This window comes from Bosea sp. F3-2 (genome assembly GCF_008253865.1).
Taxonomy (GTDB): Bacteria; Pseudomonadota; Alphaproteobacteria; order Rhizobiales; family Beijerinckiaceae; genus Allobosea.
On sequence record NZ_CP042331.1, the window covers coordinates 3160815 to 3217641 of the forward strand.

At 63.5% G+C, this 56827-nt stretch carries 52 protein-coding genes and 2 pseudogenes (2 of these 54 only partly in view); 23 read left to right on the forward strand and 31 right to left on the reverse strand.

Annotated elements, in window-relative coordinates:
• Positions 1-605 carry the 3' end of a hypothetical protein gene (locus FQV39_RS14650; protein WP_149130966.1) on the forward strand. The gene continues 652 nt to the left of window position 1, outside the view, so only the last 605 of its 1257 coding nucleotides appear in the window; its start codon lies beyond the left edge, outside the window; its stop codon occupies positions 603-605.
• A 345-nt stretch (positions 606-950) separates the two neighbouring features.
• Here FQV39_RS14650 and FQV39_RS14655 read toward each other — a convergent pair whose 3' ends face one another.
• The 6 genes from FQV39_RS14655 to FQV39_RS14680 form a co-directional block, all read right to left on the reverse strand.
• A complete protein-coding gene (locus FQV39_RS14655; RefSeq protein WP_149130967.1) occupies positions 951-2243 on the reverse strand; it encodes an alpha/beta hydrolase in 1293 nt (430 codons plus the stop codon).
• A 310-nt stretch (positions 2244-2553) separates the two neighbouring features.
• The gene (locus tag FQV39_RS14660; protein ID WP_149130968.1) at positions 2554-3285 is read right to left on the reverse strand and encodes an amino acid ABC transporter ATP-binding protein; all 732 of its coding nucleotides are present in this window, start codon (positions 3283-3285) and stop codon (positions 2554-2556) included.
• Positions 3266-3919, reverse strand: a complete 654-nt coding sequence (locus FQV39_RS14665) for an amino acid ABC transporter permease (protein ID WP_149130969.1) — start codon at positions 3917-3919, stop codon at positions 3266-3268. Before FQV39_RS14665 ends, FQV39_RS14660 begins: the two co-directional genes overlap by 20 nt.
• Complete coding sequence (locus FQV39_RS14670) at positions 3919-4614, reverse strand: amino acid ABC transporter permease (RefSeq protein WP_149130970.1); 696 nt, start codon at positions 4612-4614, stop codon at positions 3919-3921. The genes FQV39_RS14665 and FQV39_RS14670 overlap by 1 nt, the downstream gene beginning before the upstream one ends.
• A gap of 99 nt (positions 4615-4713) precedes the next feature.
• On the reverse strand, positions 4714-5517 hold the full coding sequence (locus FQV39_RS14675) for a transporter substrate-binding domain-containing protein (protein WP_149130971.1): 804 nt from the start codon (positions 5515-5517) through the stop codon (positions 4714-4716).
• Positions 5518-5592: 75 nt separating this feature from the next.
• Entirely contained in the window at positions 5593-6570 is a 978-nt protein-coding gene (locus tag FQV39_RS14680; protein WP_149130972.1) for a 2-hydroxyacid dehydrogenase, read from the reverse strand.
• 118 nt (positions 6571-6688) lie between these two features.
• Between FQV39_RS14680 and FQV39_RS14685 the strand changes: the two genes are divergently transcribed.
• The 4 genes from FQV39_RS14685 (at position 6689) to FQV39_RS14700 (ending at position 10368) form a co-directional block, all read left to right on the forward strand.
• Positions 6689-7438, forward strand: a complete 750-nt coding sequence (locus FQV39_RS14685; RefSeq protein WP_149130973.1) for a FadR/GntR family transcriptional regulator — start codon at positions 6689-6691, stop codon at positions 7436-7438.
• Positions 7439-7446: 8 nt separating this feature from the next.
• A complete protein-coding gene (locus FQV39_RS14690; protein WP_149130974.1) occupies positions 7447-8214 on the forward strand; it encodes an SDR family oxidoreductase in 768 nt (255 codons plus the stop codon).
• Between the two features lie 88 nt (positions 8215-8302).
• Positions 8303-9502: a mandelate racemase/muconate lactonizing enzyme family protein gene (locus tag FQV39_RS14695; RefSeq protein WP_149130975.1), complete on the forward strand. Its 1200-nt coding sequence runs from the start codon at positions 8303-8305 to the stop codon at positions 9500-9502.
• Positions 9503-9705: 203 nt separating this feature from the next.
• Positions 9706-10368 (forward strand): hypothetical protein, encoded by a 663-nt coding sequence (locus FQV39_RS14700; protein ID WP_149130976.1) that lies wholly within the window; start codon positions 9706-9708, stop codon positions 10366-10368.
• Between the two features lie 1151 nt (positions 10369-11519).
• Here the strand turns inward: FQV39_RS14700 and FQV39_RS14710 are convergent.
• Entirely contained in the window at positions 11520-12515 is a 996-nt protein-coding gene (locus FQV39_RS14710) for a winged helix-turn-helix domain-containing protein (protein WP_149130978.1), read from the reverse strand.
• Between the two features lie 441 nt (positions 12516-12956).
• Here FQV39_RS14710 and FQV39_RS14715 point away from each other — a divergent pair, with 441 nt between their 5' ends.
• On the forward strand, positions 12957-14003 hold the full coding sequence (locus FQV39_RS14715; RefSeq protein ID WP_149130979.1) for an NADP-dependent oxidoreductase: 1047 nt from the start codon (positions 12957-12959) through the stop codon (positions 14001-14003).
• Between the two features lie 196 nt (positions 14004-14199).
• Here FQV39_RS14715 and FQV39_RS14720 read toward each other — a convergent pair whose 3' ends face one another.
• The 5 genes from FQV39_RS14720 to FQV39_RS14745 all read right to left on the reverse strand — a co-directional run bounded on the left by FQV39_RS14720 (position 14200) and on the right by FQV39_RS14745 (position 22412).
• Entirely contained in the window at positions 14200-14493 is a 294-nt protein-coding gene (locus FQV39_RS14720) for a hypothetical protein (protein WP_149130980.1), read from the reverse strand.
• Between the two features lie 445 nt (positions 14494-14938).
• Positions 14939-16552, reverse strand: a complete 1614-nt coding sequence (locus tag FQV39_RS14725; protein ID WP_248313374.1) for an OpgD/OpgG family glucan biosynthesis protein — start codon at positions 16550-16552, stop codon at positions 14939-14941.
• A gap of 470 nt (positions 16553-17022) precedes the next feature.
• Positions 17023-18162, reverse strand: coding sequence for an adenylate/guanylate cyclase domain-containing protein (locus FQV39_RS14735; protein WP_149130981.1), 1140 nt, complete (start codon positions 18160-18162; stop codon positions 17023-17025).
• A gap of 21 nt (positions 18163-18183) precedes the next feature.
• Positions 18184-18534, reverse strand: coding sequence for a response regulator (locus FQV39_RS14740; RefSeq protein ID WP_248313375.1), 351 nt, complete (start codon positions 18532-18534; stop codon positions 18184-18186).
• 11 nt (positions 18535-18545) lie between these two features.
• Positions 18546-22412, reverse strand: coding sequence for a GAF domain-containing protein (locus tag FQV39_RS14745; protein ID WP_149130983.1), 3867 nt, complete (start codon positions 22410-22412; stop codon positions 18546-18548).
• 310 nt (positions 22413-22722) lie between these two features.
• Here FQV39_RS14745 and FQV39_RS34390 point away from each other — a divergent pair, with 310 nt between their 5' ends.
• The 4 genes from FQV39_RS34390 (at position 22723) to FQV39_RS14765 (ending at position 26002) form a co-directional block, all read left to right on the forward strand.
• Entirely contained in the window at positions 22723-23193 is a 471-nt protein-coding gene (locus FQV39_RS34390; protein WP_149130984.1) for a sigma factor, read from the forward strand.
• Between the two features lie 191 nt (positions 23194-23384).
• Entirely contained in the window at positions 23385-23642 is a 258-nt protein-coding gene (locus FQV39_RS14755) for a hypothetical protein (protein ID WP_149130985.1), read from the forward strand.
• Between the two features lie 456 nt (positions 23643-24098).
• Complete coding sequence (locus tag FQV39_RS14760) at positions 24099-25202, forward strand: mandelate racemase/muconate lactonizing enzyme family protein (RefSeq protein WP_149130986.1); 1104 nt, start codon at positions 24099-24101, stop codon at positions 25200-25202.
• Positions 25203-25282: 80 nt separating this feature from the next.
• On the forward strand, positions 25283-26002 hold the full coding sequence (locus tag FQV39_RS14765) for an SDR family NAD(P)-dependent oxidoreductase (protein WP_149130987.1): 720 nt from the start codon (positions 25283-25285) through the stop codon (positions 26000-26002).
• Here the strand turns inward: FQV39_RS14765 and FQV39_RS14770 are convergent.
• From FQV39_RS14770 to FQV39_RS14785, 4 genes are read right to left on the reverse strand one after another with little or no spacing between them, the layout of a single operon-like run.
• Positions 25999-27462, reverse strand: a complete 1464-nt coding sequence (locus FQV39_RS14770) for a M20/M25/M40 family metallo-hydrolase (RefSeq protein ID WP_149130988.1) — start codon at positions 27460-27462, stop codon at positions 25999-26001. The genes FQV39_RS14765 and FQV39_RS14770 overlap by 4 nt on opposite strands.
• 54 nt (positions 27463-27516) lie before the next feature.
• Positions 27517-28485, reverse strand: coding sequence for a Bug family tripartite tricarboxylate transporter substrate binding protein (locus FQV39_RS14775; RefSeq protein ID WP_149130989.1), 969 nt, complete (start codon positions 28483-28485; stop codon positions 27517-27519).
• Positions 28486-28545: 60 nt separating this feature from the next.
• Positions 28546-28854, reverse strand: coding sequence for an AtuA-related protein (locus FQV39_RS14780; RefSeq protein ID WP_149130990.1), 309 nt, complete (start codon positions 28852-28854; stop codon positions 28546-28548).
• A gap of 1 nt (position 28855) precedes the next feature.
• Positions 28856-30202: an acyclic terpene utilization AtuA family protein gene (locus tag FQV39_RS14785; RefSeq protein WP_149130991.1), complete on the reverse strand. Its 1347-nt coding sequence runs from the start codon at positions 30200-30202 to the stop codon at positions 28856-28858.
• Between the two features lie 82 nt (positions 30203-30284).
• Here FQV39_RS14785 and FQV39_RS14790 point away from each other — a divergent pair, with 82 nt between their 5' ends.
• On the forward strand, positions 30285-31193 hold the full coding sequence (locus tag FQV39_RS14790; protein ID WP_149130992.1) for a LysR family transcriptional regulator: 909 nt from the start codon (positions 30285-30287) through the stop codon (positions 31191-31193).
• A gap of 164 nt (positions 31194-31357) precedes the next feature.
• Here the strand turns inward: FQV39_RS14790 and FQV39_RS14795 are convergent, their stop codons facing one another.
• Complete coding sequence (locus tag FQV39_RS14795; RefSeq protein ID WP_149130993.1) at positions 31358-32251, reverse strand: LysR family transcriptional regulator; 894 nt, start codon at positions 32249-32251, stop codon at positions 31358-31360.
• Positions 32252-32397: 146 nt separating this feature from the next.
• On the opposite strand from FQV39_RS14795, the gene FQV39_RS14800 reads away from it, so the two are divergent.
• The gene (locus FQV39_RS14800) at positions 32398-33051 is read left to right on the forward strand and encodes a hydrolase (RefSeq protein WP_149130994.1); all 654 of its coding nucleotides are present in this window, start codon (positions 32398-32400) and stop codon (positions 33049-33051) included.
• A 65-nt stretch (positions 33052-33116) separates the two neighbouring features.
• Entirely contained in the window at positions 33117-34433 is a 1317-nt protein-coding gene (locus tag FQV39_RS33515) for a nuclear transport factor 2 family protein (protein WP_210251099.1), read from the forward strand.
• Here the strand turns inward: FQV39_RS33515 and FQV39_RS14810 are convergent.
• The 7 genes from FQV39_RS14810 to FQV39_RS14840 form a co-directional block, all read right to left on the reverse strand.
• Positions 34421-35440 (reverse strand): Gfo/Idh/MocA family protein, encoded by a 1020-nt coding sequence (locus FQV39_RS14810; RefSeq protein ID WP_149130995.1) that lies wholly within the window; start codon positions 35438-35440, stop codon positions 34421-34423. The two genes, FQV39_RS33515 and FQV39_RS14810, sit on opposite strands and share 13 nt — an antisense overlap.
• Positions 35440-36342 (reverse strand): sugar phosphate isomerase/epimerase family protein, encoded by a 903-nt coding sequence (locus FQV39_RS14815; protein ID WP_149130996.1) that lies wholly within the window; start codon positions 36340-36342, stop codon positions 35440-35442. The genes FQV39_RS14810 and FQV39_RS14815 overlap by 1 nt, the downstream gene beginning before the upstream one ends.
• A complete protein-coding gene (locus tag FQV39_RS14820) occupies positions 36339-37175 on the reverse strand; it encodes a carbohydrate ABC transporter permease (RefSeq protein WP_149130997.1) in 837 nt (278 codons plus the stop codon). The genes FQV39_RS14815 and FQV39_RS14820 overlap by 4 nt, the downstream gene beginning before the upstream one ends.
• Complete coding sequence (locus FQV39_RS14825; RefSeq protein ID WP_149130998.1) at positions 37172-38071, reverse strand: carbohydrate ABC transporter permease; 900 nt, start codon at positions 38069-38071, stop codon at positions 37172-37174. The genes FQV39_RS14820 and FQV39_RS14825 overlap by 4 nt, the downstream gene beginning before the upstream one ends.
• Before the next feature lie 66 nt (positions 38072-38137).
• Complete coding sequence (locus FQV39_RS14830) at positions 38138-39358, reverse strand: ABC transporter substrate-binding protein (protein WP_149130999.1); 1221 nt, start codon at positions 39356-39358, stop codon at positions 38138-38140.
• Between the two features lie 23 nt (positions 39359-39381).
• A complete protein-coding gene (locus FQV39_RS14835) occupies positions 39382-40311 on the reverse strand; it encodes an alpha/beta hydrolase (protein ID WP_149131000.1) in 930 nt (309 codons plus the stop codon).
• Positions 40308-40973 (reverse strand): GntR family transcriptional regulator, encoded by a 666-nt coding sequence (locus FQV39_RS14840; protein ID WP_149131001.1) that lies wholly within the window; start codon positions 40971-40973, stop codon positions 40308-40310. The genes FQV39_RS14835 and FQV39_RS14840 overlap by 4 nt, the downstream gene beginning before the upstream one ends.
• Positions 40974-41042: 69 nt before the next feature.
• Between FQV39_RS14840 and FQV39_RS14845 the strand changes: the two genes are divergently transcribed.
• Positions 41043-42167: a mandelate racemase/muconate lactonizing enzyme family protein gene (locus FQV39_RS14845; protein ID WP_149131002.1), complete on the forward strand. Its 1125-nt coding sequence runs from the start codon at positions 41043-41045 to the stop codon at positions 42165-42167.
• Positions 42168-42407: 240 nt separating this feature from the next.
• Here the strand turns inward: FQV39_RS14845 and FQV39_RS34395 are convergent.
• From FQV39_RS34395 to FQV39_RS14860, 3 genes and pseudogenes are all read right to left on the reverse strand, one after another.
• Positions 42408-42662, reverse strand: a pseudogene (locus FQV39_RS34395) (transposase); the annotation flags it as partial.
• 71 nt (positions 42663-42733) lie between these two features.
• Entirely contained in the window at positions 42734-43483 is a 750-nt protein-coding gene (locus tag FQV39_RS14855) for an SDR family NAD(P)-dependent oxidoreductase (protein ID WP_149131003.1), read from the reverse strand.
• A 103-nt stretch (positions 43484-43586) separates the two neighbouring features.
• Complete coding sequence (locus tag FQV39_RS14860; RefSeq protein ID WP_149131004.1) at positions 43587-44204, reverse strand: hypothetical protein; 618 nt, start codon at positions 44202-44204, stop codon at positions 43587-43589.
• Positions 44205-44515: 311 nt separating this feature from the next.
• Between FQV39_RS14860 and FQV39_RS14865 the strand changes: the two genes are divergently transcribed.
• The 5 genes from FQV39_RS14865 (at position 44516) to FQV39_RS33175 (ending at position 49690) form a co-directional block, all read left to right on the forward strand.
• On the forward strand, positions 44516-45916 hold the full coding sequence (locus FQV39_RS14865; RefSeq protein WP_149131005.1) for a selenium-binding protein SBP56-related protein: 1401 nt from the start codon (positions 44516-44518) through the stop codon (positions 45914-45916).
• A 47-nt stretch (positions 45917-45963) separates the two neighbouring features.
• Complete coding sequence (locus FQV39_RS14870; protein WP_187639931.1) at positions 45964-46572, forward strand: hypothetical protein; 609 nt, start codon at positions 45964-45966, stop codon at positions 46570-46572.
• Positions 46573-46832: 260 nt separating this feature from the next.
• The gene (locus FQV39_RS14875) at positions 46833-47858 is read left to right on the forward strand and encodes an IS110 family RNA-guided transposase (protein WP_149131007.1); all 1026 of its coding nucleotides are present in this window, start codon (positions 46833-46835) and stop codon (positions 47856-47858) included.
• A gap of 833 nt (positions 47859-48691) precedes the next feature.
• Entirely contained in the window at positions 48692-49330 is a 639-nt protein-coding gene (locus FQV39_RS33170) for a hypothetical protein (protein ID WP_187639932.1), read from the forward strand.
• Positions 49331-49348: 18 nt separating this feature from the next.
• On the forward strand, positions 49349-49690 hold the full coding sequence (locus FQV39_RS33175) for a metallophosphoesterase family protein (protein ID WP_187639933.1): 342 nt from the start codon (positions 49349-49351) through the stop codon (positions 49688-49690).
• A gap of 1482 nt (positions 49691-51172) precedes the next feature.
• On the opposite strand, the gene FQV39_RS14885 is transcribed toward FQV39_RS33175, so the two are convergent.
• Both FQV39_RS14885 and FQV39_RS14890 read right to left on the reverse strand, forming a co-directional pair.
• Entirely contained in the window at positions 51173-52150 is a 978-nt protein-coding gene (locus tag FQV39_RS14885; RefSeq protein WP_210251102.1) for a methyltransferase, read from the reverse strand.
• A gap of 236 nt (positions 52151-52386) precedes the next feature.
• A complete protein-coding gene (locus tag FQV39_RS14890; protein WP_149131009.1) occupies positions 52387-53091 on the reverse strand; it encodes an IS6 family transposase in 705 nt (234 codons plus the stop codon).
• A 47-nt stretch (positions 53092-53138) separates the two neighbouring features.
• Here FQV39_RS14890 and FQV39_RS14895 point away from each other — a divergent pair, with 47 nt between their 5' ends.
• The 4 genes from FQV39_RS14895 (at position 53139) to FQV39_RS14910 (ending at position 54997) form a co-directional block, all read left to right on the forward strand.
• The gene (locus tag FQV39_RS14895) at positions 53139-53435 is read left to right on the forward strand and encodes a helix-turn-helix domain-containing protein (protein WP_149133854.1); all 297 of its coding nucleotides are present in this window, start codon (positions 53139-53141) and stop codon (positions 53433-53435) included.
• 94 nt (positions 53436-53529) lie between these two features.
• A complete protein-coding gene (locus FQV39_RS14900; protein WP_187639934.1) occupies positions 53530-54237 on the forward strand; it encodes an AraC family transcriptional regulator in 708 nt (235 codons plus the stop codon).
• Positions 54238-54296: 59 nt separating this feature from the next.
• Complete coding sequence (locus FQV39_RS14905) at positions 54297-54527, forward strand: DUF4287 domain-containing protein (protein ID WP_149131011.1); 231 nt, start codon at positions 54297-54299, stop codon at positions 54525-54527.
• A gap of 101 nt (positions 54528-54628) precedes the next feature.
• Positions 54629-54997 (forward strand): DoxX family protein, encoded by a 369-nt coding sequence (locus FQV39_RS14910; protein WP_149133855.1) that lies wholly within the window; start codon positions 54629-54631, stop codon positions 54995-54997.
• A 4-nt stretch (positions 54998-55001) separates the two neighbouring features.
• On the opposite strand, the pseudogene FQV39_RS33720 reads toward FQV39_RS14910, so the two are convergent.
• Both FQV39_RS33720 and FQV39_RS14925 read right to left on the reverse strand, forming a co-directional pair.
• Positions 55002-55172: pseudogene (locus FQV39_RS33720) on the reverse strand (metallophosphoesterase family protein); the annotation flags it as partial.
• Positions 55173-55322: 150 nt separating this feature from the next.
• A protein-coding gene (locus FQV39_RS14925; RefSeq protein WP_149131013.1) for a S8/S53 family peptidase crosses the window boundary here: on the reverse strand, positions 55323-56827 show its 3' portion. 673 nt of this gene lie beyond the right edge of the window; 1505 of the gene's 2178 nt are visible here — the last part of the coding sequence; its start codon lies off the right edge, out of view; it ends in the stop codon at positions 55323-55325.

Here is a 56827-nt window from a genome sequence, read left to right on the forward strand (position 1 = left end):
CGCTGGTGAGCGTGACCATCACGAACCTCCAGGGCCAGGGCATGGCACTGCTGGTCGCCACGATCGCGGGGCCAGCAGCCTATGCGCCGATCGCGGCGGCGCTGGTCAATTTCGTGCCGCTGCGCATCGTCTCCACCGCCTTCGCCAACATGATGCATCCGGAAATGACGGCGCTCAGGGCACATCGCGACTTCCCGAAGATCGGGCGGTTGCTGCGCTACTGGCCGATACCGCTGGCAGGCCTCGGCATCGTCTACGGGATCGTCATTCTGCTCGCGCTCCCGCTCATCCTGCCGGATAGCCTCGAAGACACCCGCTTCTTCAAGATATCGGTGATGGCCTGGGTCATGAGCGGCATGCCGATGCTCTATGTCATGCCCCGCATCTGGCTCGAGATCGCCCAGGATTTCCGCTCGATCGCGATCCTCTCGGCGATAGCTGCCGCCATCGGCATGCTGCTGGTGCTGATCTTGCTGCTGACGGCCGCTCCTTCCTGGGCGCTTCTCGGCGGAGCATTGTCGGAGGTCATCGTCCTCGTCGGCAGCTGGGCCGTTGTCTGGCCCAGGCAGCGCGCGGCCGAGAAGGGGGCGTTGACCGCGCGCTGATCCGACCGACGCGGCCGTGGTCGGCGCCCTTACGACCAGATGATTTCCGCCGTCATGCAGAGCGTGCCGTTCTGCTTGGCGGTCCAGAGCTTGAGCCCCGCCCCTCCTCTATCGCGTGCAACGCGAAGGCAGCATCATCGAAAAGCGGCGACAGCCGACGGAAGCTGAAGCGTCGCGGCGGCGCGTCGCTCGGTGGCGTCGTTGCAGAGCAGGGCGCCTGAACAGGACCATGAACGATGAGACCGTGGCAGCCCTCCACAGACCGATGAGGAAGGACTTCCGCGAAGAGCGAGACCTGCGTCACCGCCTGAAGACAGCGGGCGTCAACGCGAGCGGGCTTCATTCTCAACGGCCGACGGCCTTCCCCCCCTCGAACGGGGCGGCGACAGCATCGCCCGTCGCTTGGCCGGCATCGGATACCGATCGACCGACATGCTCCATCGTGTCGTTGAAATTCCGGCGCGTATGAGGATCGACCACGGCGATCGGCGCCGAGATTGCGAGGCCCGCAGCCGTACCGACAGCCGCTGCGGTGCCAGCGGTCACCTCCATCAGGCGCTCGCCGAGGCCGACCCGCGAATCCGTGATCGGCTGGCCTTCGACCAGGCGTGTGCCGATCAACTGCACGACCTCCGGGCTTTCGGCGAACTTGCCGTGATTGAGGCTGTCGCCGGAGCGCAGCTTGGTCAGGTTCAGCACGGTGATGCCGGTCTTCGCGAGCTCCGACCGATAGGGCTCGACATCGGGATCGATCGCGCCCAGCCTCGCCGTGCTGCCCCAGACGCGCCGCGAGACGGCAAGTGCGCGGTCGTCCTGCGAGACGAACACGGTAAAGCGCGGCAACTTGCCGTGGATGTCGGTGATCTGGCTGCGGAAGACATCAACGTCGACATCCGGTGCTGCAAGCATGACATTGGCGATCTTCGGCGGGATGCTTCCGTTCCGGATCGCCATCTGGCGCAGCGCCTCCATCGTCACCCAGTTCCCCATCGAATGGGCGAGGATCGAGACCTCCCCGACCGCCGGGTCGCGGGCTAGGTCCTGCAGCAGATTTTCCAATGCGGTGCGGGAATAATTGCCGCTCTCGCGATCATAGCCATAGGCGAAGATCGAGCCGCGCGACGGCCAGGTGAAGAGGATCGGCACGACGTTCGCGTCCGAGTCCTTCACGATCTGGGCGAAGCGGTAGACCGCGTCCTCGAAGCGGTTGTTGAAGCCATGGATGAAGACCATCACCCTGCGCTTGGGCACCTTCATCACAGCCTTGTGGAAACGCGACACCGCCTGCGCCCGGTCGAGCTTGTCCACCTTGAGCGTGACGAAATCCGTCTCGGGATTGCCCGGCAGCTGGCTCGGCCACTGCACCTCGCCGACCTTGCGACGGGTTCCCGGCGGCAGCGAGACGGTGATCTCGGCGAAGGCGGGCTTGCCGCGCTCTCCGGAGAACAGGATGCCGGCATCCTGGTCGGGCGCACGCGTTGTCGCCACCAGCATGGTGACCTTGCTCGTATCCGGAGCGGACGCGCTCACGGGCAGAAGCACCCCCTTCACATCCCCGGCGCAGCCCGCGAGCAACAAGGCCGCGGCTCCCGCCGAGAAAGACCGGAGCCCGGCCTTGTGAAGTAACGCAACACGCATCCTCGCCCCCGAACACGACGCCAACCTATCCCGACATCGCGTTATCGTGCGGGAATGATGCTGAGCTGTGACAGCCAGTTTCGAACTAGGCAGCGTTCCTGCCGAACGGTCAAGACGTCCGCCATCCACTGGCGTGGACGGCTGATCAGCGTGTTGATTTTTTAGGGTCGCGCGCTTCGGGTCGGTTCTCTCGCCGATGAGGCCGACTGGATCGCGGGCCTTGTCCGGCGCCGAGGGATGGGTGGCGAGGCTGGTGCCACGGCAGCTCCGGGAGACCGTGCAGTGGCGACCTGCTTTGGTGCTTTTGGCTTTATTGAGCTCCGGCCTTAACAAAGTTGCGGAGTTCCGGCGTCTGCGGCGTGGCGAAGAGCTCCTTCGACGGCCCCTGCTCCCAGATCTTGCCCTGATGCATGAACACGGTGGTATTCGCGACCGTGCGGGCGAAGTTCATCTCATGGGTGACGAGCAGCATGGTCATGCCGCCCTTGGCGAGCTTCTCCATCACCAGGAGCACCTCGCCGGTCAGTTCCGGATCGAGCGCCGAGGTGACCTCGTCGAACAGCATCACCTTGGGCTTCATCGCCAGCGAACGCGCGATGGCGACGCGCTGCTGCTGACCGCCGGAGAGATTGTCGGGATAGCTGTCGAACTTCTCGGAGAGGCCGACCTGCGCCAGCACTTCCTTCGCGAGCGCCAGCGCCTCGGCCTGCGGCACGTTCTTGGTGATGCGCGGCGAGAGCATGATGTTCTGGCCGACCGTCAGATGCGGGAACAGGTTGTAGCTCTGGAAGACGATGCCGACATCCTTGCGCAGCTCGCGCAGCTTTTTCGGGTCGCGGTCCATCGCATGGCCGGCGACCTCGATGCGGCCGGACTGGAAGGATTCGAGCCCGTTGATGCAGCGCAGCAGCGTCGACTTGCCCGAGCCCGAGCGGCCGATGATGGCGACCACCTGCCCGGTCTCGACGCTGAGCGAGACGCCCTTCAGCACCTCCAGCGCGCCATAGCTCTTGTGGATGTCTTCAATGAGAACGGCTGGCATTCATCACCTTTTCCAGATGGCGGCTGAGCCGGGAGAGTGGGAAGCAGATGCAGAAATAGAGCGCCGCCACCAGCGTGAAGACCTGGAAGGGCTGGAAGGTCGCGTTGTTGACGAGCTGGCCGGCGCGAGCGAGTTCGACGAAGCCGACGACCGAAACGATCGAGGTGTTCTTCACGAGCTGCACGAGGAAGCCGACCGTCGGCGGCAGCGAGATGCGGATCGCCTGCGGCAGGATGACATGGCGATAGGTCTGCGCCGGCGAATGGGCGAGCGAGGCCGAGGCCTCCCATTGCTGGAAGGGCACGGATTCGATCGAACCGCGCCAGATCTCGGCGAGATAGGCGCTGACATAGATCGCCAGCGACGCGGAGGCTGCGAAGAAGGGCGGCAGTTCGATGCCGACGAGCGACAGCCCGTAATAGCTCATGAACAGCACCATGAGCACCGGGATCGACTGGATCACCAGAATATAGCTGGCGGCGAAGCGCCGGACAGCCTTGATCCGTGACAGGCGCAGGATCGCGAAGACGCCACCGAGGAGGCCGCCGATCAGGAAGGAGATCGCCGTCAGCAGCAGCGTCCAGCCGGCGGCGCGGACGATGAAGAGGGCCTCGGGCCAACCGAAGATCGTCATCAGGCGGCCTCCGCCTTGGCGTCGAGCCGGTCGACGCTCGAGAGCCGCGGGAAGATTTTCCGCCCGAGCCAGAGCAGCGCGACCTTCAGCGTCAGTGCCAGCACCAGATATATGATGGTGACGACGATATAGGTCTCGAAGCTGCGGAAGGTGTTCTGCTCGATGATCGCGGCGGTGCCGGACAGCTCCGGAACCGCGATGAAGGAGCAGATCGAGGAGGCCAGCAGCATCAGCACGAACTGGCTCGACAGTGCCGGCCAGACCCGCGCGAGTGCCGGCATGAGCACGACATGCTGGAAGACCTGGCGCTCGGTCATGGCGAGCGAGACGCCGGCTTCGAGCTGCGAGCGATGGATCGAGTCGACGCCGGCGCGGATGATCTCGGTCGCATAGGCGCCGAGGTTCAGCGTCATGGCGAGCAGCGCCGCTTCCGTCCCCGACATGCGGATGCCGAGCAGCGGCAGGCCGAAGAACAACATGAAGAGCTGCACCAGGAAAGGCGTGTTGCGCATCAGCTCGACATAGGCGTCGACCAGCAGGCCGACCCAGCGGCCGAACAGGCTCTTCGCCGCAACGAGCAGGATCGCGAGGGCGAGGCCGAGCACGATCGCGCCGAAGGACAGCCCGATGGTCAGCAGCACGCCGTTGAGGATCCGGTCCGCCTCGGCGAGGACCGGCTCGAACTGGAATTGCATCCGCTTGGTCCCCTGCCTGGCGGGTCGGAAGCGGCCGGCGGAGAGATGCTCCACCGGCGCTCCTGGGTGAACCGGAAGGTCGGCCGGACGGAGCCGGCCTCAGAAGGTGGGGAGCTGCGGCAGCGGCCCGCCGACCCACTTCTCGGAGATCGCGTTCAGCTCGCCGTTCTGCTTGATGTAGTAGATCATGTTGTTGAGCCACTGCTTCAGCTCATAGGCGTCCTTGCGGACGGTCATCGAGTTCGGCTGCATGCCGAAGACGAACTTCAGCTCGGTCTCGCTCTCGCCGCGCGCCTTGATCGCGGCATTGGCCTGCGCGTCGGGGCCGGCGATGGCCTCGACCTGGCCGGAGAACAGCGCCTGCATGGTGGTGGCGTCGTCCTCGAAGCGCAGGATGGTGAGGTTGAGTTCCTTCTCGCGGTTGGTGAACTCGCGTTCGACGCTGGAGCCCCGGTTGACGCCGACCTTGCGGCCACGCAGGTCCTCCCAGTTTTTGATGGCCACGCCCTTCTTGGCGTAGATGCCGGTCTGGAAGGCGCTGTAGGGGATGGTGAACATCACCGCCTTGGCGCGTTCGGGCGTGGGCGCCAGCGTCGCCACCAGGAAGTCGACCTTGCCCGCTTCCAGCGCCGGGATGCGCGAGGGCGGGGTGAGCTGCACGATCTCGACCGGCACGCCGAGATATTTGCCGACGAGCGCGGTCACGTCCGCATCGTAGCCGACGGCATTGCCCTGGGCATCGACCGAGCCATAGGGCGGAGCGCCGATCAGCACGCCGACCTTGACCTTGCCGCGCTTGACGATCTCCGTGACGGTCTGCGCCGAGGCTTGGCTCTCCGCCAGCATGCCGGCGCCGAGCGCCAGCAGCGTGCCGGCGATCCTGAGAGGGTTGAGAATGTTCATTGACGTCTCCTCTGTGCGGCTCCGCCGCCTGTCTGGGTCCGGCTTCTTCTGGCCGGCTGTTGAAGAAACTGAGCGTCAGGCGCTCGCGCGCACGACATTGACGAGCGGCTCGCCCGCAAGGCGGCGCCTGATGTTCTCGGCGATGACCGCCTGGCGGCGGCTGATGGTGCCGCTCGTCCAGCCGGACATGTGCGGCGTCATCAAGACGTTCGAAAGCGTGTGGAAAGGCAGATTCGCGGGTAGAGGCGCACCGTCCCCCGCCGCGGGATAGCGATACCAGGTGTCGATGATCGCCCCGCCGATACGACCGGCCTGCAGCGCGTCGAACAGCGCCTGCTCGTCGATGGTGGGCCCGCGCCCGACATTGATCACCACCGCGCTCGGCCGCATCGCCGCGAGGGCGGCCTTGCCGATGATGCCCTCGGTGCTTTCGGTCAGCGGCACCGAGACGACAATGAAGTCAGCCGAGGCACAGAAATCGCCGAGTGCATCGAGCGTGAAGGCGCGGTCCACCAGCGGCGAAACCGGCACGGCGCTGCGGTTGGCGACATGGACCTTCATTTCAAAAGCCTTGGCGCGGGCGGCGATCGCCTTGCCGATATGGCCAAAGCCGAGCAGGCCGATCGTCTTGCCGGCGATCTCGCCATGGACGCGCTCCGGCGCGCCGGCCCAATAGGCCCAGTCGCCCCGGCGCAGGCGTGCATCGGCATCAGCAAGCGGGATGTGCCGGGCAAGCAAGGCGCTCATCACATATTCGGCGATGGCCTGCTCGTGACCGAAGCAGTTGCAGACCGCGGCCGAGGCCGGCAGCAGGCCGAGATTGACGGCGTCGTAGCCCGCGCCGGGAACATGGAAGAGCTTCAGCCGGGATGGATGCGGCAGGCCGGCATCGAACTTCACGCCGATGATCGTGTCCGCCTCCGCATAGGCGCGCTGCTCGTCCTCGCTTTCGAGCCTGTCCGGCAGGATGCAGATCTCCGCCGGGGCACCGAGGAGATCGGCAAAACCGTGGCTGAAGGAGGCCGCATTCTGCCCGTGGAAGACGATCCGCATGTCGGTATCCTTCAAAGCGCTCGAAGAGGGTTGCGCCATCGCGGCACCCATAACGCGGAAGAAGTCAGGTTGTCAAACAACTGATAACCTGACAATATGAACACATCGGGAGTATTCCATGCAGTTGTCCTCGATCGGATCCAGACCCAACCTCGCCGCCGACGCCGCCGCCGCCCTGGCGACGTCGATCCGCTCGGGCGCCCTGCAGCCCGGCGCACGCCTGCCCTCGGAGACGGAGCTGGCGCGCCAGCTTGGCGTCAGCCGGCCCGTGGTGCGCGAAGCGATCGCCTATCTGAAGGCCGACGGGATCGTGGAAAGCCGCCGAGGACTTGGCCTGTTCGTCAACCAGCAGGATTCATTGCGGCTGCGGCGCGCCGAGATCGACGCCTCCGAGCAGTCGATCCTGCAGTTCCTGGAATTTCGCCTCGGGCTGGAGGTCGAGGCCGCGCAGTTGGCGTCCTTGCGTCACACTCCCGAGGATCTGGCGCGGATGGAGGCCGCCGAGGCCGCTTTGAACGCAGCCGACGATGCCGGGGAAGACAGCGCGACGCATGATCTCGCGCTGCATCTCGCCATCGCCACGGCCGCGCACAACCCGCTGTTCCTGACGGTGCTGCAATTCGTCTCCAGCCCCTTGCTCAATTCGATCCGCAGCATGCGCGCCAAGGATCGCGGCGAGCAGGCCAACATTACGATCCGCCGCGCCGACCATGCCGCGATCCTCGATCGCATCCGCGCCAAGGACCCCACCGGAGCAGGCGAGGCGATGCGCAAGCACATCGGCGAATCCTATCGCCGCTATGCCGTGCAGATCGCGCCTGACGGCAAGACGCCGGCCCACCCCGCGCTTCAGACCTCGCCGACATAGGAACACCGATCTTGACGTCACTGTTCGATCTTTCGGGTCGCACCGCGCTGGTGACCGGGTCTTCACGCGGCCTCGGCCGCGCTATGGCCGAAGGGCTCGCCTCGGCCGGAGCCGCCATCATCCTCAACGGCGCCGATGCCGGCCGGCTCGACGCGGCGGTCGCCGCGATGAAGGCGGCAGGCCACGACGCGCGCGGCCTGCGCTTCGACGTGACTGACGAGCAGGCGGTGGTCGCAGCCTTCGCGGCGCTCGATGCCGAGGGCGTCGCCGTCGACATCCTGGTCAACAATGCCGGCATCCAGTTCCGCAAGCCGATGCTGGAGCTGGAGACCGCCGATTGGCGGCGCGTGCTCGACACCAACCTGACCAGCGCCTTCGTCGCCGGCCGCGAGGCCGCGCGCCGGATGGCGCAGCGCGGGCGTGGCAAGGTCATCAATATCGGCTCGCTGACCAGCGAGCTCGCCCGCGCCACGGTCGCGCCCTACACGGTGGCGAAAGGCGGCATCAAGATGCTGACCAAGGCGATGGCGGCCGAATGGGGCGAGCTCGGCATCCAGGCCAATGCGATCGGCCCGGGCTACATGCTGACCGAGATGAACCAGGCGCTGATCGACAACCCGAGCTTCGACGCCTGGGTGAAGGGCCGCACGCCAGCGCGCCGCTGGGGCCGCCCGGACGAGCTGATCGGCACCTGCGTCTATCTCGCCTCCTCCGCCTCCGACTATGTCAGCGGCCAGATCATCTATGTCGACGGCGGCATGATCTCGGTCCTGTGAGCCGAACGACCTTCCCGAGAAACACCAGAGAACAGGCAGCGCTCGTCGCAGGACGCGCTCTCGGCCAACCGAGACAGGGACGACCATCATGAAGATCACCGCGATCGAGACGCTGCGGACTGACGAGTTCTCCAATGTGCTCTGGGTGAGGGTTCACACCAACGCCGGCGTCATCGGCCTGGGCGAAACTTTCTATGGCGCCGCCGCCGTCGAGGCGCATCTGCACGACACGCTCGCCATGCGCCTGCTCGGCAAGAACCCGCTGCATATCGAGGCATTGCACAAGGAGATGACCAACCTGCCGATGGCCCAGTCCTCGACCGGCGTGGAGTCGCGTGCGACCTCGGCCGTCGACATCGCGCTGTGGGACCTGTTCGGCAAGGTCTGCGGCCAGCCGGTGCACCAGATGCTCGGAGGCCTCTGCCGCGACAAACAGCGCATCTACAACACCTGCGCCGGCTATGGATATGTGCGCTCGCACAACATCAAACCCGTCTCGACCTGGAACCTCGGCCTGTCCGAGGGTCCCTATGAGGATCTGAACGCCTTCATGAACAATGCCGACGCGCTGGCCGAGAGCCTGCTCGAAAGCGGCATCACTGCCATGAAGATCTGGCCCTTCGATCCCCCGGCGATCGAGAACCAGGGCCTTTTCATCACCCCCGAGCAGATGAAGAAGGCGACCCTGCCCTTCGAGAAGATCCGCAAGGCCGTCGGCGACAAGATGGAGATCATGGTCGAGTTCCACTCGCTCTGGAACCTGCCGACCGCGATCAAGATCGCCCGCGCCCTCGAACCCTACAACCCGAGCTGGTACGAGGATCCGATCCGGATGAACTCGCCGCAGGCGCTGGCCGAGTTCGCACGCTCGACCACCGTCTCGGTGACGGCCAGCGAGACGCTAGGCTCGCGCTTCCCCTACAAGGACATGCTCGACCGCGATGCGATGCACGTGGTCATGGCCGATCTGTGCTGGACCGGCGGCCTCACCGAGGGCCGGAAGATCGCGGCGATGGCGGAAACCTATCACCGCCCCTTCGCGCCGCATGACTGCATCGGCCCGGTCGGCTTCGTCGCCGCGATCCATGCCTCCTTCAGCCAGCCGAACACGCTGATCCAGGAATCCGTGCGCGCCTTCTACACCGGCTGGTACAAGGAACTCGTCACCGAGATGCCGGTGATCAAGGACGGCTATGTCTATCCGATGGAAGGCCCCGGCCTTGGGCTCGACCTGCTGCCCGCCGTGTTCGAAAGGCCGGACTTGCACCATCGCCGCTCCGCTCTGTGAGCGCTCGGGATTCCTCTCCCGGCAACGCCTTGCCGCGCGCCGTAGCGGCCCATGTGAGATCGGTTGGCGAACCTCAGTTCGGCGGCGGTTCCGCTCTCGGTATGCAGCTGTGTTAAAGTGATCTTGCGCCGACAGCGGGATATCGGGGAGCAACCGGACGATTTCGTACCCAAGAACACAGAGGGCTACGGGAGGATCAAGCGATGGGCACAAAACGTATCGAGCTTGTCGCAGCCGTCGGGCTGCTGGCGCTGGCCGGCGGCGTGGCTAAGGCCCAGACAGCGGAGATGAGCTTTTTCGTCACAAGTGTCGGATCCGGCAAGGGGGCAGATCTCGGCGGGCTCGAAGGTGCAGATGCGATCTGCCAGCGCCTCGCCCAGGCGGCTGGCGCCGGCGGCAAGACCTGGCACGCCTATTTGTCGACGCAAGCGACTGGTGGCGTGCCGGCGGTCAATGCGCGCGATCGTATCGGCGCCGGGCCCTGGCGCAACGCCAAGGGAGCGGTGATCGCCGATAGCCTCGCTGATCTGCATGGCGCTGCGGCAAACCTCACCAAGCAGACCGCGCTGACTGAGAAAGGCGAGACCGTCAACGGCAGCGGCGACAAGCCCAATGAGCACGACATGCTGACGGGCTCGCAGGCCGACGGCACCGCATTCGGCCCCGGCGAGGACCGCACCTGCGGCAACTATACCAGGAGCGGCGCGGAAGGCGCGGTGATGCTGGGCCACCATGACCGCGCGGGGCTCGATGAAACGCCGCCTTCGAAATCCTGGAACATGTCGCATATCTCGCGTGGTTGCAGCCAGGATGGTCTGAAAAGCACGGGCGGCGCCGGTCGCTTCTACTGCTTCGCCACCAATTGATGCGATCCCGAAGCGACGGCCAAAAGCCCCCTGCTGAAGCCGATGGACATCTGGGCGACTCGGACCCGCTTGCTGCATGAGACGCGAGTCCGCGACCTCTGGTTGCCACCCGGCGCAAGATCGCCGCGATCCGCACGATAGAGGCCTCGCAGCAGATCACTAGGGTAATCGGGTGATGGGAAACCGGGATGATCTCGCGGGTCTTCACCAACTACGGCATGCGACCCTCGAAAGTTTCTTTCTCATATGAGATAATATGAACATTGAAATTTTTGCTTGCCATTTCATTGGCTATTTCTTCCATACAACCTCCTTTATCAGGAGCTGACCGGTCTCCGTCGCCGTATCTTGCGAACCCCTGAAGTCGGCCCCCTGTCGTACTCCTGCCCTCTTTTCGCATCAGGACGGGACAATCGAATCAGGAAGGCGAGAGATATTTGATGCTCAGTAACAAGTCGGTTCTTCGAAGTGCGATGGCGGGGTGTGTCGCGGCGACGGCCCTCCTTTGCGTTTCGGTTCCCGTTCAGGCTGGCGATGGTCGACGGGCTGCGGCGGTCGTCGGCGGCTTGGCCGCGGGCGCTATTCTTGGCGGCGCGATTGCTGGCAGCAGGGCTTACGGCGCGCCGGCCTATGCTGAGGAAGCTTACGGCGAACCCGTTCCCGTACGGCGCTGCTGGAGGGAGCGGCAAGCCATATACGATGAAGACGGCGAGTTTGACGGATATCGCCTGGTTCGTATCTGCCGTTAGGCAGCCGGCCCCCAATGAGAGGCGGGCTCCGTTTCGCTGAGACAGTCCAGCGAGTTCCCTCGCAAAAGCTGAGCAGTGGCGGCGCCCCCTCGGGGGGCCTGCTCCAGTCGGGCACGCGTTGCAGTGCCCGGCCGATTGTCTTCATCCCGGCAACGCTGGCGACAAGGTTCCCGCTGGCTGGTGGCCGGCTGCCCATCGGACTGGGCCACCTTCAAAGCGATCATACGAAGCTCCGCGGTGCCGCCGCAGAGCTTAAACGGCGAGCTTCAGCCCCTATTCCGCCCGAAACGATTCCCGGCAGGCATAGTTGGCAACTCGTCCGTTGCGAAGTTGCGTCCGCGTGTGCATGTCGGATTTCAGGAATGCGACCGCATCTCGGTCACCAAAAGCAGGAGCGGTGGTTCATCGTCTTGATGCTTCCAGCGCCGCTTTGCGCTCTGCATCAACCATCGTCCAAATTGGATCGAGAACGACGCGTGCCATCGCTCCGGAGGCGAAGGCCTCGCTGAACTCCAGCCGCTGCGCGGAATTCATGACGACCTCGCGCTCACTCTCAGGCCCGCTGTAGCGGAATGAATCGCCGAGGACGCGCGCCTTGAAGTGAGATAGGCCGGCCGGCCTCTGGATGAGGCTGAGAGCTTGCGGCGGTCCGCGGACGGTGAAGCCTGTCAGAATGCCGGATCTTTCCGCATTCGTAATGACCAGCATGAATTGACGATTGGAATTGATGAATCCGGTACTGCTAACCCAAATCCCGACAAAACGGCGATGTTCGGGGAGTACATCATGCTTGATCCGGCTGACCTGAAATCGCGGCAGCGGCAGCTCCTTTTCGTGAGCGATGGCCGCAATACGTTGAACATCATGCTCCGTGAAAAGGTCGCTAGCTGATGATAGCGACAGCCAGTGGGCCGCGAGAGGCGCCCCCACAAGGGCGCAACAGGCCACGGCGACCGGTATCGCCCAAGCGAGGGGGCGGCTGCGCCGTGGCTGCTGTGGAGCACGGTCGGCTTCATTCGATCCGAGCTTCGCGATTTCGTGCCGTTCGGCCCGCGCTGCGTACGCGGGCTCGCCGGTCGGATCTGTCGCGGAAGCATTCAGCAGATATCCGCGGCGGGGCACAGTTCTGATCAGCTGGTGCTTCGTGTCACCAAGCTTGTCCCGCAGCTCACGTATGCACTGCACCAGCGAGTCATCCGTGACAGCAACGTTGGGCCAGACAGCCTCAAACAACTCCTTTTTCGAGACGAGCCGGCCAGCGTTGTCGGCAAGATGGCGAAGGACGTCGAACGCTTTGGGTCGTAGCGCAATTTCCTGATCGCCGACGCGCAGGCTTCCGCGCGTCAAATCGAGCACGAACCGATCAAATCGCAAAAGCTTAGGGCTGATCTGGCCCATCGGCTCCCCCTGCCTTCAGCCCAGCTCACGATCTGCAGGTCTTTACTATAGGCGAAACATCGGCGTTCCGTCACCTTTTCCTCATGACGCTGGGGAAGCCTCGCTGTTACGCAGTCATCTGGAGCCACGCCCAGAAAGCTGTCAGCCTGGAGCCGATGTCGCCCCCGAACTCCGAAGCGATGTCCGTCCGGCCGACAGGACCGCCATCAACGTACGGTTTCAGGGCTCTCGGCGCCTTTCAGGATCTGCATCCGGGGCCGTCCGATGGGCGTTTGCCGACAGACTGACGATCACACCAAAGTTCAGAACCGGATTGTGTCCCCACCCTTGTTTTCTGTACGAAGCAAGCCTTGCCGGCGTTGACGCAATGAGCTCCTGATTATCGCCAGATCGGTCACTGGCCTGCGCTGTCAATCGGACGATTACTCTCGGGAGGCTCTCATGTCCGACATAGGCAAGAACGCCTCGAAAAACCGGCGCTGGGTGCTCGCCTCCTATCCGGAGGGGCTGCCGATGCTTGATAACTGGCGGCTGGAAACGAGCCCGGTGCCGGAGCCGGGTCCCGGCGAAATCCTCGTTCGAACGAGCTTCCTTTCGGTCGACCCCTATATGCGCGGCCGGATTGCGCCGGGGAAGAACTACACGCAAGGCGTCGGCCTGGGCGAGCTCATGGTCGGTGGCGGTGTCGGCGAGGTGGTAGCGTCACGGCATCCGGCCTGGAAGGAGGGCGACATTGCCGAAGCCATGAACTTCGGCTGGCAGGAATGGGTTGTGTTACGGCCGGGCCAATCTGGTGTCTTGGCCGTCAACCGGATCGATCCTGCGCTCGCCCCGATCCAGAGCTCGCTGTCCTGGCTCGGCATGCCCGGCATGGCCGCCTATTTCGGCCTGATCGAGGTCGGCCGCCCCAAACCCGGCGATACCGTTGTCGTCTCCGCGGCTTCGGGCGCCGTAGGGCAGATTGTCGGGCAGCTCGCCAGGCTGGCTGGCGCACGCACCGTTGCTGTCGCAGGTGGCCCGGACAAGCTCTCCTGGTGTCGTGAGCTCGGCTATGACGCCACGGTTGACTACAAGGCGGAAACGGACCTGGAAGCCGCAATGCGCCGGGCCTGCTCGGACGGCGTCGATGTCTTCTTCGACAACACGGCAGGGCCGATCCACGATGCAGTCATGCCGAACCTGGCGGTCGGTGCCCGTATCGTCATCTGCGGGCGCATCGCTTTGGCCGATCAGTTTGGCAAACCGGATATCGGACCGCGCTTCCTTAGTCAGTTCATCGTCAGCCGCCCCAGCATGCATGGCTTTGTCGTCTTCGACTGGTGGCATCGGCGTGACGAGGCCCTGAAGCGGCTCGCCGCCCTTCACAGGGCTGGCAAGCTTCGTTTCAAGGAGGATGTGATCGACGGTATCGAGCGCGTCCCCGAAGCCTTCATCCGCCTCTTCAGGGGCGAGAACTTCGGCAAGCAGCTCGTGCGCGTAAGGGTTTGAACGGCAAGGAAGCCGTTACCTCGGAGCCGCTGGCCCCGGCTTAACACATGCCAGCAGCGTTTGCCGTCTGGCGGTGTTCATTAGCTGGCTCGAAGAGAATCTATGCTCGCAGCGGCGAGCTTCAGGGCTCGATCAGCGGTTCGTCTGGTCGGCCGGGCTGGCGCCACCTGCCTTCGACAGGTCGGTGACACGAGCCTCAGTCGTCGTCCCAGTCACGATACTGTCGACGATAGCCGTACGCTGGCGCCCAGGGTGGCGGGCCGCCATACCGAGGGCCGTAGCCGTACCTGTAGCCATAGTGGCGGCGGTGCCAGCGCTCCTGCCGCTCCATGTTCCATTCGATCTCCGCCATCCGATGCTCCCGGGTGTGCCGGATATATTCCACCGGTCGTTGGTCGAGCGCCTTGGATTGCGGGAAAGATTGCGGCCCGGCGCTGGCAGTCGTTGCAGCGCCGGTCACGATGACCGCAGCGATCAGAAAGCGGCGCATCAGAACCCTCCGTCTTTGCTCTCAGCGCTCCAACTGCAACGCTGAATGAGCGCAGTGGTTCAGTTGAGCGATGATGCCGCAGGGGTCAGGCGACCGGATTGGGCGCCGGACCATCGCGGCTTGGGGGCATTGACAGATGGTCCGGCGCCCTGCGCCGCATCTCCGGGGCACGGCGGGACGGTAAGGCGGCAAGATGAACCACGGCCGAACGACCCCTTGAAGGAACAGCGATGCCAGCGCCGAAGACAAGAGGTGACGCGACCAAGGGCGGACCATCATCCCAGCGCCAGACACACTTGGCGCTACCGGCAATTCGCTCGCCGTCATGTCGGTCTAGCTTGAACCAACCGGCCAAGCTGCAGGCGAAAACCTGCGGATGAGAGCTTCATGTCGAAGCGACCAAGTCCGCTCCCGGACGAGCATCCACATCTGCAGTTGGGAGCTTTCAATCCTTCTTGACCTCTCTCGATATCGGCGTTGGAGCTGCCAGCGCAGGAACTGCCCACGAACTCGTCCAAGTCTCCGTCAGGATACGGGCGCGTGACTTCAGAAGCACGCGTAGCTCGGCGCTCTCACCAGCCGGCAAGGTTGCGTCCACAATAGCGCGGAAGCCCTTCGTCGTGGGATTGGGATCCAGGATAGCGGCAGCAATCGCACCCGCCGTCGTCGACGCGGCGATCTCGACGCGCTTGGATTCGGAAAGATAAAAGGCAAGATCTCCATCAGCGAAATCGATGATGAAGCGCTTCTTCCCAATCCCATCGGCCGGGCTCTCGACAATATCGGGGCCGTTGAAGCTGTTTTTGACCTGACCATACTGGTGGAGCGTCTCGGTCGTAGACACGGCGGAAAGGCGATAGCTGAACTCGGCCGCTTTGCCGGGTGGCAACGGCGTATTCGGCGTCCAGTAGGCGACGATGTTGTCAAAGCCCTCGTTGTTCGTTGGCAGCTCGACCAGCTCGATGCGTCCTTCGCCCCAGTCTCCGTCCGGCTCGACCCAATAGCCGGGTCGGGCATGATATTGTGCCTCCAGATCCTGATAGTGCCCGAACTCTCGGTCGCGCTGCATCAAACCGAAGCCGCGGGGGTTGCGATCGCCAAAGCTCGTGATCCGCAGCCTTTTTGGATTTTGGATCGGGCGCCAAATCCATTCGTTGGCTCCGCTCTTCATCATAAGACCATCTGAATCATGGATCTCGGGCCGAAAATCTGTTCGCTGACCCAGATCGCCTTCGCCTGCGAGGAACATTGACGTCAGAGGAGCGATCCCCAGGCGGGAAACGGCAGTGCGCGGCACGATCGTCGCGGTTATCCGTACACTTGTCTGCTTGCCGGGGGAGACGATGTACCGGTAGGCCCCAGCCGCCGACGGCGAATCCAGCAAGCCGTAGATCACGAGTTCCGTACTGTCCCGCGATGGCTCTTCGAGCCACAGAGCCCGGAAGAACGGAAACTCTTCTGGCTGTCGGCCACCGACGTCCAACGCCAGTGAACGCGCAGAGAGTCCGTAGCGATGGCCTCGACCGATCAGGCGAAAGTAACTTGCGCCGAGGAAGGAGATGACCTCGTCCTGAACGTTCAGATCGTTGAGGGTGGTCGTCACAGCAAAGCCAGCAAATCCCAGCGACGGCGACAACTGCTTTGGTACCGCAACCTTTCCGTATTCGAACAAGCCTGTCGTAAAGGGGATCGGGATCGCGCTGCCGTCCTTGATGATGTGGACCTGCACCGGCTTGTCGTGCAGAAAGCCGAGGTGAAATAACAGCAGGCGATAATCGGAGCCACCCTCGCGCCAGAACGCCTTGTCCCGCCGAAAGCGAATTTCGCGATAGCTGTCATAGGAAAGCTTCGACAGCTCGCGCGGGATTACCAGCCCTTCGGAATCGAAAGGCTGTTCGCCCAGCTCTTTGGCCCGGCGTACCACGTCATCGTAGCCGAAGCTCTTTTGGCGGCTCTGCTCGGGAGGGGCAGCCGAGCCCTTCGAAAGGCCGACGGCGGGCGATGAGAGAAGCAATGCCAAAGCCGCACGTCGCGAACAGGACCGCGTAATCGGGCTCATGCTGATGTCCCCCTTTTGCACTCGGCATGAGACAGAAAGCTCTCATGACATCCTGCGGCGTCCATCAAACCTAGCGAGGGAAGCGGCGGCAGATGCTGCCGAATTCAACGGCACCATCACCAACATGTTCCGGAGGAAAAAGTCGTCGTTTCGCAAGACTGGAGTGGAGTGGACGGAAGCGCTGGGCCGGCCAGGCGAAGAAGCGCTCAACGACCATCGGCGCGATACTGCTCCCCTCGCCGAGCGCTGCGGCCACACGGGCATTGACCCAGGGCGAAATCGCCGAGAAGTTTGTCAATCTCGCCGAGGCGGTGCGGGCGCATCATAAGAAGAATCGACTGAACGCCACGCGGCGTCCGCGCTCGCTCCTTTCCGGCCTGGTCTTCTGCGGCTGTTGCGGCGGCCCCTACTCTCTTCGGAGCACGGACCGCTTCGCCTTCAAACCTGCGTAGGCCCAGCTTCAAGCGGGACTATCCCATCCTGAGAGAGCCCAGGCGGCAAACCTCGATCGGGCGCGCCAATCCCTTCAACTCCACCGACCCAATGGAACGGACCTCGGCAATGTCGGAAACGGCCGTCGCGAGCTTTCTCGTGAGCAGGATCTCGCCACTCTTCGCATCGGCGCACAGGCGGGCCGCGATGTTGGCCACCGTCCCGATCGCGGTGTAGTCCGTGTGCTCCTCGAAGCCGATCTGTCCCAGTGTCGCAAAACCCTGGGATATGCCGATCCCGACGCCGAGCGTATAGCCGCGCTCGCTCCATGACTCCGTCAGCGCACCGATCTCGCAGCGGATCGCGTCGGCCAGCCGGACCGCCTGCGCGGGAGCCTCGGGGGATGGGACGGGGTCGTTGAAGAACACCATGATGCCGTCGCCGGCGAAATGGTCGAGCGTTCCCCCGTGCAATCGCACCAGCGGCCCGAGCACACCGTGATATTCGCGAAGCACGGCCATGACCTCTTCCGGTTCCGCCGTCTCCGCAAAGGCGGTGAAGCCGCGCAGGTCGCAGAACAGCACGACCACCTCGCGCCGATGGCTGTGGAGCAGACTGCCGTCGCCGTCCGACAGGACGACCTCGGCGATCTGCGGCGCCAGGAAGCGCTTGAGCCGGCCGATGCGTTCCAATTCGCCGAGTTGCGCAGCGACCCGTTCCTCCAACATGCCGGTCCATGCCGCTAGTTCGGCAGCCTGCTTCGCCAGGCGGTCCGCCTGATCCCGGAGCTGATGGTGAAGCTGCTTGATCCTCAGCATCGCCCGCACGCGCGCCACGAGTGCGGCATTGTCGATGGGTTTCGTCAGATAATCGTCGGCGCCGCTGTCCAGGCCGGCGACGATGTCCTTCGGGTCGCTCTTTGCCGTCAGCAGCAGGACGGGAATGAAGGGCAGCGTCGCATCCGCCTTGAGCCGCTTCACGACCTCGATGCCATCGAGCTTCGGCATCATCACATCGAGAAGCACGAGGTCGGGCAAATCCGCGCGCGTCCTTTCCAACGCCTCTTCGCCGTTTCCGGCAACGATCACGTCGTATCCAAGGTGCTCGAGGCGAGCCCGGACGATATCGACATTATCCGCCATGTCGTCGACAACGAGGATCTTCGGCTGTTGACGCACGTCGCCTCCCTCGATTCCGAGCTAGGGAAGAAATTCGCGCACTTTGGCTAGCAATTGCCGGGGGCTGAATGGCTTGGCGACATAGCCGTCACAGCCTGCCGCGCGGGCCTTCGCCTCGTCTCCGCTCAGCGCGTATGAGGTTACCGCGATGATCGGAATATGGGCGAGCGCGGCATCGGCCTTGATCCGCCTCGTCGCCTCGTAGCCGTCTATTACAGGTAGCTGGATATCCATCAGGATGAGGTCCGGGTGCTCTGTCGTCGCAAGTTGCACGCCGGCCGCCCCATCGACCGCTTCGACAAGATCGTAGCCGGCGGCGGAAAGAAGGTCGCGCATGATCTGCCGATTGTCGGCGGTGTCCTCGACGATCATGATCCGCTTGCTCATGGCGGGCTCTCCTGCGCAACCGCGCATATCGGAATGTCGATGCTGAAAGTCGAACCCGCGCCTGGCGCCGAAGTGACCGAAATCTGACCGCCATGCATCGCGACGATACGCTGGGCGATGGCGAGACCGAGGCCGCTGCCTCCCTTCTCGCGCGTGCTTGAATTGTCCAGCTGCCGGAACTCCTCGAAGATCTTCTCCTGATCGGCGGCGCTGATGCCCGGCCCGGTGTCGCGGACCGTGATCTGAAACCTGCCATCGGGAGCAGATGCTGCAATCGCGACTTCCCCGGCATCCGTGAACTTGACCGCGTTGCCGACCAGATTGAGCAGAACCTGCGACAGGCGCCGGGCGTCGCCGCGGCCGACCGGCAGGTCATCCGCAACGCTGGCGCTCAGCGCCAGGCCCTTGGTTCTGGCGAGGGAATCGGTTGCCGCCAGGACCGATTGCACCAATGACGGGAGCGTGTAGTCGTCTATTGTCAGCTTCAACTCGCCGGCCTCGATCTTCGACAGATCGAGGACGTCATTGATCAGGCTGAGAAGGTGCTGTCCGTTCTGCTGCACGCGTTCGAGCACCGAACGCGGCTTTTCCGGCAGGTCGCCATAGATGCCATCCATCAGCAGTTCGGCGTAACCGAGAATGGCGTTCAGCGGCGTGCGCAGCTCGTGGCTCATATTGGCGAGGAATTGCGACTTGTGCTGGCTCGCGAGCCTGAGCTGCTCGCCGCGATCGGCGAGTTCCTGGAACAGCCGGGCATTCTGGAGCGCCAGCACCGACTGGTTGGCGAAGGTCTGCATCAGCCTGACCACGGAATCCGGAAATTCGCCCGTCACCCGCCGCTGCAGCACGAGCGCGCCAAGCGTTCGCTCCGGGACAGCCAGTGGCACGATGAGCGCCGATTGGAAACCGGCCGCAAGCGAGATGTCGCGCACCGGATAGCTCGCGCGACGCCCCAGATCGGGGACCATGACCGGCTGCAGCGATTGGGCAGCCTCGCCCATGGCGGTCCCCTCCGCATCGATCCGGGTGGAGCGCAGCGCGTTCACCAGCTCGTCGCTCATGTTGCAGGCTTCGGCGAGACGGAAGGTCCGGCTCGACTTGCGGTATTTATAGATCGCGCCGGCGTCGGCTCCGGACAGATCGACGGCGCGCGCGACGATGGTCGACAGCACCTGCTTGACGTCCAGCGTCGAGGTGACGGCGCGGCCGACATCGCTCAGGGCCTGCAACTCCTCCACCGATCGCGCCAGTTCGCGCGTGCGTGCCTCGACTTCGCCGAAGAGGCGCGCGTTCTCGATGGCGATGACGGCCTGGTCGGCGAAGGTCTTGACCAGCTCGATCTGCCTGTCCGTGAACGGCTTCACCACCATCCGCGCCAGCGACAGGGTTCCGATCGGCTTGCCGTCCCTGAGAAGCGGCACGCCGAGCATCGTGCGCATTTTTCCGATATCGAGCGCTTCATGCCAGGTATAGTCCGGGTCAGCTCTTGCATCGGCGATGTGAACGATCTCTCCTCCGAGTGCCACCCTTCCCACGAGTGTTCCGCGGCCGGGGGAGATCGGCTGGGTCTTCATCCATTCAACGAATTCGACCGCAAATCCGTGATTGGCAGCGACCCGATAGACGTCGCCGCTGCGCTGGAACAGGAAGGCATGTTCGGCGCCGCAGAGCCGGCAGGCCGACTCGATCAGCACGTCGAGCACGGACTGGAGGTCGAAGGCGGAGCGGCTGATGACCTGGAGAACATCGGACGTCGCGGTCTGATATTTCAGCGCCTCGGTCAGTTCCCGGGTCCGGGTCTGAACCTGGTCGAACAGGCGGACATTCTGGATTGCGATGACCGCCTGATCCGCAAAGGTCTCGATCAGCTCGATTTGCTTGTCCGTGAACGACTGAACGACGTTTCGGCTCACCACGATGACACCCGCGACCACGCCATCCAGGAGAAGCGGAACGCCGAGCATCGAGCGCCGGGCATCATTCGCAACGCCCAGGAACATCGTGAAATCGGCGTCCGCCCGGACATCCTCCACCTGAATGGTGCGACGCTCATTCACGACGCGGCCGGTGATCGACCCGTGATCGAGTGGGATCGGGCGCTCCCGCGCCAGGCGCTGGAGCTCCTCGTTCCTGGCCCCGTCAGTTGCCACGAGCCGGTACTCGCCGCCCTGCAGGGCCACGATCGAGCCAGTATCGGCCTGGCACAGCCGTCTCGCCGTCTGGGCGATGCTGTCGAAGATGGGGTGCAGATCGTTTGGCGATCCGCTGATCACCTTCAGAACCTCGGCGGTCGCGGTCTGCTGTTGCAGCGACTCCGTCAGCTCGCGCGTTCGCGCCTGCACCTCGTCGAACAGCCGGACATTCTCGATGGCGATGACGGCCTGGTCGGCGAAGGTCTGCAGCAGCGCAATCTGCTTTGGCGTGAATGGGAGAACCTCGGTGCGGCGCACCACCAACGCCCCGATGCCGTCGCCTTCCCGCAGCAAGGGCACTGAAAGCGTCGTCCGGTGGCCCATTCGGAGAGCCATCCGATAGCCGTCGGGGAACTCGACCGCCTCCTTGGTGAGATCCTGCACATGCACAGGCACCCGATCGAGGACCGAGCGGCCGGCGGCCCAGTGCCGGTTGAGGGGCCATCTTTCGAGATTGATCGGTATCGGCCCGTGATGCGCGTCGAACACGAGATCATTGCCGTCCCGCAGCAGGACGACAGCATCATAGGCCTCGCAGAGCTGGCAGGCGCTTTGTGCAACCGCCTTCAGAACCGGAGCGATATCCGTAGGCGAGGAGGCGATGGCGCGCAGGATGTCGCTGGTGGCGACCTGTTGCTGCAAGGCTTCCGCCAGTTCCTTGGACCGTGCCTGCACCTCGTCGAAGAGACGGACATTCTCAATGGCGATGACGGCCTGATTCGCGAAGGTCTCGACCAGTTCGACCTGCCTGGCGGTGAACTGCCGGACATCGCGGCGCAGCAGCGCCAGGGCGCCGATCGGCGTGCCGTCCCGCAGTAGCGGTACACCGAGCGCCGAGCGCCAGCCTCCGATCTTCTGGCCCGCGAGCATCGTGTATTCCGGGTCGGCAAGCACATCGAGGATCTGCACCGGGCGGCCTTCGACGATCGCCCGCCCTGTCACCGTCCCTCGACCCTCGGTGTAAGGGTTCTGCTCCAGATAGGCGCGAAACTCGTCGCTCAGGCCGAAGGTCGCGTCCATGTAATGCGTGCCGTCGCGCAGCCGGGTCAGGACCGCCTGATCGGCCGCACATAGACGGGCAGCGGATTCGGCCAGCGTGTCGAGAACGGCCTGGAGATCGAAGGCGGACCGACTGATCGCCTTCAATACGTCGGCCGTCACGCTCTGCTGCTCCAACGATTCCGTCAGGTCGCGCGCCTGCTGCCCGATTTCCCGATCGAGATCGGAACGCACCTCGCGCAGCCGCCCTGCCATGCCGTTGAACGCGCTGACCAGCGCTTCGAGTTCGCCAACCGACGCGCTGTCGATACGCTGATCGAGGTCGCCGGCGCCGACGCGCGCAACGCTCACCGACAAGGCCTGAAGCGGTATTGTCACCTTGCGCGCCAGGCGCATGCCAGCGAAAGCAGCGAGAGCGAGCGCCGCCAGCATCAGCAATCCCCAACGCCACATCGAACGATAAAGCGCCGCGTCGACCGCCTCTGTCGCCAATCCGACGACGGCCAGCCGTTCCTGATGGGCGAACCAGATCTCCAAAGCACCACCGACGAGAAGCACAGCGCCGACGACGGCGACGAACATGCCGACATAGTGTCTGTGCAGGCCCGCAAAGGGCCGCGCGCCTGTCTCTGGCTCACAGGCGTGGATGCCGGGAACCTCGCTCGCGCTCATGCCATGCCCTCGCCGTAGAGACGAAGCTCAGCGATGGGGCCGGTTCGGACGCACCGATGACCGGTCCGTGACAAAACCACGCTTCGTCGACCGAACAAGCGACGATCTTGCTGGGCGGACGGTGCCATGGCAGCCCCTCCCTGCGGGGCATTCTGTGTCAAAAGCGCATTTCTGCCAATCAGGGCATCCGCGTGACGCTCGGCGCGTCGGCCGGCCCCACCGATGTTGGAGTTTGCGCCAGCAAACGGAGCCAAGGTCTGAAAGGGATCTAGGCCGTGTCAAAACGCCTTGGGACCCGGCGGCGTTTCGCATGATCATGCAAACGCATAACCAGCGGCTCTACCGGATCGCGCGGGCGGTCATCCGTAACGACGCCGAAGCTGAGGATATGGTGCAGGAATCCGATGTCAGGGCCTTCACCCATCTCGAAAGCTTTCGCGGCGAGTCCAGCCTGGCCACTTGGTTGTCGCGAGAGCAGCCGCGCTTCATGCTCTGCTTTCTCGATAGGCCAGAACGATCTGAAAAAGGAAACATCACCCAACCCGCGCAAGTTCAGGGCATCTATCGGTCAAATTTAGGCGTTCTGCTATCCAAACGTCAGGACGTTGATCAGCCGCTCTGCCAGCCTGGCGCTCATGCGGAAACCCTTCCGCTGCGTAGAGAGCGTAAACATGCTGATCCCGCCTTGCCCGTCTGCACGCGTGCAGTGTTCTCCAAGGCAGCTCTGGTGGTTGGAGCGCTCTTGTCGGCGGCTATGAGGTGTCGAAGGGCCGGTGGCTGAGCGCTAACGCGATGCCCCCGGTTTCTCGATTGATGACCGTCAGCCGACAGGCGGTCGTCAATTCAGGAAGCACCAAACGCTCGCATTGGCCTTTATTCAAGCTGAGGCGGAGAAACTCGATGGGACGAATTCTAGCATTTGTGATTTGCGCCTGCGTCATAGGGGGCAGCCTCGCAGAGGGGGCACAACCGATGACGCGTCAGGCACGAGCCTGCCTCGCTTGGGATAGAGAGCTCGAGCGCATGCTTGAGCGAAGCGAACAGTTCGCTCTCCACACTCCGGATTTGCGACAGGGCATTCGCCTGGAAGCTCTCAAGCTGCGAGAGCGGTGTGCTCGCGATATCAGCATGGCCTCCCTCAATCGGTATGTCATGCTCACAAAACTGCTTTACGACGACGAGGCCGACGAGGTGGAAAGTTTCAGCAACGATCAAATTGCGGGCGATTGACGCGATTCAATAGATTAGGATAATACTATGATGATATAATATTACTCAAAGATTATTTATTTATATAACTATAAAATTCCCTGCAGATTTCTCTATTGACCATCAGGAAACCAGTCGATGGCGCCATTTTTTAGAGAAGAGCAGGCAATGACTATCTCATCCGGTGTATTCGCCCGGAGCTTGACGCATCGGACTCAGATGGACACCTCCCGATAAGTGAGTAGCCTTGATCGGCCTCGAAACGCATTACGTCAGCTGTTTTAATGGCGATCGCACCACTTGCTGTGTACGATTGTTGCAATGCCCCCACTTTGGGAGGACCGCGGATGATGGACGAAGTCGACCGGGCAGCCATGGAGGGCGGCGGCTTCTACAATCGCAATTCCGCGTTGCAGCCTGCCGACCCGTTTCCTGGTCACGAAACCTGACGAAGTATTTGTCAGCGGAGGGGGAACGATGAAGATTACTGCGGTCGAGGCGATTGTTTTACGCATCCCGTTCACGGTCGGAGGCAGATCCGCTGCCGGTGTCTGGGGCAAGGACGGCTTGCAGGCGGCCGATTCCCTGCTGCTGAAGGTGACGACCGATACCGGCCTGGTCGGATGGGGAGAGTCGTTCGGATTTGCCGCTATTCCTGCCGTCAAGGCCACGGTCAAGACCATGATCGCGCCGGCCTGCATCGGCATGGAGGCGAGCCGCATCGAAGCCATCGGACAGGAACTTCAACGCCGCTTTCACATCTTCGGACGCAGCGGCGCCATCATGTTCGGCCTTTCCGCGCTCGACATTGCGCTTTGGGACATTGCGGGCAAAGCAGCAGGCGTGCCCGTCCATGCGATGCTGGGCGGCGCCAGGCGCAATCGCCTGCCAGCCTATGCCAGCCTGGTCCGCTATGCGGACGCCGATGCGATCGCGGCCAATGTCCGCCGTGCGCTGGGCGAGGGCTATCGCTCGCTTAAGCTGCACGAGGTCGATCTGGCCGTGATCGCGGCGGCTCGTGAGGCCGCCGGCCCCGAGATCGAGATCACCCTCGATGTGAACTGTCCCTGGTCGCTGCGGAAAGCCATCGACATGGCCGAGAAACTAGAGCCGATGCGCTTGCGCTGGCTCGAGGAGCCCGTCTGGCCGCCGGAAAACTTCGAGGGGCTGGCGGCCTTGCGCGGCATGTCCGCGATTCCTCTCGCCGCCGGAGAGAATGCGTCCACGCTTATCGAGTTCCAGCAGATGCTCGCTTGCGGGGCGATCGACTTCGTGCAGCCCAGCCCGGCCAAGATGGGAGGCATCAGCGCGCTGCGGAAGGTCATGGCGCTGGCCGACGCCCACAACGTCGCCGTGATGGTCCATACCTTCTATGACGGTCCCGGCCTGCTCGCGAGCCTTCATGCCACCGCCGCGCTCGGCGACGATGGGTCAATGATCGAATGGCGGTATTTCGATATGGAAGCCGATCTCTACGGCGGCGCCTTGCGGCCGCTTGACGGCTACATTGATGTGCCAACGGGTCCGGGTCTCGGCCTGGAGCCCGATCCGGCGGTTATCGCGCGATACCGTATCAACTGACGAAATCATCCGGAGCCGCCGGACGTTTCTCGAGCTTCCGGTTCTCCTCTTAACCGCTCCTGAGAAACCGGAGTGCCGCTATGCAAGTCGCATATGAGTTCTCACGGCAAACCGCTATCGTGACGGGCGGCGCCCGTGGGATTGGCAGAGCCATCGCAGCCGCGTTCGCGGCAAGTGGAGCCGATGTCTGGATCTGGGATATCGAGCCTGTCGAACTCGCCGGAGCGCACTCTGTTTCCGTCGATGTGACCAAGCGTGACGAGATCGCCAAAGGGCTTGCGCTTCTGGAAGGCAAGGGCGTCGACATCCTCGTGAACGATGCGGGATATCTCGGACCTTATCAGCCATTCGAGAACTCGGAACCGAGCGGGTGGCAGCAAATCTTGCAAGTGAATCTGATGGGGATGCTGGAAGTCACCCACCAGGTTCTTCCGTTGATGCGGCGTGCCGGCACGGGACGGATCGTCAATATGGGCTCGCTTGCAGGCAAGGAGGGATTGCCGAACCTGGTCGTTTACTCCGCGGCGAGTGCGGGCGTCATCGCCTTTACGAAAGCGCTCTCCCGCGAAGTCAACGACACGGACATCCGCGTCAATTGTGTGGCGCCAGGCCCTATCGATACGCGCATGATCAGGGATTTGGGCAACGAGACGGTCGACGCGATGATTACCGCCAGTCCGCTCAGTCGTCTGGGAGACCCGAGCGAAGTGGCAGCGCTCGTGCTGTGGCTCTGCTCCGATGCGAGCGCGTTCAATACCGGCGCTGTCTTCGATATGTCCGGAGGCCGGGCCAGATATTAGAGCGGTTTGTGGTTGCGTGGAATCGGGATGGCTTCTGGGTTCGCGCGCGCCCAAGAAATCCCGAGCCTAACGCGAAACTCCGCCGGTGCGAAGGTCGCGAGTTCCTGCAGCAGGAGCGGCCAGCTGCGCAGCCCGAGCACGATCGAGTCGATGTGGAAGAATTCGTTGGGCGCGTGGACGTCCTCGTCTGGCAGGTTGAGGCCGAACATCAGCGTGTCGATGTCGAGCAGCTCCTTGAAGATCGCAGTGATGGGAACCGTCGCGCCCAGGCGGACATGGATGGGATCGCGCTGCCAGACCCGTCGCAGCACCCGCGTCGCCGCCTGGACCAACGGATGGTTGCCCGCCAGTGTCGAAGCCGGGGCTCCGGCGCCAACGCCTGCAAATGTGATGCGCACACCGGGGCGAGCGAACGAGCGGATATGGTCTTGCAGTGCCTGGAGGGCCTGTTTGGGGTCCTGTCCGGGCGCCAGCCTGATCGTGATCTTGGCTCGCGCCTCGTCGGGGATGACGGTCTTGCTGCCTGCGCCGGTATAGCCTCCCCACATGCCGTTGACGTCGATCGCCGGGCGCAGCGTCAGGCGCTCGCGCAGGCTGTAGCCAGGCTCACCCGCCGCGATGCCGCCGACATCGGCGACAAAAGCGGCCTCGTCGAAGGGCAACGCCGCAGCATCGCGCCGATCGTGCGGGCTCGGGAGTGGCAGCGCCGCCATCAGGGCCGGGATAGCGATTGCCCCGTTCTCGTCATGCAGTGAGGGGATTATTGCCGCGAGTTCATGCAGCGCATTGCGGACGCCGCCGCCATAGCGACCGGAATGCAGCTCCTTCTCCGCGCTACGCACGATGAGCTCAAGCTTGGTTAGGCCACGAGCGCCGACATTGATCGTCGGCACGATCGCGCTCTGACGCCCGCCATCGGCGGAGATCATCGCGTCGGCCTCCAGCAGCGGGCCGTGGCGGCGCACGATCTCGTGCAGGCTGGGGCTGCCGGTCTCCTCCTCCCCCTCCAAGAAAAGCTTGATGTTGACCGGGCAGCCTCCATGCACCGCCAGGAAGCCGGCGACGGACTCGATCGCAATCGTGGTCGAGCCCTTGACGTCAGAGGCACCGCGCGCGTGCAGATTTCCGCCCTGGATCGTCGGCTCGAAGGGCGGCGTCCGCCAGAGGGCGAGAGGATCGGGCGGCTGCACGTCGTAGTGGCCATAGACGATGATGGTCGGCGCGCCGGGGGCCCCCAGCCACGCACCGTAAACGGCCGGATGGCCGCCGCCATCGAGCAGTTGCACGTCCGACAGCCCGATCCCGGTCAGCCAGTCGAGCAGAAAGCTCCGGGCGGCGGCCATGCCTTCGGCATAGGCGGGATCGGTGCTGACGCTGGGCAGCCTGAGGAAGGCGTTGAGCTTGCCGAGCACTGCATCGTGGCGCTGCAGAAGATAGTCTACGACAGGCTCGGCATTCATTCGATACTCCTCAAGGCTTGGGGCCGTCGATAAAGGTGCCGCCGGCGAAAGGCCTTACTCCGGCTGGATGCCGGCGGCCTTCACGATCTCGGCCCATTTTGCGATCTCGGTGCCGACGAAGGCTTTAAGCTCGTCGGGCGTACTGGTCTCCGGCTCGATCCCGGCTGCCAGCAGACGCTCCTTAGTCGCGGGGTCGTTCACTGCCGCCATCAGCGCCTGATTGAGCTTTTCGACTGAGGAGCGCGGGGTCTTGGCCGGCACGAAGGCGGCGAACCAGGCCGCTAAGTCATAGCCCTTCACACCGCCCTCTTCCATGGTCGGCAGCTCGGGGGCGAGGACGCTGCGCTTGGCAGTCGAAACGGCAAGGCCGTTGACCTTGCCCGCCTTGATCTGCGGGAGCGTGGTCGAAATGTCGGCGAAGACGATGTTGATCTGCCCGCCAAGCAGGTCGGTGATCGCCTGCGGATTGCTGCGATAGGGCACATAGGTAATGTCGAGGCCGGCGAGTGACTTCAGCATTTCGCCCGCAATGCGCGAGGAACTGGAGCCGGCGCCGAAGGTCAGCTTGCCCGGATTGGCCTTGGCATAGGCGACGAATTCCTGGACGGTCCTGGCAGGCACGGCAGGGTGGGTGGTCAGGGCCAGCGTGATCGTGCCGAGCTTGCCCACGGCTTCGAAGCTGTTGACCGCATCGTAAGGCACGTTTTTCAGCAGGCTCTGGTTGGCGCCATGGGTGGTGTTGGTGGTGATCAGCACGGTGTGACCGTCGGGCTCGGCGCGGGCAACGTTCTGCGCAGCGATGACACCGCTCGCGCCAGCCAGGTTCTCGACGACGACCGGCCGCCCGAGGTTCTTCGAGACGTGCTCGCCGAGGATGCGGGCCAACGCATCCGTCGCGCTGCCGGCCGCGAAAGGCACGACGAACTTGAAGGATTTCGATGGGAAGTCCTGAGCGTTTGCTCCGGCCGCGAGGCCGAAGACCGCGGCGCCAGCGACGACCATCCGCAATGCGAGTTTCTTCATGGGGTCCTCCACTCCAATTGGTGCGATGGGCCGGCGTCTTGTTGTGCCGTTCGGTTGCGATCAGAAATCCGGAATCTCGATGTCGAGAAGGGCCGAGCTCAGGCTTTTGCCGTGGGTGTCGAGCGCGAGCGACCGCGTAACGCCGCCGCCCAGCGCCCGATGGAGCACGAAGTTCAGCGCACCCAGCGACGGGATCTCGTAGCGGTCGACGCCGCCGCGCAGGATGCCGGCGAAATGGGCCGCCACCCGCTCCGCCGTGACATGCCGCGCGAGACGCGGATAATCCGCCTCGTCATAGGCGATCAGCGAGATGCTGGAGGTGTCGCCCTTGTCGCCGGTGCGGGCATGGGCGATGGTGCGCAGCTTCATCTCAGCTCTCCAGCATCTGAACGCGAGGCTGAACCTGCTCGCGCGGCAGCAGCGTCGAGAGCACGCCGAGAACCTCGCGCACCTGCTTGGTGACGCCGCCACCGCCCGCCGGTCCGTTGGTGTAGAGCGTCTCGACCTCGTTGCCGATGCGGAGCGCCTCCTCCGCAGTGGCCGTGCGCCCGGCCACCCGCAGGCGCACCTCGTATGGCTCGGCACGCGCGCCGCCGGCTGGCAGGCCGGGACCGTGGATCGCATCGACGCCGATCAGGTCGAAGCGCAGCTCCCGCGCCGCGACGCCTGTCAGTTCCAGCCGCTCGCGCACGATCCCTGCCGCAAGCTCGGCCCGGTCCCGTGCGCCGCTGCCGGCATAGGAAATCTGCCCCTCGCCGACGAAGCCTTCGGCGATGCCGAGCGAGACCTTGAGCGCTTCGGGCCGCGCGTGGCCGCTGCCGCCGGTGATCCGCACCCGATCCGGCTCCACCTGCTCGACCCGCGCCTGCGAGAAGTCCGCGACGACATCGGGGGTGAAGTAGCGGGCTGGATCGTGGATCTCGTAGAGGATCTGCTCCTTGCAGGTGGCGGTCGTAATGCAGCCGCCCGAGCCCTCGACCTTGGTGATGATAGCCGAGCCGTCCTCGCCGACCTCGGCCAGGGGGAAGCCGAGCCGCGCCAACCCCGGCACCGTCTTGAAGCCGGGATCCGCGAAATAGCCGCCGGTCACCTGCCCGGCGCACTCCAGCACATGGCCGATCAGCGTGGCCTGGCCGAGCCGCGGCCAATCCGCGAGGGACCAGCCGAACTCATACGCCAGCGCCCCGAGGAAGAGCGAGGGGTCCGCCGCACGCCCGGTGATCACGATATCCGCGCCAGCGGCGAGGGCCTGCACGATCGGCTCCGCCCCGAGATAGGCATTGGCCGAGATCAGGTTCGCCCCCAGCGCTGCGACCGGCCGCCCGTCCTCCAGGATGCGGCACGCGCCAGCGCTCACGGCCGCAGCGACATCGTCGCCGGTCACGGCCGCGACCCTGAGCCCGCCTAGGCCGAGATCATGCGCGGTCGCGCAGACCAGTTCGGCCGCTGCGACCGGGTTCGCCGCGCCCATATTGGTGATGATGACAGTGCCGGCGCGCCGGCAGGCCGGCAACACAGCGCGCATACGCGGCGCCAGTAGCGGGTCGTAGCCGAGATGCGGGTCGCGCCGCCGGGCCTGCTGCGCCAGCGCGATGGTGCGCTCCGCCAGGCATTCGAAGACGAGATAGTCGAGCCTGCCGCGCTCCGCGAGCTCGACCGCGGGCTCGATCCTGTCGCCCGAATAACCCGCGCCGGCGCCGATCCTGATCTGTCGCATGCATCCTCCCGGGTGCGAGAGAATGCCTCGACAAATTCATAGAACAATTGAAATTATTGGATTTCAGTAATAGGCAATCGATATGAATTTCGATGTGCGACAGCTGCGGGCGATCATCGCGGTGGCGGAGCACGGCAGCTTCACCCGCGCCGCCATGGCGCTCAATCTCTCACAGCCGGCCCTGACCGTTCAGGTGCGCGCGCTGGAAGAGGCGCTCGGCCTGAGGCTCTTCGACCGGAACACGCGCAATGTCGCGCTGACACGCGTGGGGCGCGAGCTGCTGCCGGAACTGCGGCGCATCCTGCGCGAGCTGGACACGCTGCTAGACGAGACCCGGCAGCTCGCGCTCATGGCTGGCGGCATGGTCCGCATCGCCGTCCTGCCCTCCTTTGCCTCGAGCTTGCTGCCGGACGTGATCGCTGGCTTCCGGGCGCTCCATCCCGAGATCGGCTTCACCCTCCGCGACGTGATCGCTAGCGGCGTGGCGGAGCTGACGCTCGCCGAGGAGGTCGATCTCGGAATCACGGGCGGACCGATCGATGATGCCGAGCTTGAGCTGCTGTTGAGCAGCGTCGACAGGATGCACGCCGTGTTCCCGGCCGGGCACGCGCTGGACGACGGCACCTCGCCCACGCTGGCAGCGGTGACACGCCACCCGCTCGTCCTAATGTCGCGCGCGACCAGCGTGCGCGCCGTGGTCGATGCCGCGATCGTGGCCGCGGGGCTGGCGGCGGAGGTCGCTGCCGAAGCGACCTACATGTCCACGGCCGTCGGCATGGTGCGTGCTGGGATGGGGATCGCGATCCTGCCTGAGACTGCCATGGAGATCGGAGCGCTGCCGATGCTCCGCTCGGCGCTAATCGACGATCCGCGGCTGGCGCGCAGTATCTCGGTGATTAAGCGCAGAGGCAGAACGTTGCCCCCTGCTAGCGCAGCCTTCCTGGACCATCTTGGAGTTGCGTTCGATGCGCTAGAGCGAAGCGCGAGATGAGGCGCGCCGGACCTTTGTCTGGACGCGCTCGGCCCGCTGCCCGCTATCGCAGGTCTGCTTCTGGGCAATGAAGCGATGTCTGCAACTGGCGCAACGCGTGTCTAAATTCCCAGAAGTACCCGCAGGTAGCGTGACGAAGTCGATCGCAGCGCTCACTGCTGCGGTCAGCGAATGACACCCACCGAATTCCGAACTGGTTCGCAGTGCTCGATCAGTATCTCTGTTAGAATCCGTATCTTTCGAGCGGGATGCTGCCCCGGCGGTCGGACGACATAAGCGCCGGCGGGTGGTGGTGGATAGTCCGTCATGACCGGCACGAGCGTGCCGGATGTCAGATGGTCATGCGTAAGGCCGTCCGGGAGCCAGGCGATACCGAGCCCAGCCACCGCAGCGGCGATCAAGGCGGTGCCGTTGTCGGCCTTGAAGCGGCCCTGCGGACGAACCGTGACGATCTTGTCGCCATCCATGAACTGCCAGGCTTCGGTGCCCTGCATGAGCGCTTCGTGGGCAACGATGTCGTCCGGCGTGGCGGGCGACCCATGCGCTGCAATGTAGCCGGGACTGGCGACAAGCTTTCCGTAGATCAGTCCAATCCGTCTCGCGATCAGATTGGAGTCTTGAATATAGCCGACCCTTATCGCGCAATCGTAGCCTTCCGAGATGAGATCGACGAACCTGTCCGTGTAACAGGTGTGGATGTGGAGTTGCGGGTGACGGCGCGCCATTTCCGCGAGCACCGGGGCAAAATGTGTCGGGCCAAACGACAGCGGTGCGGCGACCCGCAAGCGGCCCCGAAGATCGCCAGCCGGTACGATCAATTCCCGCGCAGTTTCGATCTCGGCACAGACTCTCGCGGCATGGTCTCGGAACGTCGCCCCAGCTTCCGTGAGCGCGGCACCGCGGGTGGTTCGTACCAGAAGCTGGACGCCGAGTTCCGCTTCGAGCCGGAAGAGTCTGCGGCTGACGATCGACTTGGAAACTCCGAGCCGGCGCGCCGCAGGCGAAACGCCCCCTGCGTTGGCCACTTCGACGAACGTCTCCAGGTCGTCGATCTCCAATTCGGCGTTCCTCGATCTGCGACACGGCTGAGCAAGCCATGAGGCTACCGCATTGCATCGAGGAACGGCAATACGAAGCAGCCCTGCCGTCGGCGCATGTCGCCTGGCAGGCGACCCGCCATTCATAACGTCAGAAGAGGACAGCAATGACCTTTCGTAACGGCCTCAAGTCGCTCCTTCGTCCCGAGGACTCGGTCCTCGTCCTGATCGACCACCAGCCCTATCAGCTCGCCAACCTGAACAGCCACGAGCCACAGATGGTGGTCAACAACGCAACAGCTTTGGCCAAGACAGCCAAGGCCTTCGGCGTTCCCACCATCCTGACGAGCGTGATCGCGGAGCGCGGCGGGCTCATTTTTCCCCAGATCACCGATGTTTTCCCTGGCCAGGAGGTGATCGACCGGACCTTCATCAACACCTGGGAAGACAAAAACGTCGTTGACGCCGTCAAGGCGACCGGCCGCAAGCAGCTCGTCATCGCGGGCCTGTGGACTGAGATCTGCGTCGCGATGCCCGCGATCCAAGCCCTCGGCGAAGGCTGGGACGTGACGGTGATCACCGACGCATCCGGCGCCGTCTCGGTCGAGGCCCACCAGGTCGCCATCCAGCGCATGATCGCAGCCGGGGCGAACATGATGACCTGGCTGGCGCTGGCCGGCGAATGGCAGCGTGACTGGGCCCGGGCCGAAACCGCGGGCAAATTCGCCGAAGTGCTCACGCAGCATGCGGCCGGCAGCGGCATCGCGTATCTGTGGGAGCAGCAACTGCTCAACACTCCAGTCCCCAGCAACGCCGGCTGATCGAGCTGGTGACGAGGGTCTTCCATGACCCTCGTCACCCTTCATCGGCACGTCGTCGAGAAGCGGTGACGCGTCGCGATGCTACTGCCGCGACGGAGAGGGCGCGGCCCGGCCACCACCAACAGGGCGGTTCTGGGCTCGAACTTGATGTCACCTATCCGAACTTCCGGGTCAGGCTGACACTGCTGTCAGCCGCGCAGCTCAAGTTCGAGATCAAGGACGGGCACTTCGCTCGACCTGAGACCGTCGATATTCATGTCGTCCCGCTCGGCTACGGCATCTTCGTTGTGAGTTGGCAGGAGAAGGACGGGGCGACAGTTGTGAACGTTCAGGACTACGACCGTGGCCTGGATCCACGCATTTGCGACGCTGCTCAGTGGTCGGCTCCTGCGCATGATCGGCACGGTCGCGGTCTCCAGACCCGCCGATTGCCTCATCGCAACAAGGCGCTCGTGCTCGATGCCATGACCTCGTTGTTCCAGAGCCATGATTCTTCAGCAGTGAAACGGCTGTATGCTCCTGATTACATCCAGCACAATCCTGACATTCCCCGAGGGCGCGAGGCCCTGGAGACGGTCGTCGAAGGCCTTTCTGAGGCCGTCTGGTACGAACCGGGCCTGATCGTCGCCGAAGGCGAGTTCGTCGCCATCCACGGCCGTATCCTCGGCTGGACGGATACACCGCAGGTGGTGGTCGATCTGTTTCGGATCGAGGGCGGCCGGCTGGCTGAGCATTGGGACGTGCTGCAGACGAGGTGCCCGCAACGGCGGCTGCCGGCGGCATTTCCATGTTCGATCGCTAGGAAGCAGCGCATCGCGCCTAATCGACAAAAGCTGCTCCAGCAAGCGGATTACCAGCACCCTCCGGGTCGAGAGCCGCCGGCTCCGGTCTCCGGATTTGATCCGTATGCGACTGAGGCAAGCGCGCAGATGTTGCCGGCCGCTGCGCCTCCAGCCGGATGTTCGGTTTCAGCCGAGAAGCCAATGTCGGCAAATGGCGCAGCGTGGACGCGGGTGTTCGCAGTGGGAGCAAGCCCTTTAGGCACCTGTCGGTGGTTTCAGGCCCCCGCAATCACTGAGAGCGAAAGCCCTGTCTCTTCCCGAGACAGGGCTTTCGTTTGTTCGGAGCAGAGGCTCAGGATCCACGCCAGGTCGCCGTGGAGCTCACGCGAAACACCACCGCCATCACACGGCAGCTCGCCGGCGACATCCCTGTTGCGGCAGTCGGACTGGAATCCGGTCCGTCTTTACTGGATGACCTACGGGGCGATGAACAGTGACTTTGCGTGGACCCATTTGTTCGTTTGGGCCCTCCAGCTATGGAGATCCGTCAACCTCGGATATCGCGCCTTCATTTCCGGGTTTATGGATCACCGATGCTGATCAGCTTCAGCGGAAGCGATGGCCTGTTCGAGGAGTGCGAGAGCTCGCGCCCCCGCCGCGGCATCGGGGAAGTCCAGCTTTTCGCCGCGGGCAGCGCGTACGAAATCGCCCAGGATTGCGTGATAACCCTTGTGATCCTCGTTGGCGGCGACCGTGAAATTGGGCTCCCAGACCAGCGTATCCTCAGCCTCGGCCAGGGTGGCATCCGCGCGCGAGACCTTGAAGGGCGGGGCGCGGAAGTAGCGGACCTCGTGCAGGTTCCGGACCTCGATCCGGCGATGATCGCCCATCACCTGCCACCATTCCATTGGGGTGCCGCGGGATTGATGCGTGCCCATGACGAGCGTGCCGATGCCGCCGTTGCGGAAGCGGAAATCGACATGGAGGAGAAGCTTGCCGGGCTCCAGTTCGTGCCGGCGCGCGCTAACCGCCGTGACCTCGCCCATCAGATGGGGGATCAGGTCGAAATAATGAACGCAGTGATGCAGATAGAAGCCGGTATAGTCGACATCCTTGGCGAAATAGGTGGGAGCGGTCATGTACTGGCCGAGGAAACTCGCCGTCTCGCCGAATTCCGGCGCGTGGATGACATTGGCCGCGATGCGGTTGGCGGTGGAGTAGCGCTTCATGAAGCCGAGGACGACGGGAACGCCCCGGACCTTCGCTGCATCGGCCAGTTCCTGCGCCTGCAGGGAGGTCGGTGCCGGCGGCTTCTCGATGAAGAGAGGCGATCCGCGGGCGATGGCGGCGAGGCCGATGTCATAGTGCTGCTGCGGTCCCATAGCGAGACCGACGGCGTCGATATCGGTGCGGGCAAGCAGGTCGCGCCAGTCGGTCATCCGGTCCTGGGGCGCGACGCCGTAGCGCCGGCCGGTGACGGCGAGGCTCTCCTGCGAGATGTCGCAGATCGCCTGCAGGACGACGTCGTGCCGTGTGACCTGCGGCAGCAGCATCTCGTTGGCATGCGTGCCGCAGCCGATCCAGCCGAGGCGCAGAGGGTAGCCCATCACGCAATTCCCTTCGTCGTCGCGAGCCGGTCGGCGAAGGCGAGCGTCGCCTTGAGATAGTCGATGCTGGCCTTCAGCTCTGCATCCTCGTTCCGGGACGGCGCGCGCCATTGCGCCAGCGTCACGCCTGCCGCTTCATCGTCGCGCCGGAAAGGCTCCAGCACGATGGGGCCGCCATAGCCGGAGACCGCGAGCGCACGGGCGATCGCTGGCCAGTCGATATGGCCGGAGCCGACGAAGCCGCGATTGTTCTCGTTCGCCTGGAAATGCACGAGCCGCGACCCCGCCAGCCGGATGGACGCGGCGAGATCGTATTCCTCCATGTTCATGTGGAAGGTATCGAGCATCACTCCGACGGCGGGGGAGGCGACGGCCTCGACATAGTCCAGCGCATGGCGGCAGGTGTTGCACATGTCGGTCTCGAACCGGTTCAGGGGCTCGATGCCGAGAACGACGCCCTTGTCGGCGGCGCGGCGCGCGGCCTGCGTCAGGCCGCGAACCACCGCCTCGACCCGCCGGCGGCGCTCGGGTGGCTCGACCGGATGCGGCGCCCGGCCGGCGAAGACGAGCGGCGCGCCGTAGAGCGGACCGCCGACGATCCCGGCACCCAATGCAGCGGCGATATCGACGCATTGCTCGAGATAGGCGATGCCGGCTGCATGCGCGGCCGGGTCGGGGCTGGCGAGATCGCGGGTCAGGTTTACCCGCGCGGCCAGGACGATCGACAGGCCGGCATCGGCCGCCGCGGCTTTTGTCTCGGCGAGATCAAGCTCGCCCGGCTCCGGCACGAGCAATTCGACCACATCGGCCCCGGCCTGCTTCATGCGCTGGAAGGTCGGGAAATGCTCGCGCCCGAAGGGACGCGCGTAGAACATCGAGATGACCCCGATCGCATTGGTCATGATTTGACTGCTCCTGCCGTCAGGCCGCCGACGAGGCGCTTCTGCACAAAAAGGAAAAGGATGGTGACGGGCAGTGCGATAATCGTTCCGCCCGCTGTCAGGATGCCCCATTGCACCGTGAATTCGCCGATGAACAATTGCAGGGCGACGGTCACCGGCCGCACCGTCTCGCCCGAGAGCATCATCGCGAACAGGTATTCGTTCCACGAGGTGATGAAGACATAGATCGCGGTGGTGACGATGCCGGGCATGACCAGCGGCAGCACCACCAGCCGGATCGTCTGCAGCCGCGAGGCTCCGTCGATCGTCGCGGCCTCGTCGAGGTCGCGCGGGATCGCGTTGAAATAGCTGACCAGCATCCAGATCGAGAACGGGATCGAGAAGGTCGAATGGCCGATGATGACGCCGAGAAAGGTGTCGATCAGCCCGAGCGTCCGCATCAGCACGAAGAGCGGGATGATCAGCAGCACGATCGGGAACATGTTGATGACGAGGAAGCCGGTCATCAGCATGCGCCGACCGCGAAAGCGGAAGCGCGAGAAGGAATAGGCTGCGGGCACGCTGGTCGCGAGCCCGAGCAGGACGGCTCCGCAGGCGATCACCAGGCTGTTCAGCAGATTGACCGGGAAGCTCGTGCGCTGGATCAGCGTCCGGTAATGCTCGAAGGTGCTGCTGCTCGGCAGGTAGCGCACCGGGAAGTGCGAGAGGTCGCCATTGGGCTTGATCGAGGTCAGCAGCATCCAGGCGAAGGGCGCAAGCGCGAAAGCGAGCACCAGCAGAACGGGGATTTCGACCTGGATCAGCCTGCGGGCAAAGGAACGGCGCCGGATCATTTCTCCAGCTCCCCGGTCTGCCGGCGGACATAGAGCCAGACGATGCCAAGCAGGATGGCTGTCAGCATCAGCGACAGCGACGCGGCATAGCCGAACTCCATGCCGGTATAGGCGCGCAGGAAGGCGTAGAGCGGCAGCGTATGCGTGGCATATCCCGGCCCGCCGCCCGTCATGACAAGGATGACGTCGAGCGAATTGGCGACCCAGATGATGCGCAGCAGCACGGCCGTGGCGACGATGCCGGCTATCGAGGGCAGGGTGACGTGGATGAACTGGCGCCAGGCGCTGGCGCCGTCGATCTCGGCGGCCTCGTAGAGCTCCGGCGGTACGGTCTGCAACCCTGCCAGGATGGTGACGGTGAAGAACGGGAAGCCCTGCCAGACCAGCGCCAGCATGATGCAGGCAAGCGCCGTGGAGGGCTGGGCGAGCCAGGGATGTGGCGCGGAAATCAAGCCGATGCGCAGCAGGATGTCGTTGAAGACGCCGAGATTGAAATCGTAGATCCAGGTCCACATCAGGCCGATGATCACGCTCGGTAGCGCCCAGGGAATGATGACCAGGGCCCGCGCCAGGCCGCGCCACCAGAAGCTCTGGTTGAGCAGCAGTGCTGCCACGAGACCCAGCAGAAGCTGGAGCGACACGATGCCCGTGACCCAGATCGCCGAGTTCAGCAGCGCGATCCAGAAGACCTCGTCGGAGAGCGCGACTGCGAAGTTGCGCAAGCCGACGAAGCGCGAATTGTCCGGGTCGTAGAGAATGTAGTCGTGCAGGCTGAACCAGGCCGTCTGCAGAACCGGAAACAGGATGACCAGCGCCGTCACCAGCAGTGCCGGCAGCAGGAATCCATATGGGGTCGACGCGCGAAGCGTCGCGCTGCTCGCCGTCACCTTGTTCATGGCGTCGTCCCTGTCAATCGACGGCAGCGCCGGGTCTGGCCCGGCGCCGCGCGATACGATCCGGCCTCAGCCGTGGAAGGTCTGCTCGACCGCCTTCATGAGATCGTCGGGGTTCATCCCGCCCGTCAGCGCCCGTTGCAGGTTGGTGGGCAGGACCCGGCCGACGAAATCGGGCGTCTTCACGTGGTCGGGCAATGGCTTGGCGATGGGCAGGGAGGCGTCGCTCGCCTCGACGAAGCGCTTGGGATGCACGGTCCAGTTCTTCGCATCCGAGATGGTGATCGGCAGCTGGCCGCTGAGCTTGGCCTGCTCGGCATTGTTCTCGGCGCTCGATAGGAAGCTGATCCAGCGGAAGGTCGCATCCTTGTTCTTGCTGCCCGCGAAGATGGCATTGGACTCGTCGCCGAAATAGGTCCAGCCGCTGCCGTCCGGCCCGCGCGGCACTGGCACGGCCGAGACCTTGTCGCCGAGTGCGCCGACGACCTCCGCTGCCGAGCCGATGTGATGGATCGCCATGCCGGTCCGGCCGGCCTTGAAGGCGTCGACGATCTGGCGGAAGGCGTCGGTCGGCGCCGAGGGCGGCACGACCTTATGCTTCAGGGCAAGGTCGACGAACCAGCGATTGGCGGCGAGCGCCTTGTCCGTGACCATCCCGCCCTTCTCGAAGCTGGCGCCGCCGCCGAGAACGAAGGGCCCCCAGTTGTCGTGGCAGCCGGCGCCGCCGCGCATCCCGTAACCGTAGATGCCGTCCCTGGTCAGCGCCTTGGCGGCGGTGAGAAAGTCGTCGAACGTCTTGGGAGGCTGGAGCCCGGCCTGCTGAAGCAGGTCCTGTCGGTAGTAGAGATAGATCACCACGTAGTGCAGCGGCATGTAATATTGTTTGCCGTCGGGCGAGCGGTTGATCTTCCAGACGTTATCGGAAATGTCGCTGCGGCTCTTCCAATTGGCGAGGAAGCCGTCCAGCGGCTCCAGCGCTTTCATCTGCCCGAAGCGCGAGAGGTAGGACAGGCGAACCATGGCGCAATCGGGCTGATTGCCAGCGACCAGGGCCGAGAAGATGCGGTTGATGTAGTCGGTGCCGCCGCCCCACGGGATCGGTTCAGCCTGAATCTTGATGTCCGGGTTTTCCGCCTCGAACTTCGCGACGAGGCTGGCCGGCGTGTTCTGTGGATTGTCGTAGTGGTACCACCAACGCACCGTCGTCTTGCCTTGGGCGATCGCTGGCCTGGCGGCTTCGAAGGAGAGCGCGGCCGCTCCCGCGAGTTTCATGAAAGTCCTGCGTTCCATGACATTCACTCCCCTGACGTTTTTTATAGTCTTTCGGTGATGTAGGCCGCCGCAGCGCCGATCATGGCGTGCGCCGGGGCAAGCTCGCGGCTCATCCGCAGGCAGCCGTGAACGACGCCAGGCACATGGTCGTGGCGGAAGGCGGTGCCCGCTGCCGCGAGACGGTCGGCGAGGCGGATGGTATCGTCGGCGAGGGGATCGAGCCCGCCTGCTGTGAGATAAAGCGGCGGCAACCCGGCAAGGTCGGCATGCAGCGGTGCGGCGAGCGGCGGAGGCGCGTCGAAGGCTGCGCCGAGATAATTGCGCCAGTACCAGCGCATATTCGCCGTGGTCAGGAGGTAACCTTCGCCGAACCTCGCATGACTGCCGGTTTCGAAATCGGGGGCGTAGCAGCCGTAGAACAAAGCCGCCGTGGCAGGGAGGGCAAGCCCGGCGTCGCGGCGCTGGATCATGGCCGCGAGCGCGAGCGTCGCGCCCGCGGAGTCTCCGGCAAGCGCCCAGCGCCGCGTGTCGACATCGGGGCCAAGCTCGCCTCGCAGGGCAAACGCGATGGCTCCGAGCGTGTCTTCCAGGGGAACCGGATAGGGATACTCGGGCGCGAGGCGATAATCGAACCCGAAGACGCAGCAGCCGGCCGCCGCCGCGAGGCTGCGCATCGTGCCGTCATGGGTGTCGACCGAGCCGAAGGTCCAGCCGCCGCCGTGAACATAGATGATGACCGGCAGAGCGGTCCCGGGCTTTGGGTGATAGAGCCGTCCCCGCAGTGGAACTCCGTCAGCCGTCACCGCGATATCGCGCGCCGACATATCGGGCGCGCCCTCGTTCCAGGCGATGGAGGCGGCGTCGGCGGAGGAGCGGGCCACGGCGATCGGCAGGGTCTTGAAATCGACGCCCGGCGTTGCCGCGAGACCGGCGAGGATCCGAGCCATCTGCGGGTGGACGAAGGCGCTCACGCAGCAACCTCGTCGCCGCCTTGAAGGACGATCGTATCGATATGGGAGCCGAGCGCTGCGGCGAGCCCGCTTCCATCGCCCGCTGCAAGACGCTCGTAGAGAATGTCGTGGCGTCGCGCCGTCTCGATCAGAGGACGACGATGTTCCGGCGCCCAGAGTTTGTAGCGGTTCGAGTGCATGATGCAGCGCGCCAGGATCTGCCCGAGGGCATCGAGGCCGGAGAGACGGAACAGGGCGAGGTGAAAATCCTTGTCGGCTTCGATAACGCGGTACTCGTCGCCAAGCGCCGCGGCTTCCTTCATCGTCGCCAGGATGTCGCGCAGGTCATCGAGAGCCCGACCATCGGCATGCAGCGCTGCCTTCAGCGCGCCGCGCGTCTCGATCCGGCGGCGCAGGGCCAGCATTTCGTCGGCTTCCTCGGCCGTCAGCCGCGTCACGATCGTCCGCCGTCCCGAGCGGACGACGAGCCCGTCTTCCTGCAAGCGCAGCAAGGCCTCGCGGATCGGCCCCTGGCTACAGCCGATCTCATGGGCGAGGCCGAGTTCGGTGAGGACCGTCTCTGGCGTCAGCTCGTTCAGGATGATCCGCCGCTTGACGATGCCATAGACCAGATCGGAGGGGCGGCTGAGCTTCGGGATCAAGGCGAGCGCCTCGCTGGACAAGGTCTGTCGATATGAATATCGATATCATTATTGATAATGATGTCAATGCAGGTTGCCGCAAGGAAGCTGATGCGTCACAGGATCCGGAAGATCGACGTTCACCTCGTCTCCGCCCCCGTCCTCGGCGGCTTCGCGGACGCGACGCGCAAGGTCGAGACGATCGGCTTCGTGATCGTCCGCATCACGACGGATCAGGGGCTCGAAGGCGTCGGCATCACCTATCACGAGGTCGGCGGCGAGGCGACCTGCGAGCTGATCAACCGCAATATGGCGCCCAAGCTGATCGGCCGCGATCCGCTCGAAACTGAGGCGATCTGGCAGGAATTCTTTCATTATTTGCGCGGCGTCGGCCGCAAGGGCCTGATGTATTGCGCCCTCAGCGCTGTCGACATCGCGCTGTGGGATCTCAAGGGTAAGATCGTCGGCCTTCCCGTCTACAAGCTGCTCGGAGGGGACCGGACCAAGGTGCCCGTCTATGCCAGCGGCGGCTGGACCTCCTATTCCGACGACGAGCTCGTCGACGAGATCAAGGGGATGGTCGCTCGCGGCTTCTCGACCGTGAAGTTCAAGGTCGGCTTCGACGGCGGCCGCAATCCGCGCCGCGACGTGGAGCGCGTTCGCAAGGTGCGTGAGGCGGTCGGCCCGGACATCAACCTCATGGTCGACGCGAACAACTCCTTCGACGCGGCAACGGCGGTGCAGCTCGCCAATCGCATTCGCGAATACGACATCTTCCTGTTCGAGGAGCCTGTCTTTGCCGACGACATTCCCGGGCTTGCCCGCTTCAAGCGCGGCACCGACATCCCACTCGCGACGGGCGAGCACGAATACACCAAGTTCGGGGTCAGGGACCTTCTCATGCACGACGCTGCTGACATCGTGCAGGTCGATGGGGCGCGGGCCGGCGGCTATACCGAGATGCTGAAATGCGCCGCTCTGACCCAGGCCTGGAACGTCAAATTCGCGCCGCATGCGATGGAGAACCTCCATCTGCATCTGGTTGCGGCCGTGCCGAACGCGCTCTTCCTCGAGCGACTGTTGATGTTCGAGGACATCACCGCGCAGGTCTTCGACGATGCGCCGCTGCCGATCGAAGGCTACATGCATGTGCCGGACCTGCCGGGCCTTGGACTCAAACTCAACATGGATTTTATTCGGGAGCGGGACGAAACCTCGCCAGCGAGTCATACTTGAGCAGGTCCATGAACGGACCGCCGCTGCTGACCTGTTCCGGGCTGTTGCTACGAAAGTCCGCTTATTGGGGGAGAGCCAACGTCAGCTTCTCTAATCGGGCAGTTGGGTCAAGCTCGGATTGCACCTCTGTGCCGGGGTCTCGTTCACGCGGGTCACGCTTCTCTTCGCAGTCTGGTGGCTTCTTTCGAACGAAGCCGCTGCACGCATGCATCGGATTGGGTCTGGAGAGCCTCGCTGTTGGACGCGTTTTCGCCGGCGGCCCTTCGTCTTCATCAGCCGGACACCCCAGGCCTTGAGGCTCGACCGGGTGATCGAGCGCATCAGCATGGCGTTTGCGGCCGCGTAGAGCGTTGCCCGAACGTCGGCGTCACCAGCATGCGAGATCCGGCCTGGGTTGTCCGTCTCGCCGGACTGGAAGCGTCGAGGTGTCAGCCCGAAGTGAGCCCCGACCGTGCGCGAGCTCTTGAAGCGGACTGGATCATCCACCGCGGCCCGATTACGCATGCTATTGGCGCGGTCTTGACAAGCCAGGGCCATAGCTGCGGCTACTCCTCAACGGGCCGGGATCAGGGCCCGACGAGTTGCCCGCCGTCGACGACGATGGTCTGAGCGGTGACCCAGCTGGCCTTGTCAGAAGCGAGGAAGAGCACGACCTCGGCGACCTCCTCGGGCTTGCCCATCCGGCCGAAGGGGATGTTCGCCAGCGTTGCCTGATAGAGTTCGGGGTTTGACGTCTTCCGATCCTCCCACGAGCCGCCCGGGAACTCGATCGAGCCGGGTGCGACGCAGTTCACCCGGATGCCCTTCCGCGACAGCATCTTCGCTTGGCTCGCCGTATAGTGCATCACAGCCGCCTTGATGGCGCCGTAGGGTGCCGAGCGCGACGAGGCCCGCAGGGCCGAGATCGACGAGACGTTCACGATCGACGATCCGGGCTTCATATGGGGGATCGCCGCGTGGCTGCCGCGGACGACCGCCATCATGTCGACATTGAGCGAGGCCGCCCACCCTTCCTCGTCATCGGAATGGCCGAAACCAGAGGCGTTGTTGACGAGGACGTCCAGCCCTCCGAGAGCCCCTACCGCCTCGGGCACGTAGGCCTCGATCGCGTCCGCATTGGCGAGGTCGACGCTAGCCGCGTGAGCCGTGACGCCGTGCGTCTCGATCTCCCGGCGCGTCGCTTCAAGCGGCCCGGCGCTTCGAGCGCAGATTGAAACGGAGGCGCCGCCCGCCGCAAACCTGAGCGCGATGGAGCGCCCGATGCCACGGCTGCCACCCATCACGATCACTCGCTTGCCGGTGAATTCCTTGGCCATGCGGCATTGCCTTTCTGACTGCGTGTTGGCGCCCTTATAGTTGCGATGAAGGGTTTGGCCACAAGCCCCACCAGCAGGAGAGCGTGAGAGGCCTAGGAAGAACCTAAATTATTCCGCTAGCCGCCTGCAGCCTTTTAATGATCGGCAACTGACTTGCTTTTCCTTTCTTGCGAAAATCCGTCATGATTTCGTCGAAATGATCTTCGTGACCAGTTTCGATCAGAGCTTCTTCTATTTCGTTTATCGTGAATTGATCTCTGTATAGAAGATCTCTTTTTATCAAAGGGCACTGATTATATTTTCTGTATATGAATCCTCCCGTATGGATCTGAGACCCGCCGCCTATTTTTGAAATAAAAAATCGAGTAACTTCCGATTGTGTTAACGAACAAATTTCCGAATTTTGGCTTCGGATCGGTATAGGGATCAGTCTGGCAAGATTCATGCGAGAGTCTAGAGTTTGAACTGCATTCAAGGAAACGCGAAGATTATTCGGCTTGTAAATGATATCGATCGACTCAGCCAGCGGGACCATGGTTCGCGATAGGCTGACCTCACCCTCGTTCGTTGATGGCCCATAGCCTTGAATTGACCGGAAGATAGTTTTCCCTTGCCGACAAGGACCGCAAGCATCCGCGCCTGGCCGAGATGCTGCGGTATTTCGACTGATGGGCCTGCGCATCGCCGTCACCGGCTGGACCGGCCAGGTCGTCCGCGCCATGCTGGAGCGCGTGCCGGCGGGTGTCTTGCCATACGCTGCGCAACGTCCGCTCTCGGGCAGCTTCCCAATGTCTCAAAATGGCGCGCCGCCGACGGGTCGCTGTCGTGCGAGCGCAATGGGTGCCGACGGCAAAGCAGAAATTCACAGGTACCCGCCGACCCATGAAGCGACCTGACCTTCAGTGGGCACAAATATTCGCCATTGTCTGATGTCGCGACCCAAGCGTAGTGTTTGATCGGGCGCCGACCAGTGCGGGATGCCGCGAAATCGGATAGCTCGGCGCTCCCCACCCCTGCATGGGAGGCAGCTCGATGAATATTCGGCCTGATCCGACATTTCATGCATCGCCGAAGCTCGCGATGGAAGCGCCGGCCGAGAATTTTGCCTACACCCTGTTGATTAGTCCCGACTTCTCGAAACCTGACGCCCTTGCCGTCGTTGACGTCAAACGCGGCTCGCCAACCTACGCGCAGGTCGTTCATACCGTGACCATGCCGAACAGGGGCGATGAGTTTCATCACTTCGGTTGGAACGCCTGCTCGTCATCGCTTTCGCCGTTGACCGGTCACGCATTCCTTGAGCGGCGCTATCTGATCATTCCGGGAATTCGCTCCTCACGCATCTACGTGATCGACACGAAACCAGATCCGACGAAGGCCAGGATTCACAAGATCATCGAGCCCGAGGAGATGTTCAAAAAGACAGGATATTCGCGCCCCCACACGATCCATTGCGGACCGGAGGGCATCTATGTCAGCACACTTGGCGGCGGTGGTAAGCAGGGCATCGACGGCCCTCCTGGTGTCTTTATCATGGACTGCCAAACCTTCGACATTCTGGGCCGCTGGGAGATCGATCGCGGTCTGCAAGACAAGCACTACGACTTCTGGTGGAATCTGCCGCGTGACTACATGGTGTCGAGCGAGTGGGCGGTCCCCCCGCAGTTCGAGAACGGCATCGTTCCCGAAGAGCTTCTCGCCAACAAATATGGCCATCGCATCCATTTCTGGGATTTGCGGCAGCGTTGCAACGTGCAGACGATCGACCTTGGCGCGAACCACCAAATGGCACTGGAGGTTCGCCCGGCCCACGATCCAAGTCGCGAATACGGCTTCCTCGGAGTCGTCGTGGATACCACCAACCTCGAGGGTTCCATTTGGACGTGGTGGCGCGAGGGCGGCAAGTTCCACATCGAGAAGTCGGCGACCATTCCGGCTGAGCCTGCGGAGAAGGACGATTTGCCCCCGCTTCTGCAGGGCTTCGGGGCCGTGCCGCCATTGGTCACCGATATCGATCTATCGATGGACGACCGGTTTCTTTACGTCTCCTGCTGGGGCACGGGTGAGATGCGTCAGTACGACGTGTCGGAGCCGAAAATGCCGAAGTTGACGGGCTCTGTGCATATCGGCGGCATTGCTCGGCGCACGCCGCATCCAAACGGCAAGGCCTATGCCGGTGGGCCGCAGATGGTCGAGATCAGCCGAGATGGCAAGCGGGTCTATTGGACCAATTCGCTTTACTCGACCTGGGACAACCAGTTCTATCCTGATGGGGTGCCAGCAGCGGAGGTGATGGCTATTGCTACCCTGGGTGGTGGCCTCGAACTCGCCCAGGACTACTGGGTGAGCTTCCCTGACGGCTATCGGGCACACCAGATCCGGCTTGAGGGGGGCGACTGCTCGACTGACTCGTTCTGCTATCCGTCGGCCTGACGTTGAGCGAGTTTGACTGGGGGCGAGCCGGTTTATGGGCGGCGGTGATGATGAGTGGTGCCTATCACGGTGTTAATCCGGGAATGGGGTGGCCACTTGCCGTGTCTGCAGGCCTCATGGAGCGAAGCTCGCGCGCACTGTGGGCGGCACTCGCTTCCTTGGTGCTCGGCCATCTCCTTTCGATGCTTGCCGCGATCCTGCCGTTTGCGTTGCTGGCCACCCTGCTGGATTGGCAGCGTCAGATTCAGATCGCAGCTAGTCTGCTCTTGATGGGCTTTGGCGGCTTTCTCCTCATCCGGCCAAGGCACCCACGTGCCTTGGCACGCATCCCGCCATCGCAACTCATGCTTTGGTCTTTCGCGGTTGCCGTCGCTCACGGCGCTGGCCTCATGCTCGTGCCGATCTACCTTGGTCTTTGTCGCTCTTCCGATATGGACAGCGGACACCGCGCAGTCGGTGTCCTGATCAATTCCAGTTTCGACGTCGCCCTGTTGGTATGCTTGGTCCATACGCTCGTGCTGTTCGTCGCGGCCGGCATTTCGGCATGGTTGGTCTACCGATATCTCGGTCTGAAATTCATATCGCGAAGCTGGTTCAACCTCGATGCAATTTGGGCGATGAGCCTCGTCGCGATCGGCGCTCTTTCACTTATATGAGGTGCCGTGGGCAAGCCCTGACGCGGCAGGCGTTCGGAGGAGATTACCGGCACGAAATCGGCCCTTGCCAACTTCCACGGTGGGCTATCTTTGGGCTTGACGACGACGCGCAGACATGCCGGATCTGGGTGGCCAACCGACATCGCCTGAGCAGGCGCCCAACATCTGCTTCCGGGTGACGCTCCAATGTCCGGAAGTGATGCTGTGGACGGCTCTCCAGCCCCGCGGGAGCATAAGCTCTCGCAGAGATGGAGGAGAGCATGGATCAGGCAGTCACGATCGGGTTGGACATTGCGAAGTCGGTCTTTCAGGTTCACGGTGTCGACCGGAGCGGCACAGTCGTGGTCCGGCGGCAGGTTCGGCGAGCGCAACTCCTTCCGTTCTTCGCCAAGCTGCCGGCTTGCCTGATCGGGATCGAGGCGTGTGCCACGGCGCATCATTGGGCGCGCGAGCTGATCAAGCTCGGCCACCAGGTCCGGCTGATGCCGCCGAGCTATGTGAAGCCGTATGTCAAGCGGCAGAAGAATGATGCGGCCGATGCGGAAGCGATCTGCGAAGCCGTGACCCGCCCGACCATGCGCTTCGTCGAGGTGAAGAGCGTCGATCAGCAGGGCATCCTGGTGCTGCATCGTGTTCGGCTCATGCTCATGCGCCAGCGCGTCCAGCTGTCGAACGCGATCCGAGGCCACATGGCGGAGTTTGGGCTGGCGGCGCCGATCGGGAGGGAAGGTCTGGGGGCTCTCATCAGGCTCATCGCCGACAAAGACGAGCGTGTGCCCGCCGAGGCGCAGATGTGTCTTGGAAGGCTGGCTGCTCAACTCGCGCTGATCAACGATCAGATCTTGGAAACGGATCGCCGGATCAGAACTAACGCCCGCGCGACCGAGATCGGCCGCAGGCTGATGGGTGTGCCGGGCGTCGGTCCTCTCCTGGCGAGCGCTCTCGTAGCCACCATACCGGATCCCAAAGCGTTTCGGTCAGGCCGAAACTGGGCGGCATGGATCGGCCTCGTGCCTCGGCAGAACTCAAGCGGCGGGAAGGAGCGCCTGGGCGGCATCACCAAACAGGGCGACCGTTACCTGCGCCAGTTGCTGGTTGTCGGGGCTCTGGCTGTCGTGCGCTACGCGCAGCGGAACGGAACGCGGCGGCCATGGCTGGTCCAACTGTTGGCCCGGCGAACGACAAAGATCGCGACCGTCGCCTTGGCCAACAAAACGGCCCGGATGGTCTGGGCGATCATGACCACCGGTGAGGCCTATCGCGAGCCGGTCTCGCGGGCCGCATAGAGATCAGGCGAACCGCACCGACGAGCTTGGGAAGGGCGAAACGAACGTAACGCAGCCAGCCGGTCGAACCGAAGAACGGGAAAACCCACACGCGCCACAGCGCCTTCAAGCGCGCGGTTTTGGTCGGGACCCGTCCTCGCGGAAGGCATTATGGCCAGCGGCCATGCGCGCCGCACCAACAGGTCGAACACATGGCCGCACCGACCAGCCCTGCAGAACGCTCGAAAGCCCTTGCCAACGGAGAGCCGTCCACACATGGCGCGAGGGAGACGCCCGAGCAGCGCTCTCTGAACGTCAGCAATCCACCCCGTAGCGGAAGTCTCACGATCCGCTATCGTGCGCCCAATAGGCGCGAGGGAGAAGCTTGAAGAGATCGACCAAAACGGCATTAGGTAGCAAAAACCACCAGATCTGATGCCGCGAGTTTGATAGTTTCCTGCTCCCACTGACGGAGCGGGAGCAGGTGAAAGTCGACGAGGATCTCTGGCGTGGCAGGCTCGTCGGGCCCAGTCAATGCGACTCAGCAAGCCGCCTCCCCGCATCCGTCAATTCCGTTTTGCAATTAGGTTTCCTGCCACTATACTGGCCTCGAGCGATTGGCCTGGGATCGCTCCAAGATGGCCTGAAGCATCCGTTCAATTCTCGCCGCTCGAACTGCTGAAGCCTTTCGGCGGGGTCGCAGACCAATACTGCTTACGTCAGCCAACTAAAATAATTTTGTACGACGAAATCGGTTCTCGCCGCATTCGACGAGAAGTCGCTTAGGCGTCGTTCTGGGGAGGGGCGCGCAAGTATTGGAGGGTCAGATGGTGTCTCGTTGCGAACCAAACAGAATGCCGGCTTCGATCGGATTTACGCGCAGGGTGTTCGCGCAACAGATCGGGGTCACAGCCGCCATGGCTGCCATGCCGATGTTTGGTGTGGCGACGGCGGCGGCCCAGTCGGCCGGGTCCGGCTTTTCGTTCGCCGTCTGCGGCGACACCCGCCCGATGATGTACCTTCCCTACAAGCAGGGCCAACCGGACGTGACAAAGCTGTTCGTCGAGATGTTCGGGCTGGTCATGCCCGAAAAGGTCGCCGAAGCAGTGGTCCGAAAGGATGTGAAGACCATCTTTGACCCGGTCACCGGCGAGCTCATTCGGATCATCATGCCGTTCGAGAGCCGCAGCGAAGTCATGACTCTGACGGTCGAAAAGGGGTGGGTCACCGAAGCCTCTGTCGAGGACGTGAAGCTGCTGCCAGGCGTGCACCGGACTATCTTCAGGCTTGCGGGCGGCGACTGGGTGGCACGGGAGATCGTGAAAGACGTCAAGGCTGGGCGAGCCAAGTTCGTCGTCAACAGCGGCGACGTCGTGTGGTGGGGCAATCAGGGCCTCACCATCACCGAAAGTCCCTACTGGAAGCGCGTCAACGATACCATGCTGAAACAGTTGCCCGCTCCCGACGACGAGATGCGTGCGGCCGGGCTGTAAGGCCGATGGTTCATCGGGGTGGGCAACCATGAAGTCTGGGGCGACCCCAGGATCGACGGCGTGCTCTCCGCCGTGCCTTATCTCAAGAACCTCGGCGTCACGCCGGACCGCCTCATCTACAAGTTCGACTTCAACGGCGTTCGGTTCATTTTTCTGTGGAGCGGAAAATACGACTACCGTTCGCCATCGCTCTGGGACGCCGACCGGCCCCGATACGCTGAGCAGATGCAGCAGCTCCAGCAATGGCTGGGCGAAGCCAAGGCGGCGGGCATCCGCAAGGCCTTCGTCGTTTTCCACTACCCGGTTTTCGCGCGGTCCGGCCTCGGACCGCCGAACTATCGGTCCAGGACGCTTATCTGAAGTCGGGGCTGGTTACCTGCCTCATGCTGGCCGCAGCAATGGCCATTCCGTTCTTTGTGACGCGCACTCGGTATAGTCTCGTCGGCATCGTCCTGATTTTTCTGGTCGGGCGGATATTGGGCGATTGGTTCATCGACCTCTGATAAGGGTATGATGGGTCGAGGGACCGCTGCGGGGTCGAAAGGCGACATTTTCCCGAGATGTCCAGGTTTGATGAATGCGTGCTTCTTCAATAGACGCCGGCGATGGTGGCTGGGATCGAACGCGCGGTGGACGAATGACGGCCCTAATCATCGCAGCTCTCATCATCGCCGCTGGCCTTATGATCTGGATCGCTCACAAAACTATCCAGTGGGAAAGCTGGATGTGGCGTGCGGCGAATGAAGCGTCGCTCAGCAACAGGTTGCTGATGTCTATCACAGCGTCGGCTGTCTAGTGGTTTGGTGGTTTTTCTTAAGCGCTAACTTCGGGGGCGGACCACTGATAGAGACAAATTCGACGTTCCAACCCTGTTCTATCAAGCCGAGGCGGGCTGAGAGCAGCTCTTGCCGATGTCGCCAGCAGTGAAAAACCAGATGATCAAGTCTGGCATCCTGTATCCAGAGACGTGCGCATTCTATGGTGTCTACGCTGATAGGGGTCGAAACGCGACTCTAACCAAGGACGTAGCAGCATGGTAATTTGCTGGATCGGTAACAGAACATCGAGAGCGGGACGAGAAGATGACAGGATTATTCATCGCGGTCCTCGTTCTGCTCATCATTGTATCGACGTATCTCGATCGAAATTTGTATAATCTCTCTAACAGAACAAAATTGTCGCTGCTGATTACAATCGCCGTCGGCCTTGGCCTTTTATGGTATGCCACTAAGCGTTAGTCGAAGGTTCCCCACTGAAGGGGTCTCTTTTCGTTTCGGGCGAACGTCCAAGATAGGTGGAACGCTTACTCACGGCTCAACGATACTGAGCGCGAAGTTTACGGCACTGAACAGTGTGGCCAAACCCCAAATAAACGTGTTTCGGTACGTAGAGTGTGAAACAGCAACAAAGCAAGGCCCAGGGCGATATGCGTGCCATTTTACTGATTTAATTCGTCAAATTGGTAGATGACTGGGGTCTCGATCGGTGCCGATCGGGACCCCGGCAAAACAGAATCGTCATGCAAAATCAAACCATTGCGATGATCTGAGGTGGGGCCCTGCTTCGATGCTTGTTCACACTCTGAGCGGATTGCCGCATGGATAGCGTCGAGAATTCCTCTGGCGGCGTTGTCCGATTTATCGGGTGCCGACTGATTTGGAAGGTCGGCGATGTCCACCATGATGGTGCAGGCGGATTGGACGGCAGCGCCTGAGGTTTTCCGTGCCTCGCTGCCGCGCCGAGGTGACAAGGGCCGCCCCCCGCCCTCGCACACCGCATGTGCCGGCTCCTGGACGAAGCCATGACCATCAAGGGCGCTCGCTCATCCAAGCGCCTCCCTGATTACGCCCCCTGCACCGCTTCGACGATGCTCACGTCGGAGTTGGTGGGGATCACCCGCGTCAGGCGGAAGCCGGCCTTGGCAAGGAGCTCACGGTATTCCTCCTCCGTCCGCTCCTGGCCGCCGGGCAGCACCAGCATCACCATGTCGAGCACCTTGCCGGGATGGGGCGTGTCGCCGGCGGGCAGCACCATCTCCACCAGCAGAACGCGCCCATCGGGCTGCATGGCCTTGTGGACATGGCCGAGGATGGTGAGGCACTGCTCCTCGCTCCAGTCGTGGATGACATGGGACAGCACATACGCATCGCCGCCGGCGGGAACCGTCTCGAAGAAGTCGCCGGCCTCGATCGCCACGCGCGCCTGCACGTGCTGTGCCGCCAGCAGGGTCGGCGCGTCCGCCACCACGTGGGGACGGTCAAACAGGATGCCGCGCGGCCCCTCGTGCCGCGCCAGGATCGCCGCGAGCAGGTTGCCGGTGGCGCCTCCGACGTCGACAACGGTTCCGAAGGCCGAAAAGTCATAAGCCGCCGCGACAGCAGGCGGCTCCTGGCCGTGGAAGCCGATCATCGTCTCGCTGAACAGCGAGGCCTCGTCCGGATGCCGGCCCAGATAGTCGAAGATCGGCATGCCGTGCAGCTTCTCGAACGCTGTCCTGCCGGTCTGCAGCGAATAAACGATGTCGTCGAGGGCCCCCGCGAACCAGGGGCTGCCGGTGGTGAGGATGGTGGCCCGCGCCGAGCCGGGCGCGCCCGTTTTCAGCGCCTCTCCCAGCGCCGTCATGGCGAAGCGCTGCCCGGTCTGCTCGGCGAGCAGGCCCAGGCTGGCAAGGCAGCGCATGAAGCGATGGAGCGAGGGCGCATGGAGCCCGAGCTGACCGGCCAGATCCTTGGCACTGCGAGGGGCGGCGGCCAAGTGATCAACCAGATCCAGCCTCGCCGCCGTGTAGACCAGGCGCGAGATCCAGGCGGCCGTCGCCATCTGGATCAGGGCGGCATGTGGGGGAGGCTCTTGCAGTGCCGGGGGAGGAGCAAGGGCCGAAGCGGCATGGGGCGTGTCGTCCATGGTATTCTCCGGCGTGGCCGACGATGGACTGGAACTGCAATCCTAGATAGCACGGCCGGCCAAGGCTGGCACGACCCAGATGGGGTTGAAAGGCGATGTCACGTTAACGGCGACCGACGCGCGAAAGGGCAAAATCACCGCCGGACGTTAGCTCAGGCGGCGACGCCGGCTACGGCGTTCCAGCGGACCATGGCGCTGAGACGGTGGAGGTGGGTTGCCAGAGCTGAACGGCTTGAGCGGGACGGGACGAAGAGGTTACGGGCCGCGGAGAAGATCGAGACGAAACGCTGCAGGCCGCCTGGAGATCGAAAGCCCTGCATCACCCGTTCCCGTTTTCGCAATGGCAGGTGTGAGTTTTCCGCGCGATTGTTGAGCCCTTTGTGAGCACGATGTTCGGTCGTCGACATGATCTCGCGACGGGCGGCAGCATAGGAGCCGAGCTTGTCTGTGATCATGCGCTGGGGCGGGCAGCGCTGCTTCTTGAGAAGCCGTTTCAGCAGACGCTTCGCCGCCCTGGTATCGCGACGGGTCTGGAGGATATCGTCAAGGACGTAGCCATCCTGGTCAACCGCCCGCCAGAGCCAGTGCTTCTTGCCGGCGATAGTGACGACAACCTCGTCGAGATGCCAGATGCTGCGCTGGTCCGGCCGCCTGCGCTTGAGCCCGCGGGCATAGGCGCGCCCGAATTTCACGGCCCAGCGCCGCACCGTTTCATAGGAGACGGCGATGCCACGCTCCAGGAGCATCTCCTCGACCAGGCGCAGGCTCAAGGGGAACCGGAAATAGAGCCAAACCGCATGGGCGATGATCGCAGGCGGGAAACGATGGCGCTTATAGCTGACAGGCGGACGGCTCATGCCGCGCCTTCTACACGGGCGCACCGCCCGCAGCGGGTTAAGGTGACATCGCCGGTGTCGCACCGCAGCGCTACCTCACACAACTTCGCGTTGAGGAAGCGCAGTCACTCCTGACGAAAGGAAATTTGCCCCTCTCGGATATCGCCCTCATTTGCGGTTTTGGCGATCAGAGCCACTTCACACGCGTCTTCGGGCAAATGACCGGTGAAAGCCCCGGCGCCTGGAGACGGGCGAGGACCTCGCAACGCTCCGAAGAATGCGCGCCTACGCCAGCAACCTCTCCTGAAAGATTTCCTGCGGCTCCAGTGACCATGACGACTGGCGGCCGTAGCCAAACACCGTGAGGCAGATTTTCAGCCGGGAGAACTACCTCGACTTCGACGAAGCCCACGGTTTTGGCTAGGCTTGGGAATGGTCACTCCAGCCTCAGGATCGCCCGTGTTTCTGGAATTCGAGGACCGCGTTTCAAGTTCGCCCTATGTCGAGCGCATCTGGCGCAGCCGCAGCCGCAGCGGCGGCTCGTTTCTGTCCATGGCCGAGGGCAATATCGAGCTGGTCGTGACCCGGCTGCCCGGTTTCCTCGCCGTCCTGCTGCGCGGGCCGGTTTCCCGCGGCACGCTCGTCGAATGCCCGCCGAATGGCGAATGGCTCGCCATCCGTTTTCGCCTGGGGACCTATTTGCCCTGGATGCCGACGGCGGCCCTGATCGACCATCAGGACCTCCAGCTGCCAGTGCTTCCCGACGGCCGCTTCTGGCTTTCGGACCGAGCCTGGGAGATTCCCGACTTCGACAACGCCGAGGCTTTCGTGGCGCGGCTGGCAAGCCTCGGCGTCATCGCACGCAGTCATGCGACCGACGCGGCCATCGTCGGCGATGTCGACTGGATGAGTCAACGCTCGGTCCAGCGCCATTTTCGCCGGGTCACCGGCATGACCTTCAGCTCCTATCAGCAGATCGAGCGGGCGCGCCATGCCGCCGCCTTGCTGGCGAGCGGACAGTCGGTGCTCGGCACCGCCTTCGAGGCGGGGTATTACGATCAGGCTCACCTCACCCGCGCCGTCCGGCATTTGATCGGAATGACGCCGGCCCGGCTGTTGCGCGAGAAGCCGCAATTGTCGTTTTCGTACAAAACAGCCGCCGCCTGACCCGGTATCTGTCGCTCGTTCCCGCTCGTGGGCGGGAACTGCGAGGGTCGGAGGGCAAGGTGAGTTTTCAGGCTTATCTCGACAATATCGCAGCCAAGACGGGCAAGACTCCGGACCAGTTCCGCCAATGGGGACGGGACAAGGGCTTTTCAACCGGGACAGGGCTGGCTCCCGGCGCGAAGGCGGGCGCCGTCGTTGCCGCGCTCAAGGACGAGTTCGGCCTTGGTCATGGCCATGCCATGGCGATCGTCGCGCTACTGAAGGGTGCGAAGCGGGAAGGCGAGTCGTGAGCGCGCCCTCTTCCCCTTCGCCGGATTCGGCGCCGCAAGCCTCGGCTCCGCCCCGCGAAGACGACGGTCCAGGCAAGGCCGGCTCCGCGGTCGGCGCCGTGATGAGCGGCCTCGTCATCACCTTCATGCTGTTCGATGCCGGGCTGAAGCTCGTCCCCCTGAACGTCGTGATCGAGACGACAGCCGCGCTGGGCTATCCGCCATCAGCCGGGTTGGCGCGGGGGCTCGGCTTCGTGGCGCTGACCTGCACGGCGCTCTACGCCTTCCCACGAACCGCCGTCCTCGGCGCGATCCTTCTCACCGCCTATATGGGTGGCACCGTCGCCACACATCTACGGGTTGGCAGTCCGATCTTCACCCACATGCTGTTTGGCGTTTATCTCGCCGTTCTTGCATGGGGTGGCCTCTATCTACGCGACGCCGAGATCAGGGCATTGTTGCCGCTGAAGTTGCCATCGGCGGAAGTCTGACATCGACGGAGCGGATCGCAGCACGGTCGCGCATCGCGGCGAGCGCCTGCCGGCGAATATCCGGTGCCGGGGTTTCTGTGTCGAACGTATCGCCCGCGAGCAGGATCGTGTCGGCACCCTGCTCGCGCGCATGCTGCGCGAGGCGACCGATGGCCTCATGCCGCGCCTCTCTCACTTCTAAATTTGGATCTGCTCGAGGAGGGCGGTCTCGATGGCCAAGCCCTGCTGACCTGTCTCGTCCTCGGCTACGAGATCGCGACGCGCGCCGGCATCGCCCTGCACGCCAGCGCCGCCCAGCAATTCGACGCTGGGGCGCGTATCGGGCCTAACGGTAGAGCGTTCGATTTCGTGAGATCAGCAGAGCCTCGCCAAGTCTGACGCGGCTGATTGCATCCTGGGATACGGGGCAAACCTGACCGTCTAGCAACTGCACAAGGTCATGGCCTGCATCACCTTGGCTCGATCCGCTCGGTCGACCCATTCCCGATAGGTACGCGATAGCAGTCGCCCGCGCGATTTGCGGCGCCGCCATGCTCGTTCCCGACATCCGGACAACGCCACCGCTGCGGGTACCAGCAGCAAGCACGCCCTCAAGTGCGGTAGATGCATCTGAGGCAGCGGACAGATGGACTCGCCCCGGACCTGACTGGAGCGATGGGTCGTGGCCGGCAGCGCTGTAGAGAGCGGGGGTTTGAGAAGTTGCCACAAAGCCCCCAACCACCGCCGCTGCGTCGTGGGTCGCAAGACCGTTGAGCGTCCCGAACCGCCGGACGAAAACCCCGGCTGGATTATCTCCAAGCGGCCGATGTCCCGAGGCATCAAACGCCTCGTCTCGTGGATCATCGAAATAACTTTGCCGCGCACCAAGTGCATAGCCGAAAGGGTTGATGTCACGCTGGATGCGGCAGGTAATCGGGCCGTGTTGTACTGCTCTGTACAGGTGCCCGAGCCTCACCGTCCAAGTTCCAGACCGCGATGACGGCAAGGTCGGATTGTCCGGTTCCGTCGGCGCCAACGCAATGACGAAGCGCCACAAGGCCTTGTCATCATCGGTCCGGTAGCGCTCAACGCTGACTTGACCAATCGGATGCTGCCCTGGCGCTCCGGCCGGCATCAGGTCTACATGCCGAATGCTCGATCCCGCGCTTTCGATCGGGCCGTCGTAGACCATATGTCCGACGGGGTCGGTGATCCTGATGAAAACATGGTCGGGGGTTGCCCCGCGCGGCAGCCAGATCTCAAGATAGTTTGATGTCCGATCGTTCGGCTGCAGCCGCCAGGGAATTGCGAAACCGTGGCCGTCGCCAGAGAGCAGATCGGGCGTGATCTCGCCATGGAGACCGCTCAGGAAGTCATTGCCCGCAGGCATGATCAGGTGGGTCGCGCCGCCTCGCGCAACACGCCGGCGGATGAGCGACCGCAAAGCCCGCTCCAGCCGTTCGCCGCCATGGTGCGGCCCGCCATTGAAACCGTAGCTGAAGTTGATGATGAGGGGTAGCGCGGCTCCCTTCCCGAGATAGCGCTCGGCAATCCGATCCGCCCGGTCAAAAATGTAATGGAAGGCGCTCAGGATGAAGGCGTCCTTGCCGAAACTGGCCGTCTCAATCGTGGCCGGGGCTGGCAATTGCACGGCAATCACCCGCAACGCGTCGAGATCGCCCGCCGGAGGAACAGGACGGCTTGGGCTCGGCTTGCTGCCATGGCGGTGACCTGCGGCAGCGTCCAATACATGGGCACCGTGCGTCGCTAATCGGTCGATCGTTGCACCAGCATAGACGCCGCGATCGGGTGAGGCGCGCCGATAGAGCAGGTCTTCGTCGTGCCCATGGG

Coding starts and splice junctions, on each gene's coding strand:
- FQV39_RS14655 (WP_149130967.1), bottom strand. CDS start 2,243: ATGCGTGTTGCGTTACTTCACAAGGCCGGGCTCCGGTCTTTCTCGGCG.
- FQV39_RS14660 (WP_149130968.1), bottom strand. CDS start 3,285: ATGCCAGCCGTTCTCATTGAAGACATCCACAAGAGCTATGGCGCGCTG.
- FQV39_RS14665 (WP_149130969.1), bottom strand. CDS start 3,919: ATGACGATCTTCGGTTGGCCCGAGGCCCTCTTCATCGTCCGCGCCGCC.
- FQV39_RS14670 (WP_149130970.1), bottom strand. CDS start 4,614: ATGCAATTCCAGTTCGAGCCGGTCCTCGCCGAGGCGGACCGGATCCTC.
- FQV39_RS14675 (WP_149130971.1), bottom strand. CDS start 5,517: ATGAACATTCTCAACCCTCTCAGGATCGCCGGCACGCTGCTGGCGCTC.
- FQV39_RS14680 (WP_149130972.1), bottom strand. CDS start 6,570: ATGCGGATCGTCTTCCACGGGCAGAATGCGGCCTCCTTCAGCCACGGT.
- FQV39_RS14685 (WP_149130973.1), top strand. CDS start 6,689: ATGCAGTTGTCCTCGATCGGATCCAGACCCAACCTCGCCGCCGACGCC.
- FQV39_RS14695 (WP_149130975.1), top strand. CDS start 8,303: ATGAAGATCACCGCGATCGAGACGCTGCGGACTGACGAGTTCTCCAAT.
- FQV39_RS14700 (WP_149130976.1), top strand. CDS start 9,706: ATGGGCACAAAACGTATCGAGCTTGTCGCAGCCGTCGGGCTGCTGGCG.
- FQV39_RS14710 (WP_149130978.1), bottom strand. CDS start 12,515: ATGGGCCAGATCAGCCCTAAGCTTTTGCGATTTGATCGGTTCGTGCTC.
- FQV39_RS14715 (WP_149130979.1), top strand. CDS start 12,957: ATGTCCGACATAGGCAAGAACGCCTCGAAAAACCGGCGCTGGGTGCTC.
- FQV39_RS14720 (WP_149130980.1), bottom strand. CDS start 14,493: ATGCGCCGCTTTCTGATCGCTGCGGTCATCGTGACCGGCGCTGCAACG.
- FQV39_RS14725 (WP_248313374.1), bottom strand. CDS start 16,552: ATGAGCCCGATTACGCGGTCCTGTTCGCGACGTGCGGCTTTGGCATTG.
- FQV39_RS14740 (WP_248313375.1), bottom strand. CDS start 18,534: ATGATCGTCGAGGACACCGCCGACAATCGGCAGATCATGCGCGACCTT.
- FQV39_RS14745 (WP_149130983.1), bottom strand. CDS start 22,412: ATGAGCGCGAGCGAGGTTCCCGGCATCCACGCCTGTGAGCCAGAGACA.
- FQV39_RS34390 (WP_149130984.1), top strand. CDS start 22,723: ATGATCATGCAAACGCATAACCAGCGGCTCTACCGGATCGCGCGGGCG.
- FQV39_RS14755 (WP_149130985.1), top strand. CDS start 23,385: ATGACGCGTCAGGCACGAGCCTGCCTCGCTTGGGATAGAGAGCTCGAG.
- FQV39_RS14760 (WP_149130986.1), top strand. CDS start 24,099: ATGAAGATTACTGCGGTCGAGGCGATTGTTTTACGCATCCCGTTCACG.
- FQV39_RS14765 (WP_149130987.1), top strand. CDS start 25,283: ATGCAAGTCGCATATGAGTTCTCACGGCAAACCGCTATCGTGACGGGC.
- FQV39_RS14770 (WP_149130988.1), bottom strand. CDS start 27,462: ATGAATGCCGAGCCTGTCGTAGACTATCTTCTGCAGCGCCACGATGCA.
- FQV39_RS14775 (WP_149130989.1), bottom strand. CDS start 28,485: ATGAAGAAACTCGCATTGCGGATGGTCGTCGCTGGCGCCGCGGTCTTC.
- FQV39_RS14780 (WP_149130990.1), bottom strand. CDS start 28,854: ATGAAGCTGCGCACCATCGCCCATGCCCGCACCGGCGACAAGGGCGAC.
- FQV39_RS14785 (WP_149130991.1), bottom strand. CDS start 30,202: ATGCGACAGATCAGGATCGGCGCCGGCGCGGGTTATTCGGGCGACAGG.
- FQV39_RS14790 (WP_149130992.1), top strand. CDS start 30,285: ATGAATTTCGATGTGCGACAGCTGCGGGCGATCATCGCGGTGGCGGAG.
- FQV39_RS14800 (WP_149130994.1), top strand. CDS start 32,398: ATGACCTTTCGTAACGGCCTCAAGTCGCTCCTTCGTCCCGAGGACTCG.
- FQV39_RS14810 (WP_149130995.1), bottom strand. CDS start 35,440: ATGGGCTACCCTCTGCGCCTCGGCTGGATCGGCTGCGGCACGCATGCC.
- FQV39_RS14815 (WP_149130996.1), bottom strand. CDS start 36,342: ATGACCAATGCGATCGGGGTCATCTCGATGTTCTACGCGCGTCCCTTC.
- FQV39_RS14820 (WP_149130997.1), bottom strand. CDS start 37,175: ATGATCCGGCGCCGTTCCTTTGCCCGCAGGCTGATCCAGGTCGAAATC.
- FQV39_RS14825 (WP_149130998.1), bottom strand. CDS start 38,071: ATGAACAAGGTGACGGCGAGCAGCGCGACGCTTCGCGCGTCGACCCCA.
- FQV39_RS14830 (WP_149130999.1), bottom strand. CDS start 39,358: ATGGAACGCAGGACTTTCATGAAACTCGCGGGAGCGGCCGCGCTCTCC.
- FQV39_RS14845 (WP_149131002.1), top strand. CDS start 41,043: ATGCGTCACAGGATCCGGAAGATCGACGTTCACCTCGTCTCCGCCCCC.
- FQV39_RS14855 (WP_149131003.1), bottom strand. CDS start 43,483: ATGGCCAAGGAATTCACCGGCAAGCGAGTGATCGTGATGGGTGGCAGC.
- FQV39_RS14860 (WP_149131004.1), bottom strand. CDS start 44,204: ATGGCGCGGACGACCTGGCCGGTCCAGCCGGTGACGGCGATGCGCAGG.
- FQV39_RS14865 (WP_149131005.1), top strand. CDS start 44,516: ATGAATATTCGGCCTGATCCGACATTTCATGCATCGCCGAAGCTCGCG.
- FQV39_RS14870 (WP_187639931.1), top strand. CDS start 45,964: ATGATGAGTGGTGCCTATCACGGTGTTAATCCGGGAATGGGGTGGCCA.
- FQV39_RS14875 (WP_149131007.1), top strand. CDS start 46,833: ATGGATCAGGCAGTCACGATCGGGTTGGACATTGCGAAGTCGGTCTTT.
- FQV39_RS33170 (WP_187639932.1), top strand. CDS start 48,692: ATGCCGGCTTCGATCGGATTTACGCGCAGGGTGTTCGCGCAACAGATC.
- FQV39_RS14885 (WP_210251102.1), bottom strand. CDS start 52,150: ATGGCGACGGCCGCCTGGATCTCGCGCCTGGTCTACACGGCGGCGAGG.
- FQV39_RS14890 (WP_149131009.1), bottom strand. CDS start 53,091: ATGAGCCGTCCGCCTGTCAGCTATAAGCGCCATCGTTTCCCGCCTGCG.
- FQV39_RS14910 (WP_149133855.1), top strand. CDS start 54,629: ATGAGCGGCCTCGTCATCACCTTCATGCTGTTCGATGCCGGGCTGAAG.